Genomic DNA, 57,671 nt, shown 5'->3' with positions numbered 1-57,671 from the left:
GCCGGTGGCCGCGTCCAGCGAGCCGGTGGGCTCGTCTGCAAACAGCAGCGGCGGTTCGCCGACAAAAGCCCGCGCCAGCGCCACGCGCTGCTGCTCGCCGCCGGACAGATACTTGGGATAGTGCTTCAAGCGGCTGGACAGCCCCACCCGGCCCAGCATCGCCTCGGCCTTGGCGCGCGCATCCGCATCGCCCGCCAGTTCCAGCGGCAGCATCACATTCTCCACCGCCGTCAGGTGCGCCAGCAGCTGGAAGGACTGGAACACAAAACCCAGCTTCTCCTTGCGCACGGCGGCGCGGCCGTCCTCGTCCAGCGCATAGATATCGCTGCCGTCCAGGTGCACGCTGCCGGTGCTGGGCGAGTCCAGCCCGGCCAGCAAGCCCAGCAAAGTCGACTTGCCCGAACCGGAAGCCCCAACGATGGCAAGCGTCTCGGCCTTTTGCACGGTAAAATCCACGCTGTGCAGGATGGTCAGCTCGCCGCTGGCATCGGCCACGCGCTTGCTCAGCCCCGCCACCACGATGGCCGCCTGGGCGGGCACGCTGGCCTGCACCTTGCCGCCGCCCGACATGGACGGCGAATCCGGAATGAAATTGCTGGACGCTTTAGGAAATTCAGGCATGGTCTTCTTGAAAAAAATACGTGAGGCTTTGTGGCTGCCGGTGGTGGCGCTGTTCTTGTTCAGCGCCGCCGCGAACGCCTATTCTGCACCAAAAACCATACTGGTGGTAGGCGACAGCTTGTCCGCCGAATACGGCCTGGCGCGCGGCGCCGGCTGGGTGGCGCTGCTGGAGCAAAAGCTGCAGGCCCAGAAGATAGACGCGCGCATCGTCAACGCCAGCGTAAGCGGCGAGACCACCAGCGGCGGCCGCACCCGCCTGCCCGCGCTGCTGAGCAAGCACCAGCCATCCATCGTGGTGATCGAACTGGGCGCCAACGACGGCCTGCGCGGCCTGCCCGTGCCGGCGGCGGAAGCCAACCTGCGCGCCATGGTCAAGGACGCGCGTGGCGCCGGCGCGCAGGTGCTGCTGGTGGGCATGCGCATGCCGCCCAACTACGGCCGCGACTACGCCGACAAATTCTTCGCCATGTTCGGCCTGCTGAGCAAGGACGTGAAAGCCCCGCTGGCCCCCTTCATGCTCGACGGCGTGGCCGACAAGAGCGAACTGTTCCAGCCCGACCGCCTGCACCCGCTGGCGGCCGCGCACCCCATCATCCTGGGCAATATCTGGCCGCATTTGCAGCCGCTGCTGAAAGCGAAATAAACACACAATGAAATACCCTGAAATCCTGCGCTTCGCCGACCTCGCCCACCGCCTGGACCAGTTCGACGCCATCATCGACGCGCGCAGCCCGTCCGAATACGCGCTCGACCACCTGCCCGGCGCCATCAACTGCCCGGTGCTGGACGACGAAGAGCGCATCCAGGTCGGCACCACGTACAAGCAAGTCAGCTCCTTCGAAGCGCGCAAAATGGGCGCCGCCATGGTGGCCCGCAACATCAGCAAGCATATCGACGCGCTCTGGCTGGACAAGCCGCGCGAATGGACGCCGCTGGTGTACTGCTGGCGCGGCGGCAACCGCAGCGGCTCGCTGGCCCACATCCTGGCCAAGATAGGCTGGCCGGTGGTGCAGCTGGAAGGCGGCTACAAGGACTTCCGCCAGTACGTCAGCACCGCGCTGGAGCAGCCGCCCGCGTTGGACTACCGCGTGGTGTGCGGCACCACCGGCAGCGGCAAGAGCCGCCTGCTGCAGACGCTGGACGCGATAGGCGCGCAAGTGCTGGACCTGGAACAGCTGGCCGCCCACCGCGGCTCCGTGCTGGGCGGCCTGCCCAGCCAGCCGCAGCCCTCGCAGAAAGCCTTCGAGACCGCCATCTGGGAGCGGCTGCACCGCTTCGACCCGGCCAAGCCGGTCTTCGTGGAATCCGAAAGCAAGAAAGTCGGCGCGCTGCGCGTGCCGGGTGCGCTGATGGAGCAGATCCGCGCCGCCGGCTGCATCTCGCTGCAGCTGTCGCGCGCGCACCGCGTGCAGCTGCTGATGGAAGACTACCAGCACTACATCCAGGACGCCGGCCCGCTCAACGAGCAGCTGGGCTACCTGGCGACCTTGCACGGCCGTGAAAAGATCAGCAACTGGCAAGCCCTGGCCAGCGCAGGCCGCATGGCCGAGCTGGTGGACGCCCTGCTGGCCGAGCACTACGACCCCGCCTACACCCGCTCCATCGCCCGCAACTTCCCCCGCATCGCCGACGCCCTGGTGCTCGAGCTCCCCGGCATCGCCCCGGACGACCTGCTCGCCGCCGCCCGCCAGCTCCACCCCGCCGGATAGTTTCCAAACCTCAAAAAAGCAAAAAAAGGGGTCAGGGTTAATTATTTAAATAATTAACCCTGACCCCTTTTTGGGTCTTTTTACGTCATGGCAATAAAAAATGCCGCCCGGGGGCGGCATCTGGTTTATTTGGCCTCGTCGGTTTTTGCCGTCTCGGCCTTGGCCAGGATCTTGACCTTGGATTTTTGCTTGATCGCGTCAATGTAGGCTGCCATCTCTTGCTCGGCGACGATGCTGGTGATCTGCTCCTGCTCGCTCTTGCGGCGCGCTTCGTCTTGTGCGGCGGGCTGCTGCACTTTTCCGATGCGGTAGACGCCGTAGCCTGCGCCCGGCACGTCCACGCCCACGTAGGCCGGCAGCTTGCTGGTGTCGGCCTTCATCACTTCGGCCAGCACGACAGGGCTCAGGCCCTTGCCGTCGGCGCGCGAGACGATCTGCGCAGGGCCGTAGCCTTCGGCACTGCCGCTGGCTTTGGCGGCGGCCATCTTGGCTTCGCCTTCCTTGTGCGCCAGCTTGACGGCTTCTTCGGCCGTCACGCGCTGGCGGATCGCTGCGTCGACTTCAGCCAGCGGGCGCTTGGCCGCAGGCTTGAATTCGACGATGCGGCCAGCGACCAGCGTTGCCGGCGCCACTTCCACCGCTTCGGTGTTGCGCTTGTTTTTCAGCGATTCGGACGAGAACAGCGCGGTCAGGAACTTGGCGTTGTTGTACGGCGCCGTGCCCAGTGCCGGCGATGGGTTGCGCGTGATGTGCTCGGCGGTTTCCACTTTCAGCTTGAGCTTGTCGGCGGCCGGTTTCAGGCTGTCGGACTGCTCGTACACGGTGTTGGTGAAGGACTCGGCCATTTCCGAGTACTGCTTGCCGGCTTTCTGCTTTTTCAGGTCGGCGGCAATGCTGTCTTTCACTTCATCCAGCGGCTTGGTGGCGACCGGCTTGAGCGCGGTGATGGTGATGACGTGGTAGCCGAACTCGGTTTCCACAGGACCGGCGATCTCGCCCTGCTTCATGCTGAAGGCTTTGTCTTCCAGCGCTTTCGGCAGCGAGCCTTTTTCCAGTTCGTTCAGGTCGCCGCCCTGCTCGGCCGACGATGGATCCTGCGACTTGGCCTTGGCGATCTTGGCGAAGTCGGCCGGGTTCTTTTTCACGTCGGCCAGGATGGCTTCGGCTTTGGCTTTGGCGGCTGCCTTGTCGGCGGCGCTGGCGTCCTTGCCCACGGTGACCAGGATGTGGCTGGCGCGGCGCGATTCGGCGCTGCTGAAGCGGGCCTTGTTGGCTTCGTAGTAGGCTGCCACTTCGGCGTCGCTGACGGTGACCTGGTCGGCCACGGCGGCGGCGCTGAACACCACGTATTCGATCTTGGCCTGCTCAGGCACTTCGAACAGCTTGCTGTTCTTGTCGTAGAAGGCTTTCACCATCTCGTCGGTGACTTTGACTTGCGCCAGGTATTGCGCGGCCGGGAACAGCTGTTCCTGCACTTCGCGTTCCTGGGCGCCGAAATCGGAGATCTGCTTGGCGACGGCGCGCGGCACGATGCCGGTTTCCTGCACGGCGCCCAGCAGCTGCTGCATGGACATCTCGCGGCGGCGCTGGGCGTCGTACGCGGCCGGCGACAGGCCTTGCGCGGCCAGCAGCGCCTTGTAGCGCTCCATGTCGAAGCTGCCGTCTTCCTTGCGCAGGGCCGGGTTTTCCAGGTTCTGCTTCTGCAGCACGCTGTCGGCCACGGTCAGGTGGCTGCGCACCATTTCGGCGGCGATGGCGCGCTCGGCCACCAGGCGCTCGAGCACGTTCTGTTTGAACTCGGGGGTGTCGATCAGCTTCTGGTCGAACTGCGCGCCCATACGCTGGCGCAGGCTGTCGAGCTGGCTGCGCTGCGCGGACTCCCATTCCTGGCGGCTAATCGACTGGTCGCCGACCTTGGCCACGATATTGGCCTGGTCGCCGGAGTTGTTGTAGCCGGCCACGCCGACGAACACAAACGACGGCACGATCAGGAGCGCCAGTAAAATCTGCATCAGCTTTTGATGCGTGCGTATAAATTCAAACATGGTCCGCCAATTCTTAGAGAGGAAATATTCCGTCGCGATTTTACAGCGCCGTGCCGCTCTATAGCAAGGCACAGTTTTGAGAAAACGGCAAGCATGGCAAAAATGAAAAAGCCCCTGCAACTTTTCAGCTGCAGGGGCTTCCATATTCTTGGCGGAGCGGACGGGACTCGAACCCGCGACCCCCGGCGTGACAGGCCGGTATTCTAACCAACTGAACTACCGCTCCTGGTCAGATGTTTATATGTATTTGTTGGCGGAGCGGACGGGACTCGAACCCGCGACCCCCGGCGTGACAGGCCGGTATTCTAACCAACTGAACTACCGCTCCAGCAAATACAGGTACAGCATCACTGTTACTGCGCTTGGCTTGACTGGTGGGCGCTGAGAGGCTCGAACTCCCGACCTAAGCCTTGTAAGGGCTCCGCTCTACCAACTGAGCTAAGCGCCCAATCAAACCGCTCCAGTGAGCCAGCGGCTCACCGAAGTCCGTTAGTTTACTGCATCCTTCAAAGCTTTGCCAGCTTTAAATTTAGGAACTTTAGCTGCTTCGATCACGATTTCTTCTTTCGTGCGCGGATTGCGGCCGGTGCGGGCAGCGCGTTCGCTCACGGAGAAAGTGCCAAAGCCGACCAGGGTGACGCTGTCGTTCTTAGCCAGAGTAGTAGTTACGCCATCGATCACCGCATCCAGTGCGCGCGCAGCAGCCGCTTTCGAGATGTCAGCGGAAGTGGCAATATGGTCGATCAATTCAGTCTTGTTCACAAGCTTCCCCGTCACAAAGGTTTATATCGTTTATACCGTTTTTATACGGCAGAGAAAATCTCAGGCCGTATTAAACAAGCCGTTGCAACCTTGTGTCAAGGGAAACACAGTACAAAACCACAGTAAAAATTGAAACAGGCGCCATTTCGGCGCCTGTTTATGGTCAAACGGACAATTTATGCGAGCCGGGCTTAGTGCTTGACCACTTCGCCCTGGCCGTCAACCTTGGCTGCCGCCGCCGCCACCGCCTCCACCGGAGGGGTTTCCACGATGGCTTCCGGCTGGCGCTCGAGTGCGATTTCCAGCACTTTGTCGATCCAGCGCACCGGCACGATTTCCAGCTTGTTCTTCACGTTGTCCGGAATTTCGGCCAGGTCCTTCACGTTCTGCTCGGGGATCAGCACCGTCTTGATGCCGCCGCGATGCGCCGCCAGCAGCTTCTCCTTCAGGCCGCCGATCGGCAGCACTTCGCCGCGCAGCGTGATTTCGCCCGTCATCGCCACGTCTGCGCGCACCGGGATGCCCGTGAAGATGGACACCAGCGCGGTCGTCATGCCGATGCCTGCGGAAGGACCGTCCTTCGGCGTCGCGCCTTCCGGCACGTGGATGTGGATATCGCTCTTCTCGAACACCTCGGACTTGATGCCCAGGCGGCTGGCACGGCTGCGCACCACGGTGCGCGCCGCTTCGATCGACTCCTTCATCACGTCGCCCAGCGTGCCGGTGCGGATCACGTTGCCCTTGCCCGGCATGGTCATGGCCTCGATGGTCAGCAGATCGCCGCCCACCTCGGTCCATGCCAGACCGACCACCTGGCCCACCTGGTTTTCCTTCTCGGCCACGCCGAAGTCGTAGCGGCGCACGCCCAGGAACTTGTCCAGGTTTTTCGGCGTCACGGCGACCTTCTTCTCGGTCTTCTTCAGCAGCAGCATCTTCACTACCTTGCGGCAGATCTTGGACACTTCGCGTTCCAGCGAGCGCACGCCGGCTTCGCGGGTGTAGTAGCGGATGATGTCGCGCAGCGCGGCTTCCGATACCGAGATCTCTTCTTCCTTCAGACCGTTGTTCTTGATCTGTTTCGGCAGCAGGTAGCGCTGCGAGATGTTGGTTTTCTCGTCTTCCGTGTAGCCCGACAGGCGTATCACTTCCATGCGGTCCAGCAGGGCCGGCGGGATGTTGTACGAGTTCGAGGTCGCCACGAACATCACGTCGCTCAGGTCGAAGTCCACTTCGATGTAGTGGTCCGAGAAGGTGTGGTTCTGCTCAGGGTCCAGCACCTCCAGCAGGGCCGACGACGGATCGCCGCGGAAGTCCGCGCCCATCTTGTCGATTTCGTCCAGCAGGAACAGCGGATTGCGCACGCCGACTTTCGCCAGCGACTGCAGCACCTTGCCCGGCATGGAGCCGATGTAGGTACGGCGGTGGCCGCGTATCTCGGCTTCGTCGCGCACGCCGCCCAGGGCCATGCGCACGAACTTGCGGTTCGTGGCGCGGGCGATGGACTGGCCCAGCGAGGTCTTGCCCACGCCCGGAGGCCCGACGAAGCACAGGATGGGCGCCTTCAGCTTGTCCACGCGCTGCTGCACCGCGAGGTATTCCAGGATGCGTTCTTTGACCTTGTCCAGGCCGTAGTGGTCGCCCTCGAGCACTTTCTCGGCGTTCGCCAGGTCGTTGTTGACCTTGGATTTCTTCTTCCAGGGCAGGCCGACCAGGGTGTCGATGTAGTTGCGCACCACGGTGGCTTCGGCCGACATCGGCGACATCAGCTTGAGCTTTTTCAGCTCGGCGTTGGCCTTGTCCAGCGCCTCTTTCGGCATCTTGGCGGCAGCGACTTTCTTTTCCAGCTCGTCCAGGTCCGCGCCGTCTTCGCCCTCGCCCAGTTCCTTCTGGATGGCTTTGACCTGCTCGTTCAGGTAGTACTCGCGCTGCGACTTCTCCATCTGGCGCTTGACGCGGCCACGGATGCGCTTTTCCACCTGCAGGATATCGAGCTCGCCTTCCAGCTGGCCGAGCAGGTGCTCCAGGCGCTTGGCGACGTTGAAGATCTCCAGGATCACCTGCTTCTGCTCAAGCTTGAGCGGCAGGTGGGCAGCCACGGTGTCGGCCAGGCGGCCGGCGTCGTCGATGCCGGACAGCGAAGCCAGGATCTCCGGTGGAATCTTTTTGTTCAGTTTGACGTACTGGTCGAACTGCTGGACGATGGCGCGGCGCATCGCTTCGATTTCCGAATCGTCGCCCACCTCGGAATCGAGCGGGGTCAGGTCGGCCACGAAGTGCGTCGGCGTGTCGGTGATTTTGTTGATACGGGCGCGCTGGGCGCCCTCGACCAGCACCTTGACGGTGCCGTCCGGCAGTTTCAGCATCTGCAGGATGTTGGCCACGCAACCGATTTCATAAATATCGGAAGCAGAAGGTTCGTCCTTGGCGGCAGCTTTCTGGGCGGCGAGCATGATGCTCTTGCCCTGCTCCATCGCGGCTTCCAGCGCCTTGATCGACTTGGGGCGACCTACAAACAGCGGTATCACCATATGCGGGAAAACTACAACATCCCGCAGCGGCAATAACGGCAGTTGAGTTTGCTCAGTTAATTTGGAAGTTGTCATGGCGTACCTTATGTGAAAGCGTGTTGCAGATATTGGCGCAAAGATGCCAAATCACAAGACCCGGCAGATAATAATTCTTAACAATTCAGCTGAGAATCCTGCCGTGCTATAAAAATATGCAAACTCAAATAAAAAAGCCACGCGCGACGCAGGCATCGCGTGTGGCTTTCCGAATGAAGCCTGCATTCTCTTATTGATTTAAATTGTACCGCCTTGCCCCATGGATGCAAAACGAATTTTGCGCATGTGTGCAGTACTTATTTAATTTTCACCAGAGGCTTTTGGGCTTTCCTGATAAATGAGCAAGGGTTTCGCGCCGCTGGTGATGGTATTTTCATCAATCACCACTTTGCTCACATTCTGCTCATTTGGCAGTTCATACATCACGTCCAGCAATGCGTGTTCCAGGATGGAGCGCAGGCCGCGCGCGCCGGTCTTGCGGGCCAGCGCCTTCTTGGCGATGGCGTGCAGTGCGGCCGGGCGGATCTCCAGCTCGGAGCCTTCCATGTCCAGCAGCTTGCTGTACTGCTTGACCAGGGCGTTCTTCGGCTCGACCAGGATCTGGATCAGCGCTTCCTCGGTCAGCTCGGCCAGCGTAGCCACCACAGGCAGACGGCCCACCAGCTCGGGGATCAGGCCGAACTTGATCAGGTCTTCCGGTTCCGCTTCCATCAGGATCTCGGAGGCAGCGCGCTGCTCCTTGCTCTTGACGGTGGCCGAGAAGCCGATGCCGCTCTTCTCCGAACGGTTGGAGATGATCTTGGCCAGGCCGTCGAAGGCGCCGCCGCAGATGAACATGATGTTGGTGGTGTCGATCTGCACGAAGTCCTGGTTCGGGTGCTTGCGGCCGCCCTGCGGAGGCACCGAGGCCATGGTGCCCTCGATCAGCTTCAGCAGCGCCTGCTGCACGCCCTCGCCCGACACGTCGCGCGTGATGGACGGATTGTCGGACTTGCGCGAAATCTTGTCGATCTCGTCGATGTAGACGATGCCGCGCTGGGCCTTTTCCACATCGTAGTTGCAGCTTTGCAGCAGCTTCTGGATGATGTTCTCGACGTCTTCGCCCACGTAGCCGGCTTCGGTCAGGGTGGTGGCGTCGGCGATCACGAACGGCACGTTGAGCATGCGGGCCAGGGTCTGCGCCAGCAGGGTCTTGCCCGAGCCGGTAGGACCGACCAGCAAGATGTTGCTCTTGGCCAGTTCGATGTCATCCTTCTTGCCCAGGTGCTTCAGACGCTTGTAATGGTTGTACACCGCAACCGACAGGATGCGCTTGGCGGTCTGCTGGCCGATGACGTACTGGTCCAGCAATTCCTTGATTTCGTGCGGGGTCGGCAGGTCGGACTTGGCGCCGGTGACCGACTCGATGCTGGACGTCTCGTCACGGATGATGTCGTTGCACAAGTCGATGCATTCGTCGCAGATGAAGACGGACGGGCCGGCGATCAGCTTCTTGACCTCGTGCTGGCTCTTGCCGCAGAACGAGCAGTAGAGGAGTTTTTCGCCGCTGGAGGATTTTTTCTCGGACATGGGACTTGTTTAAGTAGTTGCAATATTGGTGCTGCTGCATGCCGCGAAGCAAACTCTGCGGCGGCGTACATAGCACATGCTACCTGAAATAAAAAAGAAACGCCCGGAACGTTGTAGCGTCCGGGCGTCTTTTTTGGTTCTCAGCGCTGAGGACGCATTAGCCGCGGCTGGTCAACACTTTGTCGATCAGGCCGTATTCGGTGGCCTCCTCGGCGGACAGGAATCGGTCGCGGTCGGTGTCCTTGGCGATCTGTTCCACCGTCTGGCCGGTGCGTTCGGCCATGATCGAGTTCAGGCGATGGCGCAGGTAGAGGATTTCCTTGGCCTGGATTTCGATGTCCGAAGCCATGCCCTGCGAGCCGCCGGAAGGCTGGTGAATCATGATGCGCGAGTTAGGCAGCGAGAAACGCTTGCCCTTCGCGCCTGCCGCCAGCAGGAAGGCGCCCATCGACGCCGCCATGCCGGTGCACAGGGTGGACACGTCCGGCTTGATGAACTGCATCGTGTCGTAGATCGCCAGGCCGGCCGAAACCGAACCGCCAGGAGAGTTGATGTAGAGCGAGATATCCTTGTCCGGATTTTCGCTTTCCAGGAACAGCAGCTGGGCAACGATCAGATTGGCCATCTGGTCGTTGACGGGACCTACCATGAAAATCACGCGCTCCTTCAGCAGGCGCGAGTAAATATCATACGAGCGCTCGCCTCGGCCGCTTTGTTCAATCACCATCGGCACCAGGCCGAGCATTTCGGTGTCGAGTGCCGGATTACGGTTCATCATGCTTTATTCCTTTGATGCAGCTTCTCTGAAGCTGGATTACGCTTGCGCGTTGCTTCCCATCAGCTCGTCGAAGGCAACAGCTTTCGACGTGGTTTTCGACAGGCCCAGAACGAAGTTAACGACGTTTTCTTCTAATACAAGGGCTTCGACTTCAGCCAGACGGCGGCGGTCGCTGTAGTAGTACTTCAGCACTTCGCGCGGGTCTTCGTAGCTTTGGGCGAAATCTTCCACTTGCGCTTTGACTTGCTCAGGCAGCGCTTGCAGTTTGTTCTCGTTGACCAGCTGCGACAGGATCAGGCCCAGGCGCACGCGGCGCTCGGCCTTGTCGGCGAACAGTTCCGGCGGGAATGGCACGTCTTTGACGTTCATGCCGCGCTGAGCCATGTCCTGGCGGGTCATTTCGGCCAGGCGCTCGGTGTCCTGGGCGATCAGGGCTTGCGGCACGTCCAGGGTGGCGGACTTGACCAGCGCATCCATCACGGCTTCCTTGTTGCGTGCTTTCACACGGCCGGTCACTTCGCGTTCCAGGTTGACTTTGATGTCTTCGCGCATTTTGGCCAGGTCGCCGTCGGCTACGCCCAGCGATTTGGCGAATTCAGCGTCGACTTCCGGCAGGTGCGCCCATTCCAGCTGTTTCAGGGTGATGGTGAACTGGGCGGTTTTGCCGGCCACGTCCTTGCCATGGTAATCCTCTGGGAAAGCCAGGTCGAAGGTCTTGGATTCGCCGACTTTCAGGCCTACGGTTGCGGCTTCGAACTCAGGCAGCATGCGGCCTTCGCCCAGCACGAACGGGTAGTCTTCAGCTTTGCCGCCTGGGAATTCCACGCCGTCGATCGAGCCGACGAAGTCCACGGTCACTTTGTCGCCATTGGCTGCGATAGGAGCACCGCCGTCGCCGTGTTCGCCGGCTTCGCCTTTGGTGTGGAAGTGCACGCGCTGCTTGCGCAGGATTTCGATGGTCTTGTCGATTTCCGCGTCCGACACTTCGGCTTTCACGGTTTCGATTTCAACGGTGGACAGGTCGCCGATGACGACTTCCGGGTACACTTCGAACGTTGCGTCGAAGGCCAGCTGGCCTTCAGGCGAATCGTTCTTCGGTTCGATGCGCGGGTAGCCTGCTACGCGCAGTTCCGCTGCGTTGGCGGCGTCGTTGAAGGCGCGGCCGACCTTATCGTTCAGCACTTCGGTTTCGATCTGATAACCGAATTGTGCGGCGACCATTTTCATGGGCACTTTGCCAGGACGGAAGCCTGGTGCCTTAGCCGACTTGGCTTGCACTTTCAGGCGCTTCTCAACTTCCGTGCGGACTTCGCTCAGCGGGAAGGAGATCGTGATACGACGTTCGAGTTTGCCCAGGGTTTCGACTGCAGTTGCCATGTAAAAATCGTCCAAAAAATATAAAGAATACTGTGGTGCGAGGAGGGGGACTCGAACCCCCACACCATTGCTGGCGTCAGGACCTAAACCTGGTGCGTCTACCAATTTCGCCATCCTCGCGGCGTATTTGTACAAAAGCAAAGGGCGGGCCGTTTTCAATAAAGGTCCATTGAAAAGGGGCCGCCCCACCCCGCCTCAGCAGGGGCTTTCAACTTCAACGCGGTATTTTACTGTTTTTTTCCGAGTACGGAAGGGTTTTTTAACTCAAACACAACATTAAAAATGTAATGCCTTGATTCCTCTGCAATTTGCACGCATTGGCGGCGGGTTACGGCGTGCCGCCTAACCCGCCCTATGACATTTCGAGGTCCGCGATTGGCACGTAGGGCGGGTTAGCGCGCGAGCGCGTAACCCGCCGGCGTCACGTTTGCGCAGGCTTTTTGACGCGGAACCATGCCGCATACAGCGCCGGCAGGAACAGCAGCGTCAGCGCCGTGGCCAGTATCAGCCCGCCCATGATGGCCACCGCCATCGGCCCCCAGAACACGGAACGCGACAGCGGTATCATGGCCAGCGCCGCTGCGGCCGCCGTCAGGATAATCGGCCGGCAGCGCCGCACCGCCGATTCCACGATGGCGTCCCACGGCGCAACGCCGGACTTGATGTCCTGCTCGATCTGGTCCACCAGGATCACCGAATTGCGGATGATCATGCCGAACAGCGCAATAATGCCCAGGTTCGCCACAAAGCCCAGCGGACGCCCCAGCAGCAGCAAGGCCGCCGCCGCGCCGGCCACACCCAGCGGGCCGGTGAGGAAGACCAGCAGCGCGCGCGAGAAACTGTGCAGTTGCAGCATCAGCAGCGTGAAGATGATAAAGATCGCCAGCGGCAGGTTGGCCGAAATCGACGCCTCCGCCTCGCTGCTGTCGGACGCCGCGCCCTTGACGTCGATGCGGTAGCCGGCCGGCAGGTTCTTGCGCAGCTCGTTCAGCCTGGGATCGATCTGGCCGGTCACGGTGGGGCCTTGTATTCCTTCCGCAACATCCGACTGCACGGTAATCGCCCATTCGCGGCCTTCGCGCCACACCACGCCCGGCTCCCACACGAAATGCACGCGCGCCAGCTGGCCTATGGTGACCGACTTGCCGCTCGGCGTAGGAATATTGGTGTCGTTCAGGATGGAGATGGTGTTGCGCTCCTCCAGCGGCTGGCGCACCTGGATGTCGATCAGCTTGATGCCGTCGCGGAACTGGCCCACCGTGGTGCCGGACAGGATGGTGTTCGCCGCGCGCATCACCGTTTGCGAGGTCACGCCCAGCGCGCGCATCTTGTCCTGGTCCAGGTCCATGCGCAGCACTTTCACGGATTCGTTCCAGTTGTCGTTCACGCCCAGCGTGTTCGGATTGGTGCGCATGATGTCCTTCACCTGGTCGGCAATGGCGCGCACTTTCTCCACTTCGCCGCCGCTCACGCGGAACTGCACCGGATACGGCACGGGCGGGCCGTTAGGCAGCAGCTTCACGCGGCCGCGCACTTCGGGGAAGTCCACCTTGAACAGCTCGGTGATCTTCTGGCGCAGCGCCTCGCGCGCTTTCAGATCCTTGGGCAGCACCACGAATTGCGACACGTTCGTTTGCGGGAAGATCTGGTCCAGCGGCAGGTAGAAACGCGGGCTGCCGGTGCCGACGTAGCTGGTCACGCTGACCACGCCTTCCTGCTTCTGGATATAGGCTTCGAATTTCTTGACCTGCTTTTCATTGGCGGCGAAGGACGTCCCCTCCGGCATCCAGATCTCGACCATCAACTCGGGGCGGCTGGAGTCCGGGAAGAACTGCTTCTCGATAAAGCCGAAGCCGTACACGCCCAGGAAGAAGATGGCAAGGGTGGCGGCGATGGTGGTCTTGCGCCAGTCCACGCACCAGTTCACCACGGCGCGGAATTTGCGGTAGCCGGGGGTATCGAACAGCTCGTGGTGGCCGTCGCCATGGGGCTGCACCTTCAGCAGCAGGTAGCCGATGTAGGGCGTGAAGATCACCGCCACGAACCAGGAAATGATCAGCGCCAGCGCGTTCACCGAAAACAGCGTGAAGGTGTACTCGCCCGCCGCCGATTTGGCCAGGCCGATGGGCAGGAAGCCCGCCACGGTAATCAGCGTGCCGGTCAGCATGGGCAGCGCGGTGGACGTGTAGGCGAAGGTGGCCGCGTCGAAGCGCGAGAAGCCCTCCTCCATTTTGCGCACCATCATTTCCACGGCGATGATGGCGTCATCCACCAGCAGGCCGAGGGCGATAATCAGCGCGCCCAGCGAAATCTTGTGCAGGTCGATGGAAAGCATGCGCATGAACAGGAAGGTCACGGCCAGCACCAGCGGTATGGTCAGCGCCACCACCAGGCCGGGACGCGCATCCAGGCGGAACTTGGGCTTGGTGTGCATGCCCAGCGAGACGAAGCTCACCGCCAGCACGATCAGCACCGCCTCGATCAGCGTATGCACGAACTCACCCACCGAGGCCTTGACCGCCTCCGGCTGATCGGACACGCGCTGCAGCTCGATACCGACCGGCAGCTTGGCCTTCATCTCGGCCACGGTCTTCTCCATGCTCTGGCCCATCTTGATGATGTTGCCGCCCTTCTCCATCGACACGCCCAGGCCTATCACTTCCTTGCCGTTGAAGCGCATCTTCTCGGTCGGAGGGTCGTCGTATTCGCGCTTGATGGTGGCGAAGTCGCCCAGGCGGAAGGTGGTGCCGTTGGCGCGCAGTTCCAGCTCCTCGAGATCCTTGACGGTCTTGAAGGCGCCGCTGACGCGCACTTGCAGGTTGTCGGTCGGCGTCACCAGCACGCCGGACGATTCGACCGTGTTCTGCGCGGCGATCTGGCTGACGATGGCCTCGAAAGGTATGCCCAGCTGGGCAAACTTCTTGTGCGAGAACTCGATATTGACCTTTTCGTCCTGCACGCCGAACAGTTCGACCTTGGACACCTGCGACACGCCCAGCAACTGCTGGCGAACGAAGTCCGCGTAGTCCTTCATTTCGGCGTAGGTGAAGCCGTCGCCGGACAGGGCGAAGATGGAACCGTAGGTGTCGCCGAATTCGTCGTTGAAGAACGGCCCCTGCACGCCTTGCGGCAAAGTGCCCTTGATGTCGCCTATCTTCTTGCGCACCTGGTACCAGGCCTCGGCCGTCTCGCTCGGCGGCGCGGACTCGCGCAGCTTCACCATGATCAGCGTTTCGCCGGGCTTGGAGTAGCTGCTGATTTCGTCGATATGCGGCGTTTCCTGGAGCTTCTTTTCCAGCTTGTCGGTCACCTGCTGCGCCATCTGCAGCGAGGTCGCGCCCGGCCAGAAAGCGCGCACCACCATCACGCGGAAGGTGAACGGCGGGTCTTCGTCCTGGCCCAGGTTGGCGTAGCTCAGCATGCCGCCCAGCAGCAGCACAGCCATCAGGTAGCGCGTCAGCGGAATGTGCTCAAGCGCCCAGCGTGAGAGGTTGAAGCCGTCCTTCATTTGGAAGCTCCGGCGGCCGCATTGGCCGCTACGGGCTTGCTCAACTCAGGCTTGCTCAATTCGTCGCCCAGTATCCGGACCTTCTGGCCCGGCTTGAGCACGTTCACACCCGCCGTCACCACGGTCTGGCCGGCCTTCACGCCGGAAGCCAGCACAATGTCGTTGCCCGCCACGCCGGCCGGTACCACCGGCACCAGCTTCACTGCGCCGTTCTCCACCACCCACACCGAGGTGGTGGATTTTTCATAATGCAGCGCCGTCAGCGGCACCTTGATCTGCGGTTGCGCGGTCTTGGAGGCGAATTGCACCACGGCGGTCATGCCCAGCTTGGCCTCGCCCAAGCTGGCGGGGATGGTGACTTTGACGGCGTAAGTGCGGGTGGCAGGGTCGGCGGCCGGCGAAATCTCGCGGATCTTGCCGGGCACCGCGTGCTGCGGGCTGGCCCACAAGCGCACCTGCACATCCGAAATGGCTTTCAGCGCATCGACCTTGTCTTCGGGGATGCCGATGACGATTTCCTTGTCGCCCGACTTCGCCACGCGCACAACCGGCGTGCCGGCCGCCACCACCTGGCCCGCTTCCGCGTCCACCGCCGTCACCACGCCGTCCACGTCGGACACCAGCGCTGCGTAGCCGGCCTGGTTGGCCTGCGCGCGGTACGCAGCCTGGGCCGCGTCGACATTGGCCTGGGCCGATTTATACGCCGAGTCCTTGCCGTCCAAAATGGTCTGGGCGACGAAATTCTGCGCCTTCAGGTCCTGGTAGCGCTTCAGCTCCGCCTTGGCGAAGTCGCGCGAGGTTTCCGCCGCCCGCAGCGCGGCCAGCGCCTGCGCCTGCGACAGCTTCAAATCCTGCGGGTCCAGCTGCATCAGCTGCTGGCCCTTCTTCACCACCGAACCCACGTCCACGCTGCGCGACACAATCTTGCCCGGCACGCGGAAGCCCAGGCGCGACTCCACGCGCGCCCTCACCTCGCCGGAAAACTCGGCGTTCACATCGATGTCGCTGCTTTGCAGCACAATGGCGCGCACCGGGCGGATGTCTTCGGTCTTTTCGGCCGGCTTGCCACAGCCTGCCAGCAGGACGGCGGCGGCGCACAACGTGAGCCCGGCAAGGGCGTGGGAGGGACGCAATTTTTTCAGGGAGTACACAATAATTCCTTTTGCTGTGGATTGCGGTGATAGCACTTTGCCACTATGATGGTTCCGGCCAGAAAGTAAATGACTTTCCGTTAATTAAAATTATAAGCCGTGACACAATCTTTGCAAATGACTTTGGCGTCATTTACTTGAATATCCCACTATGTCAGTAGACCATTACGAGAACTTCCCCGTTGCATCCATCCTGCTGCCGCGCCGCCTGGCGCCGGCGGTGGAGGCGATTTACGCCTTCGCGCGCAGCGCCGACGACATCGCCGACGAAGGCGACGCCACGCCCGAACAGCGCCTGGCCGCGCTGGACGCCTACGAGCAGGCGCTGGACCGCATCGAGGCCGGGGAAGCCCATACCGACCCGATGTTCACCCGCCTGGCCGCGACCATCGCCCAGCACGACCTGCCGCTGCGGCCCTTCCGCGACCTGCTTTCCGCCTTCAAGCAGGACGTGAGCGTGACCCGCTACGCCACCTACGACAGCCTGCTGGACTATTGCGCCCGCTCGGCCAACCCGGTCGGCCTGCTGATGCTGTCGCTGTACGGCCAGGCGGACGAGGACAATGTGCGCGATTCGAACGCCATCTGTTCAGCATTACAGATTATCAACTTTTTGCAGGACGTGGCCATCGATCTGCATAAAGAGCGTATTTATTTGCCCATGGAAGACCTGGCGCGCTACGCGGTGTCGCCCGCCGCGCTGGACCACCCCGGCGGCACCGCCAAGTGGCGCGCGCTGATGAAGTTCGAGGTGACGCGCGCGCGCGCCCTGATGCTGTCCGGCGCGCCGCTGGCCGTGCGCCTGCGCGGCCGCATAGGCCTGGAGCTGCGCATGGTGGTGCAAGGCGGCTTGCGCATCCTGGAGTCGATCGAGGAAGTGGACTACGACGTGTTCCGCCGCCGCCCCAAGCTCACCCGCAAGGACTGGATGAAGGTGATCTGGCGCGGCCTGCGGATGAAGGCGCGCATGAAAGCGGCCATGAAAAGCCCCCCGGCTGCGGCGCTTCCCTTAGAATAGCGGCTTCGATCGCCTCACCCTTGCTTTTTTGACCATGTCACCAGACGAATACTGCCAGCAAAAAGCCGCCGCCAGCGGGTCCAGTTTCTACTACAGCTTCCTGTTCCTGCCGCAGGAACGGCGCCGCGCCATCATGGCGCTGTACGCTTTCTGCCGCGAAGTGGACGACACGGTGGACGAATGCACCGACGAATCCGTTGCGCGCGTGAAGCTGGCCTGGTGGCGCAAGGAGATCTCCGGCATGTACGAGGGCAAGCAGGCGCACCCGGTCACGCAGGCATTGCAGCCGCACCTGGCCACCTACAATCTGAAGCAGGAGCATCTGCAGGCCATTATCGATGGCATGGAGATGGACCTGAACCAGACCCGCTACCTTGATTACGTGGGCATGTCCAAATATTGCTGGCACGTGGCCAGCGTGGTCGGCATCCTGTCGGCCAGCATTTTCGGCATGAGCAATCCGCAGACCTTGCAGTTCGCCGAGAAGCTGGGCCATGCCTTCCAGCTGACCAACATCATCCGCGACGTGGGCGAAGACGCGCGCAAAGGCCGCATCTACCTGCCGGTGAACGAGCTGCAGCAGTTCAACGTGACCGCCGCCGACCTGCTCAATGCGCGCCATAGCGAGAACTTCGAGAACCTGATGAAGTTCCAGATCGCCCGCGCGCAAAAGGCATACGACGAGGCATTCGCCTTGCTGCCGAAAGAAGACCGCCGCGCCCAGCGCCCCGGCCTGATGATGGCGGCCATCTACCGCACCCTGCTGACGGAGATCGAGAACGACGGCTACCATGTGCTGACCCAGCGCATCTCGCTGACGCCGCTGCGCAAGCTGTGGCTGGCCTGGAAAACCTACATCCGTGGGTAAAAAGTGAAGGCGCGCAGGGTTGCCGTCGCCGGTGGCGGCTGGGCTGGATGCGCAGCGGCCGTGGAGCTGGCGCGCGCCGGCTGCGATGTGACGCTGCTGGAGTCCGCGCGCACCCTGGGCGGCCGCGCGCGCCGCGTGGAGCTGGATGGACGGCAGCTGGACAACGGCCAGCACATCATGCTGGGCGCGTATTCCGAATCGCTGCGCGTGATGAAACTGGCCGGCGTGGACATCCAGTCCGCCGTGCTGTCGCTGCCGCTGCAGATGCGCTATGCGCCCGGCGCTGGCGGCATGGACTTCCTGGCGCCACGCCTGCCCGCGCCGCTGCATCTCCTGGGCGCGCTGCTGCGCGCATCCGGCCTCGCACGCGAGGACAAGATGGCGCTGGCGCGCTTTTCCACCACGGCGCGCTGGATGGACTGGCGCCTGAACACCGATTGCAGCGTGGACGAACTGCTGGCGCGCTTCGACCAGACGCCGCGCCTGATCCAGCTCATGTGGCGCCCGCTGTGCCTCGCCGCGCTGAACACCCCCACCGAGCGCGCCTCGGCGCAGGTATTCCTGAACGTGCTGCGCGACAGCCTGGGCTCGCGCCGCAAAGCGTCCGACATGCTGATACCCCGCGCCGACCTGAGCGCCCTGTTCCCAGACGCCGCAGCCGCCTGCATCGCGCGTCACGGCGGCGCTGTGCACACCGGCGCCAAAGTCACCGGCCTGGCGCCCCTGCCCGGCCAGCGCTGGCAGCTCACCGCTACCGGCAGCGCGCTTGGCGGCGCGCCCGCCGGCGCCGCCCAGTCCCCACGCGGCGCGCCCTGGACCGCCGAATTCGACGCTGTCGTCCTGGCCCATGGCGCGCCCGCAACCACCGCCCTGCTGCGTACCTTGCAGCTGGACGCGGCGGGCGAGCAGCTGGCAACGCAGCTGGAAGCGTTCACACCGGAAGCCATCACCACCTGCTATCTGCAATACGGCGCCGATGTGCGGCTCGATATTCCGTTTTACGCCCTGCTGGACAACCCGGCCACCGGGCACTGGGGCCAGTTCGTCTTCGACCGCGGCCAGCTGGACGCGAAGCAGGCTGGCCTGCTGGCAGTCGTCATCAGCGCCTCCGGCGCGGCGGCGGAGCTGGGCCAGGCAGCGCTGAGCGCGGCCATCGCCGCGCAACTGGCCGCCGTGCTGCGCCGCCCGGAACTGGCGCAGCCGTCCTGGAGCCGCGTCATCACCGAAAAGCGCGCCACCTATGCCTGCAGCCCCGGCCTGGCCCGCCCGGCCAACGCCCTGCCCGGCCAGAGCAGCCTGGCCGGCCTGTACCTGGCGGGCGACTACACCGCAGGCGACTACCCCGCCACGCTGGAAAGCGCCGTGCGCAGCGGCGTGGCAGCCGCCAAAACCTTGCTCGCCAGCAAACATGCCTGATTTGAAGCCAGTCCCCGGCTATCCCCGCATTGCGTCGTCTGCCCCGTCATTTATGCATCCTGTCGCACACCAGTGGTCTGTACAAGTTCGTTTGCGTACAGTTGCATCATCGGTAGTGACTCAATATGGAGCAGGAAATGACAATCGGACTGACTTTGAAAACCCTGGCAATCGTGGCGTTGGTAGCCGCCAGCACGGTCATCATCGTGCTGAACGAACATGCCGGCATGGCAATTTCCCTGTCGCAACACGCCGCGTTTTAACCGCAGGAGTTTTTAATGGATAAGCAGGCCTACCTGGACGCGCTGCACAAGGCCCTGGCGGGACTCCCGCCGGAGACGATCGCCAAGACGCTGGCCTACTACGAGCAGCGCTTTGTCGACGGCGTGATGAGCGGACGCACCGAGCAGGAGATCGCCTCCGAGCTGGGCGAGCCGCGCAAAATCGCGATGACGCTGCGCGCCAACGTCCACATGTCCGCCTTCGAGCAGAAGAAAACCCCGGTCAATGCCGCGCGGATGGCCGTGTCGCTGGTCGGCCTGGCCATCTTCAACCTGTTCATGGTGGTGCCGGCCATGGTCTACGCCGCGCTGCTGGGCACCATCTACGTGTGCGCCTTCGCCTTCTACCTGAGCGGCATCGTGATCACCGCCAGCGGCCTGTCGGGCACCAATGAACTGGTGCTGGACGGCCCTCTGCGCGAGATGATCCAGTTCGACCACGACGATCACGACGGCCAGCGCACCCAGACCAAAGTCGCCATCGGCCACGACGGCATCCAGGTCTACCAGGAACCAATGGACGGCTACAATGCTCCGCCTACCGCCGACAACGCCGGCGAAGACCAGGACAACGGCGACGGCTCCAGCAGCCGCTCCGGCAAGATTATCGAGAAAGCCGAGCGCATGGCCAGCAGCACGGTGCACATCACCACGGAGCTGGACGGCGAATCGCGCACCACCCAGTCGGTGCTGGGCATGACGCTGGTGATCGTCGGCATCCTGCTAAGCCTGATCAGCCTGGTAGTCACCAAGTACACCATCATGGGCGTCAAGCGCTACATCCAGATGAACTTTTCCCTGTTGCGGGGCCGCTAAGGCGGACGGGAGCAAAACATGAAAGCCTTGTTCAAAGTCGGTATCAGCATGTTCCTGATGGCGTGCGTGCTGATCGCCATTTCCTACAGCATGCTGCGGGCGCACGGCGCCACCAACCCCTCCAGCGCGCAAGGCCGCGCGCCGGCCAGCGAAACGCGCGACATCGGCAACGGCATCACGTCGGTGGAGCTGAGCGGACCGATAGACCTGACCCTGCGCCAGGGCGATAAACCCTCCCTCAAAGTGCGCGGCGAGCAGCGCCTGCTGGGCAACGTGGAGACCGAGCAGGAAGGCGACACGCTGCACATCGGCACCAAGGGCATGCTGTTCCACCATCGCCGCCCCTTGCAGGTGGAGCTGGTGCTGCCATCGCTGTCCGGTATCGAAGTGCATGGCAGCGGCGACAGCACGGTGAACGGTTTTAGCGGCGAGAAGCTGTCGGTGCAGATACACGGGCCGGGCAATCTGAATTTCAACGGCCGCTTCAAGAAAGTCGAAGCCGGGGTGCATGGCAGCGGCGACCTGACGCTGAACACCGGCGCCAGCGAGATTGTGACGCTGGAGATGGTGGGCTCGGGCCAGATCAAGAGCAGCGGCAGCTGCAAGACCCTGAACGCCGAGCTGTCCGGTTCGGGCGACCTGGATGCGCAGCATCTCGCGTCGGATCAGGTGGTAGTGAGTCTGCGCGGCTCGGGCACCACCAATGTGTTTGCCCGCAAATCGGCCGAGCTCACGCTGAACGGCAGCGGCGACATCCGCGTGTTCGGCAACCCGGACAACCGCAACGTGAGCCGCACCGGGTCAGGCGAAGTAAGCTGGGATCATTGAGGCGGCCGAGCGAGCCAGCGCAGCACATCCTCGCCCGCCTCCTGCCCGCTCGCCAGGCAAGCCGTCAGCAGATACCCGCCGGTGGGCGCCTCCCAATCCACCATCTCCCCCGCCACAAACACACCCGGCTTCGCCGCCAGCATCATCCCCTGCATGGCCTCAAACCGCACGCCGCCGCCGGTGCTGATGGCCTCGTCCACCGGCCTGGGCGCACGCAGGCGCACCGGCAGCATCTTCAGCACTTCCGCCAAACGCGCAGGATCTGCATACTGCTCCGCGCTGGCGCATTCTCGCAGCAACCCCGCCTTTACGCCCTTGATGCCCAAACGGCTTTGCAGATGGCTGGCCATGGAACGCGAACCGCGCGGCCGGCTGAGCTCATCCAGCACCCGCTCGGCGCTCAGGTCCGGCAGCAGATCCAGGTAAATCACCGCGCTGCCATCGGCCGCGATCTGATCGCGCAAGGCTGCGGACAGCGCATAAATCAGGCTGCCCTCGACCCCGCTCGCCGTCACCACAAACTGCCCCTGTTTGCGGAACGGCAGTCCGTCCGCGCCGGTGGAAGTAATGGCCACGGTAGTCAGCGGCTCGCCCGCATGCTTTGCGCTGAAATGCGCGCTCCAGTCCACGTCGAAGCCGCAATTGGCGGCCACCAGCGGCGCCACTTCCACACCCTGCCCCTCCAGCACCGGCACCCACGCACCGTCCGAGCCCAGACGTGCCCAGCTGGCCCCGCCCAGCGCCAGAATGGTGGCGTCGGCCTGCACGGCCAGTTCGCCGTCGGGCGTATCGAGCAGCAGCGCACCGTCCGCGCGCCAGCCGGTCCAGCGGTGCCGCTGGTGGAACTGCACGCCCAGCTCGCGCAGGCGGTGCAGCCAGGCGCGCAGCAGTGGCGCAGCCTTCATCTCGGTTGGGAACACGCGGCCCGAAGTACCGACAAAGGTTTCTATGCCCAGGCCACGCACCCAGTCGCGCACGTGCTGCGGGCCGAATGCATCCAGCATGGGACGCAGCTCGGCGGCGCGCTTGCCGTAGCGCGTGACGAAAGTCTCGTATGGTTCGGCGTGGGTGATGTTCATGCCTCCGCGGCCGGCGAGCAGGAATTTGCGGCCCACCGAAGGCATGGCGTCGTAGACGTCGACCTGCAAGGTACTGTTGGCGGCGGCGTGCTGGGCCAGCGTCTGCGCGGCCATCAGGCCGGCCGGTCCGCCGCCGATGACGGCGACGCGGAAGCTATTTTTATTCTGAGACTGCATGGGGAATCCGGGTGAAATATTGAGGCAATCCGGCATTCTAGGGCATACTGGCACGCATAGACCAATTTGGGAGGCAGTCATGGGCGCAGCATTCTGGATCAAGCGGTATTTGCTGGCGGCGGTGCCGCTGTTCGCCATCCTGGCGATCGTGGAATACGTGAAGGGATCGACCGCAACGGCGGACTTCCTGAGCGCGGCCTTGTGGGCCGCGATTGCTGCCGGGATTTTTGTGTTCACGCAGTTCCGGCGCTACCGCAAGGGCCTGGAATGCGCGGCTTGCGATGCGGTGGGCAAAAACGCCAAGCAGCCTTAGAGGCGAACTGGCGGGTTACGCCTACGGCTAACCCGCCCTACGGCCTGCGGCATTGACATTTCGTAGGGCGGGTTAGCGCGCAGCGCGTAACCCGCCAAACATCAACCGCCAGTCACCGGCGGAAAGAACGCCACCTCCGCACCATCCTGCACCGCAGTCTCCGGCTGGCACATCACCTGATTGCAGGCCATGCGCAAGGCACGGCCCTCGCCCAGCGCCTGCGCCCAGGCGCCGCCGCGCGCGACGAGCAGCGCGCGTATCGCCGCCACCGTCGCCACGCCTGCCGGCAATTCCAGCACTTCGGTGGAAGTACCCACCGCTTCGCGCACACTGGCGAAGAATTTCAGCGTTACATTCATATCGTCAAACCAATTCGGAAAACGGAATAAAGCGCACGACGTCGCCAGCCTGGATGGCCTGGCCGGGCGGATTGTCTATCAGCCCATCGCCCCAGACGGTGGACGTCAGCACGCCGGAGCTCTGGTTGCTGAACAGCTCCAGCCCGCCCTGCTGGTTCAGCCGCGCGCGCAGGAACTCATTGCGGCGGTCGGCCTTCGGCCAGTTGAAGTCGGCGCGCAGCTGGTAGGCCTTGGGCGCCAGCGCGGCCGGGTCGCCCACGCCTTGCAGGCGCAGGATAAACGGCCGCACGAACAGCAGGAAGGTGACAAAGCTCGACACCGGATTGCCCGGCAGTCCAAGGAAGAAAGCGTCCTTCACTTCGCCGAAGGCCAGCGGCTTGCCCGGCTTGACGGCGATCTGCCACATATTCAGCTTGCCCTCCGCCTCCACCGCAGGCTTGATATGGTCTTCCTCGCCGACGGACACGCCACCGGAGGTGATGATCAGGTCATTGCCCTCGGCGGCCTCGCGCAGCACCGAGCGGGTGGCGTCCAGCGAGTCCGGCACGATGCCGAAGTCGCTGATCTCGCAGCCCAGGTTTTCCAGCAGCGCGCGGATCGTGAAACGGTTGGAGTTGTAGATGGCGCCGGGCGCCAGCGGCTCGCCCGGCATGGCCAGTTCGTCGCCGGTGAAGAACACGGCCACGCGCAGCTTGCGCCGCACCGGCAGTTCGGCCAGGCCGACCGATGCGGCCAGGCCCAGCTCCTGGCTGCGCAGGCGCGTGCCTGCCGGCAGTATCACGCTGCCGCTGGTAATGTCCTCGCCCGCGCGGCGTATCCACTCACCCGGCTTGGGCGCGTGCTTGACGGTGACAACGGTGCCGGCCAGTTCGCACTGCTCCTGCATCACCACCGCGTCCGCGCCCTCGGGGATCAGGGCGCCGGTGAAGATGCGCGCCGCCGTGCCGGGCAACAGCGGCTGGCCGACATGGCCGGCCGGAATCCGCTGCGACACCGTCAGCGTGGCCGCGCCGCTGGCGCAGTCGGCTGCGCGCACGGCGTAGCCGTCCATCTGGGTGTTGTCGTGCGTCGGCACGTTCATGCCGGACACCTGAGCCTGCGCCAGCACGCGGCCATTGGCCGCCAGCGTGGACAGCGTTTCAACCTCCGCCACGGGACGCGCGGCGGCCAGCATGAAGTCCAGCGCCTCGCGCACCGGCATGAGAGGTTTCATGGCTTACAGTCCCGTGTTGGTGGCGATGTAATCCTTCATCTTCGCCACGTCGGACGACATGACGACGAAACGCTGCGGCAGCGCTTCGATGTTCTCGAAACCGGCCGGACGCTCGGCGTCCTCGCCCAGCGCTTCCAGAATGGTTTCGTTGAACTTGGCCGCCAGCGCCGTTTCCAGCACGATCATGGTCACGCCCGGCTCCAGGTTCTCGCGCGCCACCTTGATGCCGTCGGCGGTGTGGGTGTCGATCACGATGCCATAGTCGTCGGCCACGTCGCGGATGGTGTCGAGGCGGTCCTGGTGGGTGGACTTGCCGGACTTGAAGCCGTACTGCGCCACCTTGGTGAACTCGTCGCCGTCGCTGCCGGGGTAGCCGGACAGGTCGAAGCCGCCGTGGGTTTCCACCTTGGTGAACAGCGCGCGCGTGCGCTCCGCGTCGCGGCCCACCAGGTCGTAGATGAAGCGCTCGAAGTTGGAGGCCTTGGAAATGTCCATCGACGGGCTGCTGGTGTGGTAGGTCTCGGCGGACTTGCGCACGCGGTACACGCCGGTGCGGAAGAACTCGTCCAGCACGTCGTTTTCATTGGTGGCGGCCACCAGTTTCGCGATCGGCAGGCCCATCATGCGGGCGATATGGCCGGCGCAGATATTGCCGAAATTGCCAGACGGGACGGTGAACGACACTTTCTGGTCGTTGCTGGTGGTGGCGGCCAGGTAGCCGCGGAAGTAGTACACCACCTGCGCCACGACGCGCGCCCAGTTGATGGAGTTGACGGTGCCGATCTTCTGTTTGGCCTTGAACGGCAGGTCGTTGGAGACGGCTTTGACCATGTCCTGGCAGTCGTCGAACACGCCTTCGACGGCGATGTTGAGGATGTTCGGATCCTGCAGGCTGAACATCTGCGCGGTCTGGAAGGCGCTCATCTTCTTGTGCGGCGACAGCATGAAGACGCGGATGCCCTTCTTGCCGCGCATGGCGTATTCGGCGGCGCTGCCGGTGTCGCCCGAGGTGGCGCCGAAAATGTTCAGTTCAGCGTCCTTCTTGGCCAGCGCGTATTCAAACAGGTTGCCCAGCAATTGCATGGCCATGTCCTTGAAGGCCAGCGTGGGACCGTTCGACAGCGCCTGCAGCACCAGCTTCTTGCCCTTGGACTCTTCCAGCACGCGCAGCGGCGTGATGTCGGCAGCGGCTTCGCCTTCGCGCGCGTTGCGGTACACATCGGCGGTATAGGTCTTGGCGGTGAGCGCCTTCAGGTCCGCTTCCGGAATGTCGGTGGCGAACTTCTTCAGGATCTCGAAAGCCAGTTCCGCATAGGACAGCTTGCGCCATGCATCCAGCTCGGCGCCCGTCACTTGCGGGTATTCGGTGGGCAGATACAGGCCGCCGTCGGGGGCGAGGCCGCCCAGCAGGATATCGGAGAACTGTTGTGGAGACTGCGATGCGGCCGACGCTGCGGCGCGGGTAGACACATATTGCATAGATGAGAAAGTCCGGTTGGCGTGCGAAATCGAGCGTCTATTATAGTGCGGCTCGGGTATCGGTGTTATATCGCATTGTTTTATGTATATTTCGAATATAGGCGGCTCAGCGGGCGCTTGGCAAAAAGACCATCTGCTATGATCGGTTTTTGCAGCCGAATGCGGCCCGATTCCATGAACAAGCGCGCGCCCCTGAGCACTTTTGCCGGAGATTTCCACCCCGCCGTGGCGGCGTGGTTCGGCGCGGCCTTTCCGGCCGCCACCGAGGCGCAGCTGCGCGCCTGGCCGCTGATCCAGTCCGGCCGGCCCACGCTGGTGGCCGCCCCCACCGGCTCGGGCAAGACGCTGACCGCCTTCCTGGCCGCCATCGACGCGCTGGTGCGCGAAAGCAGCGCGGGGCCGCTGCCGGATGAAACCCGGGTGCTGTACGTGTCGCCGCTGAAGGCGCTATCGAACGATATCCGCCTGAACCTGGAGGCGCCGCTCGAAGGCATAGGCGGGCAACTGGCGGCCATGGGCATGCCGCCGCACGGCATCCGCGCCGCCGTGCGCACCGGCGACACCACGCAGGCCGAACGCAACGCCATGCGCAAGCGGGCGCCGCACATTCTCGTCACCACGCCCGAATCGCTGTATGTGTTGCTCGGGTCGGACAGCGGGCGCGCCATGCTGGCCAGCGTGCGCACCGTGATCGTGGACGAGATCCACGCCGTAGCGGGCGGCAAGCGGGGCAGCCATCTTGCCCTCAGCCTGGAACGGCTGGACGCCTTGTGCGCGCAGCCGCCTGTGCGGGTAGGTTTGTCGGCAACGCAGAAGCCCTTGTCCGCCGTTGCGGATTTCCTGGTCGGAGGCGGTGGCAAAGCCGGCGGCGCCGAATGCGCCGTAGTGGACGTGGGCCACGTTCGGGCGCGCGACCTCGCGCTGGAGCTGCCGCCAGTGCCGCTGGAAGCCGTGATGGCGAACGAGGTGTGGGACCGCGTTTACGACCGCATGGCCGAACTGGTGGTGCTGCACCGGACCACCCTCATTTTCGTCAACACGCGCCGCCTGTCCGAGCGCATTGCGCGCCACCTGGGCGACCGGCTCGGCGCGGAACATGTGGCCGCACACCACGGCAGCCTGGCCAAGGAATACCGCCTGGCCGCCGAACAGCGCCTCAAGAACGGCGAGCTGCGGGTGCTGATCGCCACCGCATCGCTGGAGCTGGGCATAGACATAGGCGACGTGGACCTGGTGTGCCAGGTGGGTTCGCCGCGCAATATCGCGGCACTGCTGCAGCGCGTGGGGCGCTCCGGCCACCATGTGGGCGGCGTGCCCAAGGGCCGCTTGTTCCCGACGTCGCGCGACGACCTGATTGAATGCGCGGCCTTGCTCGACTGCGTGCGGCGCGGAGAACTCGATGCGCTGCGCATACCGGTGGCGCCGCTGGACGTGCTGGCGCAGCAGATCGTGGCCGAGGTGGCGAGCCGGGAATGGGGCGAGGACGAGCTGTTTGCGCTGGTGCGCCGCGCGCAGCCCTACGCGCAGCTGGAGCGCAGCCGCTACGACGAGGTGCTGCGCATGCTGGCCGAGGGCTATACCACGCGCAACGGCGCGCGCGGCTCGTATCTGCACCGCGACGCGGCCAGCCGTTCGCTGCGCGGGCGGCGCGGCGGCAAGCTGGCCGCCGTCACATCGGGCGGCACCATACCGGACAACGCGGACTACACCGTGCTGCTTGAGCCGCAGGGGCAATCCGTGGGCACCGTCAATGAGGACTTCGCGGTCGAGAGCCTGGCGGGGGACGTTTTCCAGCTTGGGAATACCTCCTACCGCATAATCAGGATCGAGGCGGGCAAAGTGCGAGTGGAGGATGCGCACGGCGCGGCGCCCAATATCCCGTTCTGGCTGGGCGAGGCGCCCGGCCGAAGCGATGAGCTGTCAGCCGGCGTGGCGCGGCTGCGCGGCGAGATAGGCAGGCAGTTGGCGGGGCCGGCCAATGCGGATGGCGAGGCTGGCGGGGATGGAGCCTTGGCGTTGGACCGCGCCGTGGCCTGGCTGGAGGAACATCTGGGCATGCACGATGCCGCCGCGCGCCAGATCGTGGACTATCTGGCGGTCGCGCGCGCCTCCCTGGGCGAGCTGCCGACGCAGGACACGCTGGTGATGGAGCGTTTCTTCGACGAGTCGGGCGGCATGCAGCTGGTCATCCACTCGCCCTACGGCAGCCGCGTGAACCGCGCCTGGGGGCTCGCGCTGCGCAAGCGCTTCTGCCGCACCTTCAACTTCGAGCTTCAGGCGGCAGCCACCGAGGACGCCATCATCCTCTCCCTATCCACCAGCCACAGCTTCCCGCTGGACGAAGTCTGGCGCTATCTGCGTTCGGCCACCGCCGAGCCGATACTTGTGCAAGCCTTGCTGGACGCGCCGCTGTTCAATGTGCGCTGGCGCTGGAACGCCACCACCGCGCTGGCCCTGCCGCGCTTCACCGGCGGCCGCAAAGTCGCGCCGCAGCTGCAGCGAATGAAAAGCGACGACCTGCTCGCATCCGTATTCCCGGACCAGGCGGCCTGCCTGGAAAACATCGTCGGCGAGCGCGAGCTGCCCAGCCACCCGCTGGTGGACCAGACCCTGGACGACTGCCTGCACGACGCAATGGACAGCGAAGGCTGGCTGGCGCTGCTGCGGCGCATGGAGGCGGGCGAAGTAAAGCTCATCGAGCGCGACCTGCCCGCGCCCTCGCCGCTCGCCATGGAAATCCTCAACGCGCGTCCCTACGCCTTCCTCGACGACGCGCCGCTGGAAGAGCGCCGCACGCAGGCCGTGATGGCGCGCCGCTGGACCGATCCCGCCTCCGCCGGCGATCTGGGAGCGCTCGACGCGGACGCCATCGCCGGCGTGGCCGATGAAGCCTGGCCCACCGCGCGCAACGAGGACGAACTGCAGGAAGCACTGGTGGCCCTGGCCTGCCTGAGCAACGAGGAAGCGCTGCGGCAGGAAGGCTGGCCCGCAATGCTCGCCGCGCTGGCCAAGCAAGGCCGCGCCACCCGCCTGCATGCTGGCGGCGCCGACATCTGGGTCGCGCTGGAGCGCCTGGACTGCCTGCAAGCGGCCTACCCCGGCGCCTCGGCATCCCCAGTCCTGACCATCCCCGACAGCCATCGGGGCAACGGCGCGGAAGACTGGACGCGCGACGCCGCGCTGACCGAACTGCTGCGCGCCCGCCTCACCGGCTTCGGCCCGCAGCCGCTGTCCGCCATCGCCCAGCCGCTGGCGCTGTCCGAAAGCACTGCCGCCATCGCCCTGGCGCAGCTGGAAAGCGAAGGCTACGTCATGCGCGGCCACTTCACGCCCGGCGTGGCGGACGAGGAATGGTGCGAACGCCACCTGCTGGCCCGCATCCACCGCTACACCATCAAACGCCTGCGGCGCGAGATCGAGCCCGTCGAACAGCAGGACTTCATGCGTTTCCTGTTCGACTGGCAGCACCTCACGGAAGACACGCAGTTGCAAGGCCAGGAGGCGCTGCCGCAAGTCCTGGCCCAGCTCGAAGGCTACGAGGCCGCTGCGGGCGCCTGGGAAAGCGACCTGCTGGCGCTGAGGATGCGCGACTACTCCATCCTGTGGCTGGACGACCTGTGCCGCGCGGGCAAAACGGTCTGGACCCGCGTGGGCGCCCCGCGCTCGGCGGCCAGCGGCCCTGTGCGCAGCACGCCCATCGTGCTGCTGCCGCGCAGGCAGACCGCGTTATGGCACGAGCTGGCCCCCGATACGGGCGCGCCCGAAATCTCCCCGCGCGCCGCCGACGTGCTGGCGCTGCTGCAGCGCCACGGCGCCATGTTCTTCGACGAATTGCAGCACGACGTGCGCATGCTGCCGGTGGAACTGGAGAATGCGCTGGGCGAGCTGGTGGCAACAGGCCTGGTCAATGCGGACAGCTTTGCCGGCATGCGCGCCATGCTGCTGCCCGCATCCAAGCGCGCCAGCAACGACAAGCGCCGCCGCCGTGGCGCCGGTCCCACCATGGAAGAAGCCGGACGATGGGCGCTGGTGCGGCGCGGCAGTGCCGAACCGGCCAGCCCGCCAGTTCCGGCCCCGGCATCCGGCAAACCAGCCCGCAAGCCGCGCACCGATCCGGCCACGCTGGAGCACGTCGCCATGACGCTGCTGCGCCGCTACGGGGTGATGTTCTGGCGCTTGCTGGAGCGTGAAGCGGCATGGCTACCGTCGTGGCGGGAGCTGCTGCCGGTCTACCACCGGCTCGAAGCCCGTGGGGAGATTCGCGGCGGGCGCTTCGTAGCGGGCTATTCGGGCGAGCAATTCGCCCTGCCCGAAGCCATTCCCCTGCTGCGTGAAGTGCGGCGCCGTCCGCACGGCGGCAGCCTCGTGTGCATTTCCGGTGTCGATCCGCTCAATCTGTGCGGCACGCTCCTGCCCGGCATCAAGGTGCCCGCGGTGGCTGGCAACCGCATCCTGTTCCGCGAAGGAGCCCCGGCCGCCACCATCGTCGCGGGCGAAATCAGCTACCTTTTCCCGCCCGGGGCCGAGCGCGAGCTACTGCACGGACGTCTCGTCGGCAGATACCAGGGGCAGCTTTCATCATAGTAGTGTTGCAAGAAAGGCCAGTTTTATTGGGAATACAGCCATGCTTGTAGCCAAGATGCTAGAATCCGCCGTCGAAGTTTGATGTCATTTTTACATCTGGAGGCATGCATGCGCCGTCAACTCTTGGCACTTCCCCTGTTGAGCGTACTGGGCATTGCTCCAGTACACGCTACCCCCACCCAAACCAGTTTTGCCGCAGACGGCTACTCCTCGACCTGGGACTGCCGCTACAGGGCGGACATGTCGCGGTGCAATCCCGTCAACCCAACGCTCAACGGCTCCACCACGCACTGGCCGGGCGGCGCCAGTTCCAGCGCCACCAGCGCGCGCGGCGAAGCCTGGTCGCTGGCGGTAGCGGACCCGGGCGCATACTTGCCGATCCTGAAAACCTACGCGTCCAGCAACCCGAACTATGTACCAGCCGCGCCGAATGGCGACACGTCCATGGCCGACGCCAACATTTGGGGCGTGCAAGGTTACCGCTACACCGGCGCGACGCCATTCGAACTGACGGTGAGCGTAACGCTGGACTCGCAGTTTTCGCCTGCCGTTTCGGGAGCCGGCTACAACCACTCGTTCTTCGCGGTGAGCCTGTTCGACACCGAGGGCTACACCTTCGACTACAACCTGAATGCACAAAGCGGCAGCAGTTGCCCCATCCTGCGAACCGCATCGGGACCGGGCTGCGCGAACCTGCCCGAGATCTTTGCGCGCGACCAGAGGTTCCTGTATGACACCGGTTCCGTGACCACCACGGTGTCGTACATGCTCAACCCCGGCCAGACCTTCTATGTCGGAGCTTACCTGGATGCGAACGTATGCTGCGGCGGCGTGGTGGATTCGTCGCATACACTGACCATGCGCTTCAACGACGCGGCCATGCTGGACAGTTTCGCAGTCGCCATGGTGCCGGAGCCCGGCCAATGGGCGCTGATGCTCACCGGCCTGGCGCTGCTCTCGGGCTTCGCCAGGCGCCCCCGCATTGTCAGCAGGCCGCGTGGTTGACGGTCACCACGTGGATGGCGAGGCCGCCTAGCGAGGTTTCCTTGTATTTGGCCTGCATGTCCGCGCCGGTCTGGCGCATGGTTTCGATCACTTCGTCCAGGCTGACGAAATGGGTGCCGTCGCCTTTCAGCGCCAGCGACGCGGCGGTAATGGCCTTGACCGCGCCCATGCCGTTGCGCTCGATGCAGGGAATCTGCACCAGCCCGCCGATAGGATCGCACGTCATGCCGAGGTGGTGCTCGATGCCGATTTCCGCCGCGTTCTCGATCTGCAGATTGCTGCCGCCCAGCGCGGCCACCAGGCCCGCCGCAGCCATGGCACAAGCCACTCCCACTTCGCCCTGGCAACCGATTTCCGCACCCGAGATCGATGCGTTGCGCTTGCACAGCATGCCGATGGCGGCCGCCGTCAGCATGAATTCGCGCACGCCTTTTACCGGGTCGCTGGGGTGGCAATCCTCGGCGTAGTAGCGCAGCACTGCGGGGATAATGCCCGCCGCGCCATTGGTCGGCGCCGTCACAACGCGGCCGCCGGCGGCGTTTTCCTCATTGACCGCCATCGCGTACAGGCTCACCTGGTGCAGGGCGTCATGCGGCAATTCGTTGCTGCGGTCGCCGCCCTTGGCCTGGCGCCACAGGTCGGCCGCGCGGCGCTTTACTTTCAGGCCGCCCGGCAGCTGTCCCGCCGTTTCAAGACCGTGCGTGATGCAGTCGCGCATGACCTGCCAGATGCGGTCCACGCCTTCGTTCAGCTCTTCCTCCGATACGCGCATCAGCTCATTTGCGCGCAGCATTTGCGGAATGGTGAGGCCGGTGCGCTTGCCGTGTTCCAGCAGCTGCGCCATCGTGTCGAAGGGATACGGCATTTCAACCGGCGTCTTGCCCGCGATACCGCCGGTTTCGCCCTCTTCGCGGATAAAGCCGCCGCCGATGGAGTAGTACACCTTGCTGAGCATCGTTCCGTCGGCGCGCTTGAGCGTGAAGCGCATGCCGTTCGGGTGCTCGGGCAGCGTTTCGCTTTTGAAGAACAGCAGATTCGCGGCTGCGGTGAACGGAACGGCGTGCGTGCCGAGCAGCTTCAGTTCCTTCTTGTCCTCGGCCGCAGCCAGCATGGCGTCCACCTGCGTGGGGACCACATGCTGCGGCGTTTCGCCCATCAGGCCCAGGATCACCGCCTTGTCGGTGGCGTGGCCAACGCCGGTCAGCGCCAGCGAGCCATACAGCGCGGCTTCCACGCCCACCACGTCATCCAGCGAACCGGCTTCGACCAGGAAACGGCGGGCCGCCACCATCGGTCCCACCGTGTGGGAACTGGATGGCCCTATGCCGATTTTAAACAGGTCGAAAACGCTCATGTCCATTGGATGTCTCTTTCTTTTTTATGTGGCGCAGGCTTGTGCCCTGCTTGATTGGCTATTTATGCTGCCTGGCCCAGGCTGACGTCGATGTTCGCCAGCATGTCCTTGACCATCTCTTCGGTATTGATGCGCGCCCTCCAGCCCCAGTCCGCCGTCGCGTGACAATCGTCCAGGCTGTGCGGCCAGGTGTCGGCAATCGCCTGGCGGCTGTCCGGCTTGTATTCGATTTTAAAGCCCGGCACGGCGCGCGTGATCGCTTCCGCCAGTTGCTCGGGATTGAACGACACGCCGGCCACATTGTACGAGGAACGCACTTTGATCTGCGAAGCAGGCGCTTCCATCAGTTCCACCGTGGCGCGGATGGCGTCCGGCATATAGATCATCGGCAGCGTGCTCTTCGGACCGAGGAAGCACTGGTAGGTCTCGCCGCGCAGCGCCGCGTGGAAGATGGCGATGGCGTAGTCGGTGGTACCGCCGCCCGGAGGCGACTTGTAGCTGATGATGCCGGGGTAGCGGATGCTGCGCACGTCCACGCCGTACTTCAGGAAGTAGTACTCGCACAGGCGCTCGCCGGCCAGCTTGCTGATGCCGTAGATGGTGGTCGGGTCCATGACGGTCAGCTGCGGCGTGTCGTGCGCAGGCGTGTTGGGGCCGAAGGCGGCAATCGAGGATGGCCAGAACACGCGCAGCGGCTTGCCTTGCTCGCCGCGCACACGCGCCACCTCGAGGATGTTCAGCAGGCCGTCCATGTTCAGCGTCCAGGCTTTCAGCGGCGCCGCTTCGCCGGTGGCCGACAGCATGGCCGCCAGCTGGTACACCTGGGTGATGTTTTCGGAAGCGACCAGGGTCTCCAGGGCTTCCTTGTCCAATACGTTGAGCACCTGGTAGCGCGCTGCGTTGTAGACATTCTTGGCGCCGATGTCGGTGGCGATGACGTTTTGGGCGCCGTGTTTCTGCGCCAGCGCGTCCACCAGTTCACTGCCGATCTGGCCGTTGGCGCCAATTACTAAGATGCGTTCCATGCTGTTCTTTCAGTTCTATGATTTAGTTCTTCAGCAAGCCAAGTTCACGGCCTGCCTGCTCGAATGCTGCGAGTACGGTGTCCAGCTGTTCGCGGGTGTGGGCGGCGGAGAGCTGCACACGGACGCGGGCCTGGCCCATCGGTACTACCGGGTAGAAGAAGCCGCTGAGCAAAACGCCCAGCTCATACATTCGTGCAGCGAACTTCTGCGCCACGGGCGCGTCGAACAGCATGACCGGCACCACAGGATGGGTGCCCGGTTTGATGGTGAAACCGATACGCTCGATCTCCTTGCGGAAGTGGGCGGTGTTTTCGTGCAGGCGGTCGCGCAGCTCGGTGGACGCGGACAGGCGCTTGAGCACTTCCAGCGATGCGCCGGCAATCGACGGCGCCAGCGTGTTGGAGAACAGATAAGGACGCGACTTCTGGCGCAGCGTGTCGATCACTTCCTTGCGGCCGGAGGTGAAGCCGCCCATGGCGCCGCCCAGGGCCTTGCCCAGCGTGCCGGTGATGATGTCGATCTTGCCCACTACATTGTGGTGTTCGTGCGTGCCGCGGCCGGTCTTGCCCATGAAGCCGGAGGCGTGGCATTCGTCGATCATCACCAGCGCGCCGTACTGCTCGGCCAGCGCCACGATCTTGTCCAGCTGGGCGATGGTGCCGTCCATGGAGAACACGCCGTCGGTCACGATGATCTTGTTGCGTTTGCCGGATGCGTCCTGCAGCTGCTTTTCCAGGTCGGTCATGTCGTTGTGGGCGTAGCGGAAGCGAGCGGCCTTGCACAGGCGGATGCCGTCGATGATGGAGGCGTGGTTCAGCGCGTCGGAGATGATGGCGTCGTTCTCGTCGAACAGGGGCTCGAACACGCCGCCGTTGGCGTCGAAAGCGGCCGCGTACAGGATCGTGTCTTCGGTGCCGAGGAAGGCGGAAATGGCTTGCTCCAGCTCTTTGTGCACCGTTTGCGTACCGCAGATGAAGCGCACCGAGGACAGGCCGTAGCCGTATTTTTCGGTCGCAGCGATGGAAGCCTGGGCTACCCACTCTTCGCCGGACAGGCCCAGATAATTATTGGCGCACATATTAATCAGCGTGCGGCCGTCCTGCGCCACCACTTCGGCGCCCTGGCGGGAAGCAATCACGCGCTCCGGCTTGTACAGGCCTTGCTCGCGCAGGCTGTCCAGATTCTGCTGCAGGCCGGTGTAGAAAGCGTTTTTTGCTTGGTCGCTCATGATCTTCCTCTTTTGGTGGTGTAGGGTTATGCTGTGAGTGTCTTGGAGTTTACTCCACTTTTTTCACCGCACCACTCGAATCCGCTATTTCGAACTCAAGTTCAATATATCGAATCCTACCGGACTCCATTGAACATTGCAACACTTTGCACTATATCGAAGAATGAAAAACGCATGAAAGCAGCCTCCACGAATAACGCCCCGCCGGAAGTCGGCGCCGCCCTGCAACGCCTGCGCCTGGCGCGCGGGCTGACACTGGAAGACCTGTCGCGCATAGCGGGCGTGTCCAAGTCCATGCTGTCGCAGATAGAGCGCGAGAAGGCCAATCCCACCATCGCCATCACCTGGCGCCTGGCCAACGCGCTGGGCGTGCCGATCGGCGAGCTGCTGGACGAACCGGGGAAAACCGTCGAAACGATACGCGTGCTGGACGCGCACGAAACCCCCACCCTGCCCGGCGCGCACGCCGGCTACACGATGCGCATCCTGGGGCCGATGGAGCTGGCGGGGAAATACGAGTGGTATGAATTGACGCTGGCGCCGGGCGGCGAGCTGGTGTCGCAGGCGCACGACCCGGGCACCACCGAGCATTTGACGGTGCTGCACGGCTCCATGGAGCTGGAAGTGGGCGGCACCAAGAAGAAGGTCAAGCTGGGCGGCACCGCCCGCTACCCGGGCGACCTCGATCACGCCATCCGCAACGCGGGCAAGACCGAGGCCAAGGCGCTGCTGGTCGTGATCCACCGTTAAAGGGCAGCCACGGCCAGGCGCGCCCTATTTCGCGCTGAGGCGCATCAAAGACTGGTAGAACGCGATCAGCTCACCGTAATTGGCAATCGAGATGCGTTCGTCCGTTCCGTGGATGCGGGCAATGTCGGGCGGCGTCATGCGCACCGGCAGGAAGCGGTAGGCGGCGTCGCTCACACGGCTGTAGTGGCGGCTGTCAGTGCCGGCCACCACCAGGCCCGGCGTCACCAGGGCTTCCGGCGCCACCGTTGCCAGCGCGGCTGAAATCAACTGGTAGCCGGGGCCATTGCGGTCCGCCACCGGGGACGCCTCGGTCGCCGTGGCGCCATCGACCGCCACCTTCACCAGCGGGTCCGCAATCGCCTGCACCACGTGGGCCTGCACCTTGGCTACCGTGTCGCCCGGCGCGAGCCGGAAGTTCACCACAGCCTTGGCGTCGGCAGGCAGCACGTTGTCCTTCACGCCGCCGGAGATCATGGTCGGCGCGGTGGTGGTGCGTATCATGGCGTTGGTGGTATTGCTGGCAGCCAGCTGCCGCACCAGGACCGGTTCCAGCAGCCAGCTATTGGCCAGCCCCGCCCGCATGCTGAAAGGCAGCGCCGGCGCCAATGCCAGCAGGCCGGCGCCGCCCGGACCATCCAGGCTGGCGGCCATGGGCTGCTCCTCCAGGCGCGCCACCGCCCGGCTGACACGCCCCACCGCCGTGTAAGGCGGCGGCATGGACGAGTGGCCGCCGGCGGCGGTGGCGGTCAGTTGCAAGCTCACATAGCCTTTTTCCGACAGGCCGATGGGCGCCACCGGGCGCGCCATGCCGGGCACCAGCCCGTCCACGATCAGGGAGCCCTCGTCCAGCGAGAACCGCGCACGCACCTTGCGCTGCTCGAGCAAGTCCGCAATGCGCGCGGCGCCGTGGTGGCCGCCCAGCTCCTCGTCGTGCCCGAAGGCCAGCAAGATGGTCCGCTTGGGACGGAAACCGGCCGCCAGCAAATGCTCCACGCCTTCAAAGGTGGCCATGACCGCATGCTTCATGTCCAGCGTGCCCCTGCCCCAGACATAGCCGTCCGCGATATCGCCTGCGAACGGCGCGTGGCGCCATTTGTCCTCGGTGCCGGGTTCCACCGGCACCACGTCCATGTGCGCCGTCAGCAGTACCGGCTGCAAGGAAGGGTCGCTGCCCTGCCAGGTGTACAGCAGGCTGCTCCCGTCCACCACTTCGCGCCGCAACTGCGCATGGGTACGCGGAAAGCTGGTTTCCAGCAAGCGGTGCAGCTCGGGGAAACGGTTCACCGCTGCTTCGCCGCCTTCGCTGCCTTCGCCGCCGGACACGGTGGCAATCCGCACCGCCGCAGCCAAGCGCTCGCTGGCGGCGGCCAAGTCCGCAGGCGCGGCGGCGGTGACTTTGCCAACCGGCGGCAGCGACGGCACCCGCAGAACGTTCACCAGCATCGCCATGATCAGCAACAGCAGTAGAACGGCAACGCCGGCCAGCACGGCCCACAACAATTTGAGTTTATTGCGCATTAAAATCCCCGCCTCACAGTTTGACGCGCAGTTCCAGCGCCAGCGAACGCGGCCGCGTTACATAGACGTAGGGTGAGCCCACCGCCTCGCCCAGCGTGCTGACGTTGACATATTGCTTGTCCATCAGGTTGTTCGCCACCAGCCCCACTCCCCAGCGGCCGGACGGCGCCGTCCAGCCCAGGCGCAGGTCTACCCGCTCCTGCGCCTTGCCCGCGCCTACCGCGCTGTCGGGGCGGCACAGGCCCTGCTTGTAAGTATCGTCGTTGCAGCGGCGCTTGCCCATGTAGCCGTATTGCACGCTGAAATCGGCGTTGCCGTCCAGAGCCTGCCATTTCGCCGCCGCGCCCAGCGCTGCGCTGAAGTAAGGCGTGCCCGCCGCCTGGCCGCTGATATTCACACCAGTTGGCGAGACGTATTTGTCATAGGTCTGGTCGATGTATTCCAGCGAGCCGGTCAGGCGCCAGGTGCGGTTGATCTTCCATTGCACGTCCAGGTCCAGGCCGGTGGCGCCCTGGTCGCTGTTGGCGACCTGGTAGGACGGAATGCCGGTGGCGGCACTGTTCGGCACCAGCGTCAGGCTTTGCAGATTGGTGAAGTCGTAGTGGAACAGCGCCGCGCCGTAGGTCAATCCGGCCGCGCGCCATTCACCCTTGGCCCCCAGCTCCATGCTGGTAACCAGTTCTTCCTCGTAGTGGCCATTCACGCCCACCGCGTCGAAGCCGCCGGCCTGGTAGCCTTTGCTCCACGAGGCGTACACCATGTGGTCCGTGCCCAGGTGCTTGTCGAGCAGGACGCGCGGGCTGAAGTTGCTCCAGCTCTTGGACACGGCGTAAGGCGCGCTGGTCGAGCCCGGATTGTTGAACTGCACATTGCTCTGCACCAGCTTTTGCAGCAGGCCGGACTGCTGCGCGGTCAGCAGCTTCAGCGCCGTCGCGGTGGGGAAGAACTGGGCCTGGTTCAAGGCGGCCAGTTGCGCGTCCAGCGCGCTGGCGGTGCGGGCCGGGTTGTACCAGTTGAAAGCCTTGTGGTCCGCCGTGTAGCGGCCGCCCAGCGTCAGATTGGTGTCGTTGGCAGCGTGCCAGATCACGTCGCCATAAATAGCGAAGGCGCGGTAGCCGCCCACGTCGTTGATGCTCTCCTGCCACGGCAGGCCGGTCAGCTTCATGCCTTGCAGCGCCGTGTTGCCGGTGGCCTTGCCTATGCCCTGCGCAAGCTGCGTCAGCGTGGCGTATGGCGACAGGCCGGCCGCGTGCTGGAACAGCGTGTCCAGCGAGGTGGTGGTGACATTCACCTCCTGCCTTTGCGTGGCGCGCTCGCGGAAGGCGCTGGCGCCGGCCACCCAGTCCAGCGGCCCGCTCTGGCCGTTGAGCTTGAATTCCTGTTGCCAGGTGCTGTTCGACTCCACATTGCCGATAGCCAGGTAGGCGGCGGGATTCGAGGTGCCGTCCATGTCCTGCCAGTTCTGGGTATTGAAATGGCGGTAGGCGGTGGTGCTGGTCAGCGTGGCGAACGGCAGCGTGCGCTCCACGCGCAGCGTCACGCCGTCGAAGGTGCGCGACTGGCGGTTGGTGGCGGCGTCGTTGCTGAGCGGAATATTCAGCGGCGCGGTCCACACGTCCGGGCCGCCGAAGTTGACCTTGCCGCCGGTGACGGAATACGTGGCCGGGCCGGGGCCGCGCATTTTTTCGTGTTCCCAGCTCAGCACGGCGGAGGTATTGTCATCCTGCCAGCGCAGGGCGGCGCGGCCGCCGCTGTCACGGTCGCCGCCGGCGCGGCTGCCGTCGAAAGCGTTGCGGGTCCAGCCGTGGCTGCCCTGGTCCACTGCGGAAATACGGAAGGCGAGATTGTCGGTGAGCGGCGTGTTGTACATCAGCTCCTCGTGGCGCAGGCCGTTTTCGCCCAGGCGCACCAGGCCGCTGCCTTCCACCCGGCCCACCGGATCGTTGCTGACGATGGAGATCGCGCCTGCCGCCGCGTTGCGGCCGAACAGGGTGCCCTGCGGCCCTTTCAGCACCTCGATGCGCTTGATGTCGTTAAAGTTGAGCAGCGAACCGCCGGTCTTGCCGGTGTACACGCCATCGGTGTAAATGCCCACCGGCGAATCGGTGCCGATGCCGAAGTCCAGCGTGCCCACGCCGCGCAGGAAGATGTTTGGGCGGGTCGGCTGGGAGGTGTCGATCGACAGGCCGGGCACGAAGGAATCGATATCGCTCAGATTGGCCGCGCCCTGGTCCTTCAGCTGCTGGCCGGACATGGCGGTGACCGCGATGGGCACGCTCTGGATCTGCTGGCTGCGGCTTTGCGCGGTGACGATCACCTGGGCGGTGTCGGCCGGCAGCGCCTCCGGTTGCGGACCGGGCTCGGCGGCGTGGGCGGCTGGAAGGGCAAGGCTGGCGAGGGCAAGGCTGACAGCGTGGGCAGCAAGACGGCGGCGCGGACGGGGTACGGACTGGCTCAAAATGATCTCCGGATGAATGTTTTTATTGAAAAAACGCATGAGCGTTCAAAAACATTCTACGGCTTGCCAGATCGTCAAAATATAGCCATTATCGCCATCATGATTACCGATATCGCCACCATTTCTCCGCTCCACATAGAGATACTGTGCCCGCCAGAGGCGGCCATGGGCACGGTCTTCAGCACGGTGGACGTGCTGCGTTCGGCCACCAACCTGTTGCGCGCGCGCTACCCTGAGCAGCCCTCCCCGCTCACCTGGGATATCTACGTGCCGGAAGAATGTGGTCCGCTGTTCGACGCTTCCGCGCCCGGATTATCAGCCTCGACGCAGCGCCCGCGCGCAGGCACACGCACCCTGCTGATGGCGCCCACGCTGATCGCCAGCACGGTGCCGGAACTGATGGAAATTGCGCAGCGCTATCCCTCCCTGCTGCACAAGCTGAAGGCCCATGTGGACGCAGGCGGTATGGTGGCCGCGTCCGCATCCGGGCTGATCTACCCTTCGATGATGGGCATGCTGGACGGCCTGCGGCTCGATACGCTCTGGGTGTCCAAACCGCTGTTCACGCGGATGCATCCGGCGTGCGATTTTTCCGCCACCGAGGCCATGAATTTTAACGAGCGGCTGTACACCTGCGTTGCGCCCAGTCAACAGATCGAGTTCACGGCGGCCATTCTGAAACGGCTGCTCGATGCCAGCATAGGCGAGAGCTGCGCCCAGCTGCTGCAATACCAGCCCGAACGGCAGCGGCTGGGCTACCAGCTGATTGAAGACGGCCAGATGCATCCCACCACGGACAGCCCTGTCTACCGCGTGCAGCAATGGCTGAAAGCCCATTTGCAGCAGCCCTACCGGCTCGACGAGCTGGCCGTGGTGGCGTCCACCAGCAGCCGTACGCTGCTGCGCCACTTCCAGACCGCAGTCGGCATGACGCCGCTGGACTATCTGCACCGCGTGCGCGTGGATCGCGCCAAGGTGCTGCTGGAGGTCACGCAGCACAACCTGCACGCCATTGCGCTGGCCTGCGGCTACAGCGACGCCAGCTCGTTCAGCCGCATGTTCAGCAAGATCGCGGGCATCAGCCCCGGCGTGTACCGGCAGCGCTTCACCATGCGCAGCAAGCGCGTGCGCTGGCGCGCCGAGCCGCCGGAATCACCAGTTTGACTCGCGCTCCGGCGTGGAAGTGATGCGGTGCACCGACAGGTCGGCGCCCTGGAACTCCTGCTCGGGGTCCAGGCGCAGGCCCATGGTGGCCCTCAGCGCGCCGTAGATGGCGAAGCCCGAGGCGCCGGCGACGGCCACGCCCAGCAAGGTGCCCAACAGCTGCGGCATGAAGGCCACGCCGCCCATGCCGCCCAGCCCTTTCAGCCCGAAGATGCCCGCCGCGATGCCGCCCCACGCGCCGCACAAGCCATGCAGCGGCCAGACGCCCAGCACGTCGTCAATCTTCCATTTGTTCTGCGCCAGCGTGAACATCCATACGAAGATGGCGCCCGCGATACCGCCGGTAACCAGCGCGCCCAGCGGATGCATCAGGTCGGAGCCGGCGCACACCGCCACCAGGCCGGCCAGCGGGCCGTTGTAGGCGAAGCCGGGATCGTTCTTACCCATCAGCACCGCCACCAGGGTGCCGCCCACCATGGCCATCAGCGAGTTCACGGCCACCAGGCCGTTCATCTTGTCCAGCGCCTGCGCGCTCATCACGTTGAAGCCGAACCAGCCCACGGTCAGTATCCACGCACCCAGCGCCAGGAAAGGAATCGACGAAGGCGGATGTGCGGCGATGGCACCGTTCTTCATATAACGGCCACGGCGCGCGCCCAGCAGCAGCACGGCGGGCAGCGCAATCCATCCGCCCATGGCGTGCACCACCACGGAACCTGCGAAGTCATGGAACTCGGCGCCAAAGCTGTGCAGCAGCCAGTCCTGGAAGCCGAAGCGGTGGTTCCAGACCATGCCTTCAAAGAAGGGATAAACAAAGCCCACCAGCAGCGCAGTGGCGATCAGCTGCGGATAAAACCGTGCGCGCTCGGCGATGCCACCGGAAATGATGGCCGGGATGGCTGCGGCGAACGTCAGCAGAAAGAAGAACTTCACCAGCTCGTAGCCGTTTTTGGCAGCCAGCACGTCCGCGCTGGAAAAGAAATGCACGCCGTAGGCTATGCCATAGCCGATGAAGAAATATGCGATGGTCGAGACCGCGAAGTCCACCAGGATTTTCACCAGCGCGTTGACCTGGTTTTTCTTGCGCACCGTACCCAGCTCAAGAAACGCAAACCCCGCATGCATCGCCAAAATCATGATGGCGCCAAGCAGGATAAACAGCGCGTCTGCACCAGAATTGTTACCAGCCATACCAGCCACTCCCCAAAAAGATGCATAGTCAAATAAAGAATATGCATACAAGCAAAACTCGTACCAATTTGGTGCGTTACGCTAAGTGCATGATTTGTATGATATATGGCTACCACTAGCGAATCACCAGCGTGGTGCAATCGCACTTAATTAGTGCGGCCGGGAGTGACTATCATCATTGATATATCAACAATCTTTTATTCTTGCTACTATGGACTGACCAGAAATCTTAGGAGCAATTTATGATGGGGAAATTTCCGTATTACCGCCGCGTGGCGGCAACACTCCTCGTGCCAGCTGTGCTCGCCGGATGTGGCAGCTCAGACAGCGCGCCAGCGCCACCGGTTATCCAGCCTCCCGCGATCGTGACGCAGCCGGCCAGCGTCACGGTTATCGCCGGCGGTCCGGCTAATTTCGCGGTGGCGGCTAGCGGCACGAATCTTACTTATCAATGGAAGCGCAACGGCGCGGACATACAGGGAGCGAATGCGGCAAGCTACGCGTTGGCAACAACGCAGCTCGGTGATACGAAGAGCAAATTCAGCGTCGTCGTCAGTAACACCGCAGGCAGCGTGAACAGTACCGAGGCGGCGCTGACCGTCACGGGCGTTGCTGTGGTCGCCGGGTCGCTGACGGAAAAGGGATCTGCTGACGGCACCGGAAGCGCGGCCAGAATGTCGGGGCCTGCCTGCCTGACGCTAGACGGCGCCGGCAACGCTTATATTTGCGACCAAGATAACTACAGCGTCCGAAAAGTGACGCCGGCAGGCGTTGTCAGCACTTACGCGGGCCAGACACCAGCTGATCAGTCGGGCTTCCCGCAACCAACAACCGGACCAGCCGACACCGTACGAATCTATGCCAACTCCATACTTGCCGACAATATTGGCAATGTATATTTCGGTTCCGGCACGCAGCTCCTCCGAATTACTCCAGCCCGAAATGTAGAACTGACCTATGACTTCCCTATTAGTTCGCTCGATGGGCGAGCGATAGGCGCGCTTATCCCCTACGGCCTGGCCATCGATGGCGCGAGCACCCTCTACCTGGCCAACCAGCTCAGCCTTCGGAAGCTATCTCCCGCAGGCAAGGTCAGCATGCTGGAAGGTAAAGAAGTCGCATCCGCTCAGTTTGGCACAGTGGCTCCATACCGCACTGGACTGGCAGTCGATGGTGCCGGCAACATTTATTCTGTGTACAAGGGGAAGCTACGCAAGCTGGCGCCGGACGGGACGTCATTTGACTTCGCGGGCAGCAGCGACACGGGCACGGCCGTAGACGGCAGAGGCACGGCGGCCCGCTTCAGCAACAGCCTGTGGGTGTCGCTTGCGATTGATCCATCCGGCATTCTGTACATGCCTGACTATGAGAACAGCACGATCCGGAAGATTACGCCACAAGGCGACGTCACCACCGTCACTGCCGCCGGGCCACTGCCCGGCAAACCCATGGGCATAGCCATCGACGGCAGCGGCAACTTGTACACGCTCATAGGCAATGCGCTGGTCAAGATACAGCTGCAATAAACGCAAACGCGCCCCTGCGGGCGCGGCTTGCTGAGCTAAGGTGACGGTCGCGACCAAACGCGGCATACTTGGCGCTCTGCAATCAAATGGAGCATCTTGCCGCCATGGGACCTCTCGCTTACACGCTTTGCCAAAAATCCGTCATCGGCGTGGGCATGTTTGTCACCGGCCTTTGCGCCTTCCCGCCGCTGATTCCGGACACGCCCCTGCCCCTCTCCACTGCCGCGCCCACGGTCACGGTGCCGTTCACGGTGCCGGTGGATAAGAGCTACGAGTTCGACCTGCGCTTCACACCGCAGGCGAAGGAAGACCTGCAGCGCATAGGCCAGGTAGCGGGAACGCATTACGACGGCGAATACTGCGAGGGCAAGACCAGCTACGAAAACATCCCGCTGGCGCGGCGCGAAGGACTGGGGCAGCCCATACCGGTGCGGGTGGTGGTGCGGAGCCGGCCGGGCGGCGCGGTGGTGGTGGACCAGACCTTCATCTCGCTATGCAAGTTCGCCGCAGGCGGCGCCGACATGGCGGTACTGCGCAAGATAGGCCGCATCGACCTGGTGCGCGGCGACTACAGCGCCGAAGTATCCAGCCCCGGCACCGTGCCGGAACTGGCCGGCATCAAGACCTCATTCATGCTCGTATCCGGCCACGGAAAATAAGCGCAACTTACCTCAAAGACAAATCAACCCTGACCCCATTTTTCTTCCAAAGAAAAAGGGGTCAGGGTTGATTTTGCGGTGGGGATTAGGGCTTATTGGCTGCCGCCGGAGACAGGGGCGGCTGGGGCGCCCATGTTCAGGGCGCGGGTCAGGAAGCCCCAGCGGTCGGCCACTTCTTCGATCTGTTTCGCGGTCGGCTTGCCGGCGCCGTGGCCGGCTTTGGTGTCGATGCGGATCAGGATGGGGTTGGCGCCCGCTTGCGCGGCTTGCGCTGCGGCGGCGAACTTGAAGCTGTGGGCCGGGACCACGCGGTCGTCATGGTCGGCGGTGGTGACCATGGTGGCCGGGTAGCAGCCGCCCGCTTTCAGGTTGTGCAGCGGCGAGTATTTGACCAGGGCCTTGAACTCTTCCGGATTGTCCGATGAGCCGTAGTCCGAGGTCCAGGCCCAGCCGATGGTGAACTTCTGGAAGCGCAGCATGTCCATCACGCCCACCGCCGGCAGGGCCGCAGCGAACAGTTCGGGGCGCTGCGTCATCGCCGCGCCCACCAGCAGGCCGCCGTTGCTGCCGCCGCCTATCGAGAGCTTGGCCGGCGAGGTGACCTTGTTGGCCACCAGCCATTCGGCCGCGCCGATGAAGTCGTCGAACACGTTCTGCTTCTGCAGCTTGGTGCCGGCCTTGTGCCAGGCTTCGCCGTATTCGCCGCCGCCGCGCAGGTTGGCCAGCACGTACACGCCGCCCATTTCCAGCCACGCCAGGTTGGCCACCGAGAACGACGGCGTCATGGAGGCGTTGAAGCCGCCGTAGCCGTACAGATAGGTCGGGTTGCTGCCGTCCAGCTTGATGCCTTTCTTGGCCACGATGAACATCGGCACCTTGGTGCCGTCGCGGCTGGTGTAGAACTGCTGGCGGGTCTCATACGCGGCCGGGTCGAAGTCGACTTTCGGCTGGCGGTACACGCTGCTCTTGCCGGACTTCATATCGTAGCGGTAAATGGTGGCCGGGGTGGTGAAGCTGGTGTAGGAGTAGAAGGTCTCCGCATCCGTAGCCTTGCCTAGGAAGCCGCTGGCCGAGCCGATGCCCGGCAGGTCCAGCGTGCGCACGGGCTTGCCTTTCAGGTCGAAAATCTTCACGGCGCTGTGCGCGTCGGTCAGGTAGTTCAGCACCAGTTGCTTGTTGATGATGTTGGCGGAGGTCAGCGTCTCGGCCGCTTCCGGCACCAATTCTTTCCACTGGTCCGGCGCAGGCTTGCGGATGTCGATGGCGATGATGCGCGACTTGGGCGCATTCTTGTCGGTGCGGAAGTAGAACACCGGGCCTTCGTTGGCGATGAAGTCGTAGGCCGCGTCGAACTGCTCCAGCAGGCCGACCACTTTGCCGTCCTTGCTGGCCAGGTCTTTGACGAAGACGCGGTTCTTGCGCTCGGTGCCATGGCTGCCGTTGATGATCAGGTAGCGGCCGTCGTCGGTCACTTCGGCGCCGAAGCCCCACTCCTTCTGGTCGGGACGGTCGTACACCAGCGTGTCCGCGCTTTGCGGCGTGCCGATCTTGTGGAAGTACAGCTTCTGGAAGTAATTCACGCCGGCCAGCTTGGTCGCTTCGGTCGGCTCGTCGTAGCGGCTATAGTAGAAGCCGCTGCCATCGTGGTTCCAGGCGGTGCGGGAGAATTTGACCCACTTGATATGGTCTTCGGTGTCCTTGCCGCTGTCGATGGCGCGCACCTTGATCTCGTTCCAGTCCGAGCCGGAGGCGGCGGTGCTGTAGGCCAGCAGCTTGCCGTTCGGGCTGACGGCCGCGCCGGCCAGCGCCACGGTGCCGTCGGACGACAGGGTGTTCGGGTCCAGCAGCACGCGCGGCGTGTCGGCCAGGGTTTTCATGGTGTACAGCACGGACTGGTTCTGCAGGCCGTCGTTGCGGCTGTAGAAGTAGCGGCCTCCTTCTTTGTACGGCACGCCGTAGCGCTCGAAGTTCCACAGCTTGGTCAGGCGGGCCTTGATGGCCTCGCGCGCCGGGATCTGGCCCAGGTAGCCTTGCGTCAGCTTGTTCTGCGCGTCCACCCATTCCTTGGTCTCGGCGCTGTTGGCGTCTTCCAGCCAGCGGTAAGGATCGGCCACCGTGGTGCCGTGGTAGTTGTCCTGCTGGTCGACCTTTTTGCTGAGCGGGTAGCTCACTACCGCACCATTACCGGGGCAGGTTTGCGCCAGCGCAGTGCCGCTGAATGCGGCGGCCAGTGCGAAGATCAGGGAAGCACGTCGTAATTGCATAGATTCGTCTCGTCCGGTTATTTGGGAAGGGCGCGGATGTGCCGCGCCTCTGACGATCATAGCGTGGAATATGACAAATTTGAAATGTTCCGAAACGCGGCGCAGCGCTTTTTATTCGGCCAGCGTGCTCTCGGCCACCACTGCGGGCGCCCCCGGCGGCTGCCATTTCTCCAGCCAGCCGGCCAGCTGCTCGGCCGGCATGGGGCGGCTCATGAAGTAGCCCTGGCCCTGGTCGCAGCCCATGCGCGCCAGCAATCGCCACACGGCTTCGCTTTCTATGCCCTCGGCCACCACGCGCAGGCCCATGTTGTGGCCCAGGTCGATGGTGGAGCGCACGATCTTGCTGTCGCCGATGTCGTTCTCCATGTTCAGCACGAAGGACTTGTCGATCTTCAGCTCGTCCACCGGCAGCCGCTTCAAATAGGCCAGCGAGGAATAGCCGGTGCCGAAATCGTCGATGGACAGTTCCATGCCCATGCCGTGCAGCCGCTCCAGCGTGTTCTGGGCCCGCACCGGGTCGTCCATGATGGCGCTTTCGGTAATCTCCAGGCAGAAGGCGGACGGCTCGAGTTCGTGCCGCGCCAGCAGCTCGGCGAATTTCACCGGCAGGTCCTGGTCCATCAGGTCGCGCGTGGACAGGTTGACGGAAATCTTCAGCTTGATGTCCTGCGCGGCCAGCTGGCGGCACAGCACCGCCGACTGCTCCATCACCCAGCGCGTCAGCACGCGGATAAAGCCGGTCTGTTCGGCGAAGGGAATGAACTGGTCGGGGAAGACATTGCCGCGCTCGGGATGGACCCAGCGCACCAGCGCCTCGGCCCCCACAGCCTTGCCGCTGCCCAGCATGATCTTGGGTTGCACGAACAGGCGGAATTCGTTGCGTTCGACCGCGTTGCGCAGCTCGGTCAGCAGCGACAGGCTTTGCTCGCTGCTCTTGTCGATGGCCGCGTCGTACACCACGGCGCCGTCGTTGCGCTGCTTGGCCGTGTACATGGCCACCTCGGCCGCGCTCAGCAAGGACTCGGCGTTGTCGCCGTGCAGCGGGTAGCCGGCGATACCCAGGCCCGCGCCGATGTCCACCATCTGCTCGTCCAGCGAGAGCGGCGTTTCCAGCGCCGTCAGCACTTCGCGCGCGATCACCTGCGCCTGCTCCAGCGTGGTATCCGGCAGCAGCACCACGAATTCGTCACCGCCCAGGCGCGCCACCTGGGCCGAGGTGTTGCGGCGGTTGGCCAGCTGCACCTGCAGGCGCCCCGCCACCTGGCGCAGCAGCGCGTCGCCGAAGCTGTGGCCCATGACGTCGTTCACGTGCTTGAAGCGGTCCAGGTCCATCATCAGCACAAACACCGGCGTTTCGCGCTTGCGCGCCTCGGCGATGGAGTCGTTCAGGTGCAGCACGAACTGGGCGCGGTTGGGCAGGCCGGTCAGCGTGTCCCAGTACGCGAGGCGGCGGATTTCCTGCTCGCGCTTGGCGATACCGTCGCGCATGCTGTCGAAGGCCTGCGCCAGCGCGCCGATCTCATCCTCGCGCTTGAATTCAATCTGGCCCTTGTAGTCGCCGCGCTCGAGGCGCTTGGCGGTGTCGGCCAGCAGGGTCAGCGGCTGGGCGATGCGCTTGGCGGTGAACACGCTGGCGGCGGCCGAGATCAGGATGCCGGCCACGGCCAGGCCCAGCAGCCAGCGCTCCAGCCGCGCATATTCGGCGATGGCCTCGTCGATGGAGCGCACCAGCAGCACGCTCACGGCCTGCCCGGCGTCCTCGCCCAGCAGCAGCTGGCGCACGCTGTAGCGCGCGTCCTGCACCGTCACGTCGAATGACGCGTCCAGCCGCGCCGGCATGGTCTCGATGCTGTGCGTCAGGGCGGCAATCACCGGCGCCGGGAAAGTCGAAGCCACCGGCAGCAGCCCGCCTTGCCGGTCCCGCGTCAGGATGGACGTGTGCAGTCCGCTCACGCTTTGCATTTCGCCGGCCAGCTGGCCGTCGATCGGGAAGGTCATGACGATGTAGCCGATGACGATGGGCGCCTTCACCGGCATCACCACCACCTGGTAGGGATAGCGGTCCACCATGGCGATGCCGTTGGCGCCGTCCGACGCTTCGGCCTGGTCCAGCATGCTCATGACCAGCTTTTCCAGGCCGGCCGACTGGCTTTCGCTGGTGGTGGCGGTAATCTTGCGTTCGGCCGACACCAGCATGGACGCGGTGGCCTTGATGCGGCGGCCGCTGTTGGCCAGCGCGGATTCGATGGTGGCGCGGTCGGACTCGTCGTTGTTGCCGATGGCGGCCACGAAGGCGGTGTCGCGCGCCAGCAGGCGGGCGCCGAAGCGCAGGCTCTGCGCATTCTGCTCCAACAGGCGGCGGAACACCTTGGCGCCGTTGCCCAGTTCAACGCTGATGGAAGCGCGCGCATTGCTGTCGATGCCGCGCTGGATCAGCAGCAGCCCGGCCACCTGCACCGCGACGATCAGCAGCAGGAACAGCGTGACGATGCGGCTCTCCAGGCTGCGGAAGTGGAAGCGCATGCGGGCTCCTACAGCGCGTCGCCGCTGACGGGCGGCTTCATGGGCAGGCGGAAGCTGGCGGTGCCCAGTGCGTCGCCGGCCTTGACCACCACCGCCTGCTCGGCGGGCTGTCCGCCGGCCATATTGAAATGCCAGACCTTGAGCACGTACTTGCCGGCCGGCGCGTCGATGCGGCCCACGCCGGCCGCGTCGCCCTTCACAAAGTAAGGCGTATCGACGATGCGCACATAGGCCACCATCTTGTCGTGGATGTTGCATCCCAGCACAACAATGCCGGGTTTGTCGAAGATTTGCGGCGTGGCCGTGGTGCCCGAATACAGCTTCTGGTCGAACTTGTGCGCCGGCGAGAAGGAGTAGATGTGGTGGCGCACCTTGTCGTTGTTCGGGAAGTCGATGCGGGTGCCGGTCTGCACCACGGTCACCAACGGCATGAATTTCAAGCTCTTCTGCTCGATCTCGGCGGTTTTCAGCGCGCCCTTGGACACGGCCTGCCCGGCCTCGGCCTCCAGCCAGGCCACAGCGTCGGCCAGCGGCGTCCCGGTGCTGTCGTGCACCGCCACGGCAACGCCGGACGCGCGGGCGCCAGCCGCCAGCAAACAGAGGGTAGCGACGGCGGCCAGGCGGGGGAACGGTTTCGGCATCGGTGCGGGCATGAGTGCTGATAGAGGAAATCCTATTGTAGCGCCAGCAGCGGACAGCGTTAAGTAGTTTCCTGAATTCATCAACCTGTCACATTCCCTGCTTACCATCACACACTTGCTACTTCTTGCCTGCTTACCATGAACAATGTGGCCTATCTGCGCCCCGCACCCGACGACGACGCCTTGCTTCGCATGCAACTGAACGACATCATCGAGCGGCGCCAGCTGAACGCCCTGTTCCAGCCCATCGCCCGCATGCAGGATGGCGACATCATTGCCTACGAGGGACTGATACGCGGCCCGTCCGACAGCCCCCTGCACTCGCCGCTGAACCTGTTCAAGGCGGCCCGCGTGTGCGGACGCACGGTGGAGGTGGAGCATCTGTGCCGGCGCGTGGTGCTGGAGCGCTTCGCCGAACTCAAGCTGCCGGGCAAGCTCTTCCTCAACGTCAGCCCCGAATGCCTGCTGCTGCAGCCGGACGGCACGCGCGGCGAAACTTTGCAATACATACAACAGCTCGGCATCAATCCGGAGCGCGTGATTATCGAACTGACCGAAAATCAGCCCACCTATGATTACGAACTGATGCGCGAAGCGGTGCTGCATTATCGCAACATGGGCTTCCAGATCGCCATCGACGACCTGGGCGAAGGCTTCTCCAGCCTGCGCCTGTGGTCGGAACTGCGGCCCGAGTATGTCAAGATCGACATGCATTTCATCCAGGGCATCAACCACGACCCGGTGAAACTGCAGTTCGTGCGCTCCATCCAGGAGATCGCCGACAAGTCCGACACGCTGGTCATCGCCGAGGGCATAGAAACCCAGGCCGAGCTGCTGGTGCTGCGCGATATCGGCGTGGCCTACGGCCAGGGCTACCACCTTGGCCGGCCGCATCACGCGCCGGCGCGCGCCCTGCCAGCCGAAGTGGCCAAGGCGCTCAGCCGCAACGGCGTGGCCGTGTATCCGCAGCGCGGCGCCGAAAAGCAGGCCGCCAGCATCGCCAAGCTGCTGCACGAGGTGGCGGCGGTGCCGCCGTCCATGAGCAACAACGAGGTCTATGAGATCTTCATGGCGGAACCCAAGCTGATGATTATCCCGGTGGTGGACGGCGGCGAGCCGCTCGGCCTGATCAGCCGTTTCGACATGATCGACCACTTTGCGCGCCCCTACCAGCGCGAGCTGTACGGCAAGAAGTCCTGCAAGGTCTTCATGGACCCCAAGCCGCTGATCGCCGACAAGGACACCAGCCTGCAGGACCTGTCCTACCGCATGGTGGAGTCGGCCGCGCACCACCTGTTCAACGGCTTCATCATCACCGAGCACGGGCGCTACCTGGGCATGGGCACCGGCCACGACCTGATGCGCGAAATCACGCAGATGCAGATCCACGCGGCGCGCTACGCCAACCCGCTGACCCAGCTGCCGGGCAACGTGCCCATCAACGAACATATCGACCGCCTGCTCGAAAGCGGCACGCGCTTCTGGGTCTGCTATTGCGACCTGGACCACTTCAAGCCCTTCAACGACGTGTACGGCTACCGCCGGGGCGACGACGTGATCCAGATGACGGCCCGCATCCTCAGCGGCCATTGCGATCCCGACCGCGACTTTATCGGCCATATCGGCGGCGACGACTTCATGCTGCTGTTCCAGAGCGAGGACTGGGAAACGCGCTGCCGCGCCATCCTGGCCGATTTCGAGAGCAGCGTGCTGGACTTCTACAGCCTGGAGGACCGCGACCGCGGTGGCTATATCAGCGAGGACAGGCAGGGGAAAAAAGTGTTCTATTCGCTGATGAGCCTGTCTCTAGGCACGATACGCGTGGAGCCGCACCAGTACTATTCCCACCACCAGATCGCCACCCAGGCTTCGGACGCCAAGAAGCAGGCCAAGAAGATCCACGGCAACAGCCTGTTCGCGGACCGCCGCCAGCACGTCCAGCCCGGCTAGGCGCCCGCCTGCTGGCAGGCCGGCTGTTCGCCGCTGGCGGGAAATTGCTCGGCCAGCGCGCACGCGGCGGCCAGCGCACCGGCCAGCTCGGCCTCGCTCAGTTTTCCGCGCATCTGCTCGCGCTGCGCCGCCGCGCAGGCGTTGCCGCCGGCGGCCGACACGGCAATCCAGATATACGCTTGCACCGGATCGCGCGCCACCCCGCGTCCGCTGTGATACATGCCGCCCAGGTTGTACTGCGCCAGCACATGGCCCTTGGCGGCGGCCTGGCGGTAGCAGGCCACCGCCGCCTCGTCGTCGCGCGCCACGCCCTGGCCGTTGGCGTACATCACCCCCAGGTTGTTCAGCGCGCTGGCGTCGCCCTGGGCCGCCGCAGCCTGGTACCAGGCCACGGCGCGCACCTCGTCGCGCTCCACGCCGTGGCCGTTGGCATACATGACTGCCGCGTTGAACTGGGCAGTGACGACGCCCTGCTCGGCCGCCTGGCAATACCACTCCAGCGCGCGCGCCGCGTCGGCGGCCACGCCGCGTCCCTGCGCATACATGGCGGCCAGCTTGGACTGCGCCTGCGCGTGGCCGGACTCGGCGGCGCGGCGATACCAGATCAGGGCCTCCGGCTCGTCGCGTTCCACGCCGTAGCCATTGGCCAGCAGCACGGCCAGGCTGAACTGGGCGTCGACGTCGTCCTGCGCGGCGGCGCGCGCCAGCCAGCTGTAGGCGCGGCGCTGGTCGGGCGCCACCCCGCGCCCCTCGGCGTAGGCGATGCCGACCAGACGCTGCGCGACCGCGTGGCCCTGCGCGGCGGCCTGCCGGAACCAGGCCAGCGCGGCGGCTTCGCTGGGCGGCACGCCCTGGCCGCGCTGGTGCATCCGGCCCAGGTTGAGCTGGGCGTCCGCGTCGCCCTGCAAGGCCGCCTTGCGCAGCCAGGCCAGCGCCAGCGGATCGCTGCGCCGCGTGCCCAGCCCCAGCAGATAAGCCTCGCCCACCAGCGCCTGCGCACTGGCCACGCCCTGCGCGGCGGCGCGGCTGAACCAGGCCAGCGCGGTGTCATCGCTGCGGGCCACGCCGCGCCCCTTGCGGTACATCTGGCCCAGGTTCTGCTGCGCGGAAGCTTCGCCCTGCTCGGCGGCCAGGCGGAACCAGAAGGCGGCCTCGGCGTCGCGGCAGGCCGTGCCGCGACCGTTGTAGTACATGGCGCCAAGATGATTTTGCGCAAACGCCAAGCCTTGCAGCGCGGCGAGGCGCATCCAGATGAAGGCCTTTTCGTCGTCGCGGCGCACGCCCTGGCCCTTCTTGTACAGCAGGGCCAGGTTGAACTGGGCGTAGGGATTGCCGCGCGCTGCAGCATCGCGGTACCAGGAGAAGATAGTGCTGTCGGCGGGGGAATAGCGATGGTCCATGATGACTCTTTGCGACGCGTGTGCACAAAGTTTAGTCAGTCAGGCCAGCATCCTTTTGATCGCGCTCAATCATGATTGCGAATTGATAGCCAGGCGGAAATTTTCGGCTAGCGGACCATCCGGCTCCTACTTGCCGGTCTGCTTGAGCAGATAAGCATGCACCTTGGCCGCCGCCAGCTTGTTTACCGACAGCAGCAGTTCCGGCTCAACCTGGGCAAGGCCGTAGGTATCGCCCAGGTGGCGTGCGATATGCAGCAGCACTTGCGCCGCCACTTCCGCGTCCGACTCGGCCCGGTGGGCCGCGCTCTTGAAGCGGATGCCGAGCTGGCCGGACAGCTGGCCCAGCTTATAGCAGCCCAGCGCGGGAAACACGCGCCGCGCCAGCTTCAGCGAACAGACCGTGCCCTGGTGCGCCGGCGCCAGGCCAAAGCGGCCCGCTTCCGCGCGCAAGAACTTCTCATCGAAGCTGGCGTTGTGCGCGGCCAGCGCGTCGGAACCGATAAAGTCCAGCAGCTCGGGCACCACCTCGTCCACCGGCGGCGCGCTGTCCACCATCTGCTGGGTGATGCCGGTGAGGCCGGTGATAAAGCTGGGTATGCGCACGCCGCAATTGATCAGCGAGACATAACGGTCGGTGATACGGCCGTCTTCGATGCGCAGCGCAGCCACCTCCGTGATGCGGTCGCCCATGTCCGGCGACAGCCCCGTGGTCTCGAAGTCGATCATCACGATGGGCTTGCTGTACACCGTCATTACGCGCCCCCGAACTTGCGCACCGCGTCCAGCGCCAGGCCGGCGCCGATGCTGCCGAACAGGTCGCCTTCCACCTTGCGCGCGGCAGGCAGCACCGCGCCGATGCGTTCGCGCAGCGACAGCACGCCGCTCGAGCCGCCGGTGAAGAACACCGTGTCCACCTGCTCCGGCTTGACGCCCGCGTCCGCCAGCATCTTCTGCACGGTCTGCTCGACCGAGCCGACCAGGTGGCCGATAGCGCTGTCGAAGCTGCTGCGGCTCAGGTCCAGCGTGACGGCGGGCGACAATCGGTCCAGCTCCAGCGCCACGTGCTCGGCGCCGGACAGGGCGATCTTGCCCTCCTCCACCTTCATCGCCAGCCAGTGGCCGGCGCGCTGGTCGATCAGCTTTTGCAGGCGGCTCAGCTTGTCCTGCTCGCGCGCGTCGCGCACCAGCTCCGACAGCTGCGTCCACATCTTCTTGGTGTAAGCCAGGTTGATGGTGTGCCAGGTGGCCAGGTTGAAGAAGTAGCTGGACGGCACTTCGCTATTGTTGTTCAGCTGGGTGCCGTAACCCAGCAGCGGCATCACCGCCGACAGGCTCAGGTATTTATCAAAGTCCGTTCCGCCGATGTGCACGCCGCCGGTGGCCAGGATGTCGTCGCGGCGCTCGGCCTTCCTGGCGCGCTCGGGCGACAGGCGCACCAGCGAGAAGTCCGACGTACCGCCGCCGATGTCGGCGATCAGCACCAGCTCTTCGCGGTCGATCTGCGACTCGTAGTCGAAAGCGGCGGCGATGGGCTCGAACTGGAACGCGATATCCTTGAAGCCCACCGAACGGGCGATCTCGGCCAGCGTATCCTCGGCCAGCTGGTCATTGGCGGCGTTATCGTCGATAAAGTGCACCGGGCGGCCGAACACGGCCGAGGTGAACTGGCGGCCGGATGCCTGCTCGGCGCGCTTCTTGACTTCGCCGATGAAGTTGGCCAGCAGCATGCGGAACGGCAGCGCGCGGCCACCCACTTCGGTCTGGCCGTCGATCAGGCTGGTGCCCAGCAGGCTTTTCAGCGAGCGCATCAGCCGGCCTTCGTAGCCGGCCAGGTATTCGCTCAGCGCGGCGCGGCCGAACGTGACTTCCTCGTCTTCGGCGTTGTAGAACACCACCGAGGGCAAGGTGGTTTTGCCGTCCTCCAGGGCCAGCATGGTGCCGTGGCCGGGACGCACCCAGCCCACCGTGGAATTGGACGTGCCAAAATCGACTCCGCAAGCTATGGCCATGTCTATCTTCCAGTAAATTCTAAGGGGCGGTAGTTTAGCAGAAACGGCCTGCCCTGCGCCTATTTAACGACACTTGCCAGCATTATTATCGCAGACTATTGCCATACGGTAAGACAATAAGATATCCTCAGGAAATAACTATAAACATGCAATGCCTGGCCCAACAGAGATGAGACCTACGAAAAACGCGCCGGCACCGAGCGCTGCGGAACACAAGGCAGCCATACTGCGCGACAACCGGCGCGTGACGTCCTACGACGTGGCGCTGGTGGCGGGCGTGTCGCAATCGGCCGTGTCGCGCTGCTTCAAACCGGGCGCCAGCGTGTCCAAGGACACGTTCAAGCGCGTGATGGAAGCGGCCAGCAGCCTGGAATACATCCCCAATGCAGCGGCGCGCAGCCTGATTACGCGGCGCAGCAACATGGTGGCGGTCATCATCTCCAACGCAGCCAATCTCTTCTACCCCGAAGCGCTGTCCGAACTGAGCAAGCAACTGGCGCGGCGCGGCAAGCGCGTGCTGCTGTTCACGCTGAACCGCGAAAGCGAGCTGGACGGCGTGATGAACGACGTCTGGCAATACCAGGTGGACGGTGTGATCGCCGCCGCCACGCTGAGCGAGGCGCAAGTGGCCGAGTTCGAGCGCCGCCGGGTGCCGCTGGTGGTCTTCAACCGCAACCTGCGCGGCCAGGCCGCCAACACCGTGGCCTGCGATCAGTACGAAGCGGGCCGCGCGCTGGCCTCGCGGCTGGCTGCGGCCGGGCACCGCGTGTTCGGCATCATCGACGGCGCGCAGGACAACGCCGTGGCCAGCGAACGCCGGCGCGGCGTCTGCGAACGGCTCGCCGAGCTCATGCTGCCGGAACCGCTGATCGTGCGCGGCAATTTCGACTACACCAGCGGCAAGCTGGGCCTGCGCGAAATCATCGCGCGCAGCAACGGCCGGGTACCGGACGCCGTCATCTGCGGCACCGACGTCATGGCCATAGGCTGCCTGGACTGCGCGCGCCACGAACTCGGGCTGAACGTGCCGGAGCAGCTGTCCGTGGCCGGCTTTGATGCGGTCGAGGCCTCCGAGTGGCTCAGCTACAACCTGACCACCCTGCGCCACCCCATGCAGCAAATGGCGGCAGCGGCGGCCGACCTGCTGCACAACCTAATCGACAACCCCGGTGGCGCCGCCGAGAAGCGCATGTTCGCCCCGCACTTCATCGAAGGCGCCACCGCCCGCCTCGCCCCGCTCGCGTCCGTTTCACTCGCTGCCTAAGGCGGTGCGCTCAGGCCTGGTTGACAGGGCCACCACCGCAGCACCGGCTATCACGATCAGCGCATCCTCAATCAGCCCGCTCCGGGTTTGCCCGATCTGCGCCATGGCCCGCTTGCGGGCAGCGAGCGTCGCGTAGGCAAGCGGCACGGCAGTTGCCACTGCGACTACAGCGCCAGCCTGCTCCCGGCCCTTGGGCGCCAGCGCCGCGCCGGCAATCCCGGCACTCAACACGCGCGCCAGCAGCCCAAGAAAGACAGTCCGGTCAGGTGCGGACTTCATCTTGTCACCGGCCAGCTCTCCGAGCCCCATGGCGAGCGCACCGTACTTGAACACCGGCCGATCCAGCAGGACCAGCTCTCCGCTTGTTTGGCGCTGCGCAAGGCGCGCCGCCGCGAGCGTGGCCATCGGCGTCATGGACCGCGCGCTGGCGACGGCGCCGATCAGAGTGGAAGAAATCAGGCTGCGAGTATTCATCTGTACTACCCCTATGCGAGTGGACGTGTAAGACTCCACCTTAGGGACTATTTCGCATTCCATCTGTTAGATGGGGCATACAAACGCTAGTCCAGCTCAGCCAGCCGGGCGCGCACGAAGTCTTTCACCAAGCCCTCGTCCATACTCCAGTCAACCGGGATATGAAAACAATTCTTAAAAACAACAAGACCCTGGAGCCTCGGCTTGAAAGTCTCCATCACGGAGGCGCTCCATGGAGCAATTGTCAGATGATTTTTGTAAGCAGCCAAGCCGGCCAGATACTTGCCGTTCCAGTGGATGTGCGGGACATTCCAGGCAAGCTTGGCTTTCAGCTCAGGAAACTCGCTGAGCACAAAAGTGATAATGGTGCGAAGTGTTTTCGCCTTTACACTATCCAATGACCCCAAATACTCCTCTACCGACGCAAACGCTTGTGTACCCAATTTGTGCTTTCCTCTACTGAAATCAACACCTCGCCTACCCCTAGGGAGATACAGTGGAATATGCCGTTTAGGCCAGGCTTTCGCCCCGAAGCTAACCATCACGTGGTTCAATATATCGGTGCGACTTGTCTGTGCGTTGCTGAGCAAGCCGACAAAAACCCTGAGCTACCACTTCGTTTGGGACGGTGTTCTCAAAGACCAAGTGCAACACCTTTTGCTGTAAGGTGCCGCCATGGCGAGAATCTACAAACATTTGACAACCCAGGAGCGCGCTGTCGTCATGACCATGCGCGACGACCAGTGCTCCACC

At 64.1% G+C, this 57,671-nt stretch carries 45 protein-coding genes and 4 tRNA genes (1 of these 49 running past the window's edge); 17 read left to right on the top strand and 32 right to left on the bottom strand.

Annotated features, from left to right (window positions below):
* Positions 1-570, bottom strand: the 5' portion of a protein-coding gene (locus GTP77_RS17640) for an ABC transporter ATP-binding protein (protein ID WP_187358755.1). The gene continues 132 nt to the left of window position 1, outside the view; 570 of the gene's 702 nt are visible here — the first part of the coding sequence; its start codon is at positions 568-570; the stop codon falls past the left edge of the window.
* A 49-nt stretch (positions 571-619) separates the two neighbouring features.
* On the opposite strand from GTP77_RS17640, the gene GTP77_RS17635 reads away from it, so the two are divergent.
* Positions 620-1,264 carry an arylesterase gene (locus GTP77_RS17635; protein WP_228892482.1) on the top strand — a complete coding sequence of 215 codons (645 nt, stop codon included), beginning with the start codon at positions 620-622 and terminating at the stop codon, positions 1,262-1,264.
* A gap of 7 nt (positions 1,265-1,271) precedes the next feature.
* Complete coding sequence (gene mnmH / locus GTP77_RS17630; protein WP_161073453.1) at positions 1,272-2,330, top strand: tRNA 2-selenouridine(34) synthase MnmH; 1,059 nt, start codon at positions 1,272-1,274, stop codon at positions 2,328-2,330.
* A gap of 125 nt (positions 2,331-2,455) precedes the next feature.
* Here the strand turns inward: mnmH and GTP77_RS17625 are convergent, their stop codons facing one another.
* From GTP77_RS17625 to GTP77_RS17570, 12 genes are all read right to left on the bottom strand, one after another.
* The gene (locus GTP77_RS17625; protein ID WP_161073452.1) at positions 2,456-4,375 is read right to left on the bottom strand and encodes a SurA N-terminal domain-containing protein; all 1,920 of its coding nucleotides are present in this window, start codon (positions 4,373-4,375) and stop codon (positions 2,456-2,458) included.
* A gap of 149 nt (positions 4,376-4,524) precedes the next feature.
* Positions 4,525-4,601: transfer RNA gene (locus GTP77_RS17620), tRNA-Asp, on the bottom strand.
* 25 nt (positions 4,602-4,626) lie between these two features.
* Positions 4,627-4,703: transfer RNA gene (locus GTP77_RS17615), tRNA-Asp, on the bottom strand.
* Between the two features lie 44 nt (positions 4,704-4,747).
* Positions 4,748-4,823 (bottom strand) — tRNA-Val (locus GTP77_RS17610).
* A gap of 41 nt (positions 4,824-4,864) precedes the next feature.
* The gene (locus tag GTP77_RS17605; RefSeq protein WP_321170254.1) at positions 4,865-5,152 is read right to left on the bottom strand and encodes an HU family DNA-binding protein; all 288 of its coding nucleotides are present in this window, start codon (positions 5,150-5,152) and stop codon (positions 4,865-4,867) included.
* A gap of 176 nt (positions 5,153-5,328) precedes the next feature.
* Entirely contained in the window at positions 5,329-7,740 is a 2,412-nt protein-coding gene (lon, locus tag GTP77_RS17600) for an endopeptidase La (protein WP_161073450.1), read from the bottom strand.
* A gap of 261 nt (positions 7,741-8,001) precedes the next feature.
* Positions 8,002-9,270, bottom strand: a complete 1,269-nt coding sequence (clpX, locus tag GTP77_RS17595; protein ID WP_057156650.1) for an ATP-dependent Clp protease ATP-binding subunit ClpX — start codon at positions 9,268-9,270, stop codon at positions 8,002-8,004.
* Positions 9,271-9,427: 157 nt separating this feature from the next.
* A complete protein-coding gene (clpP, locus tag GTP77_RS17590) occupies positions 9,428-10,045 on the bottom strand; it encodes an ATP-dependent Clp endopeptidase proteolytic subunit ClpP (protein WP_161073499.1) in 618 nt (205 codons plus the stop codon).
* Positions 10,046-10,084: 39 nt separating this feature from the next.
* Positions 10,085-11,425: a trigger factor gene (tig, locus tag GTP77_RS17585; RefSeq protein WP_161073449.1), complete on the bottom strand. Its 1,341-nt coding sequence runs from the start codon at positions 11,423-11,425 to the stop codon at positions 10,085-10,087.
* 33 nt (positions 11,426-11,458) lie between these two features.
* A tRNA-Leu gene (locus GTP77_RS17580) sits at positions 11,459-11,545 on the bottom strand.
* A 301-nt stretch (positions 11,546-11,846) separates the two neighbouring features.
* Positions 11,847-14,933 carry an efflux RND transporter permease subunit gene (locus GTP77_RS17575; RefSeq protein ID WP_161073448.1) on the bottom strand — a complete coding sequence of 1,029 codons (3,087 nt, stop codon included), beginning with the start codon at positions 14,931-14,933 and terminating at the stop codon, positions 11,847-11,849.
* Positions 14,930-16,084, bottom strand: coding sequence for an efflux RND transporter periplasmic adaptor subunit (locus GTP77_RS17570; protein WP_228892478.1), 1,155 nt, complete (start codon positions 16,082-16,084; stop codon positions 14,930-14,932). The genes GTP77_RS17575 and GTP77_RS17570 overlap by 4 nt, the downstream gene beginning before the upstream one ends.
* Before the next feature lie 151 nt (positions 16,085-16,235).
* Here GTP77_RS17570 and hpnC point away from each other — a divergent pair, with 151 nt between their 5' ends.
* The 6 genes from hpnC to GTP77_RS17545 all read left to right on the top strand — a co-directional run bounded on the left by hpnC (position 16,236) and on the right by GTP77_RS17545 (position 21,311).
* On the top strand, positions 16,236-17,102 hold the full coding sequence (gene hpnC, locus GTP77_RS17565; protein ID WP_161073447.1) for a squalene synthase HpnC: 867 nt from the start codon (positions 16,236-16,238) through the stop codon (positions 17,100-17,102).
* A gap of 34 nt (positions 17,103-17,136) precedes the next feature.
* Complete coding sequence (hpnD, locus tag GTP77_RS17560) at positions 17,137-17,970, top strand: presqualene diphosphate synthase HpnD (protein ID WP_161073446.1); 834 nt, start codon at positions 17,137-17,139, stop codon at positions 17,968-17,970.
* A 3-nt stretch (positions 17,971-17,973) separates the two neighbouring features.
* Positions 17,974-19,386 (top strand): hydroxysqualene dehydroxylase HpnE, encoded by a 1,413-nt coding sequence (hpnE, locus tag GTP77_RS17555; protein WP_161073445.1) that lies wholly within the window; start codon positions 17,974-17,976, stop codon positions 19,384-19,386.
* Between the two features lie 137 nt (positions 19,387-19,523).
* Positions 19,524-19,649 carry a hypothetical protein gene (locus GTP77_RS30885; protein ID WP_260048834.1) on the top strand — a complete coding sequence of 42 codons (126 nt, stop codon included), beginning with the start codon at positions 19,524-19,526 and terminating at the stop codon, positions 19,647-19,649.
* Positions 19,650-19,664: 15 nt separating this feature from the next.
* Complete coding sequence (locus tag GTP77_RS17550) at positions 19,665-20,483, top strand: DUF1700 domain-containing protein (protein WP_161073444.1); 819 nt, start codon at positions 19,665-19,667, stop codon at positions 20,481-20,483.
* Between the two features lie 18 nt (positions 20,484-20,501).
* Positions 20,502-21,311, top strand: coding sequence for a head GIN domain-containing protein (locus tag GTP77_RS17545; RefSeq protein WP_161073443.1), 810 nt, complete (start codon positions 20,502-20,504; stop codon positions 21,309-21,311).
* On the opposite strand, the gene GTP77_RS17540 is transcribed toward GTP77_RS17545, so the two are convergent.
* Positions 21,305-22,567, bottom strand: a complete 1,263-nt coding sequence (locus GTP77_RS17540; RefSeq protein WP_161073442.1) for a TIGR03862 family flavoprotein — start codon at positions 22,565-22,567, stop codon at positions 21,305-21,307. The two genes, GTP77_RS17545 and GTP77_RS17540, sit on opposite strands and share 7 nt — an antisense overlap.
* A 79-nt stretch (positions 22,568-22,646) precedes the next feature.
* On the opposite strand from GTP77_RS17540, the gene GTP77_RS17535 reads away from it, so the two are divergent.
* Positions 22,647-22,880, top strand: coding sequence for a hypothetical protein (locus GTP77_RS17535; RefSeq protein WP_161073441.1), 234 nt, complete (start codon positions 22,647-22,649; stop codon positions 22,878-22,880).
* 101 nt (positions 22,881-22,981) lie between these two features.
* Here the strand turns inward: GTP77_RS17535 and moaD are convergent, their stop codons facing one another.
* The 3 genes from moaD to thrC are packed head-to-tail and all read right to left on the bottom strand — an operon-like array spanning position 22,982 to position 25,931.
* Positions 22,982-23,239 (bottom strand): molybdopterin converting factor subunit 1, encoded by a 258-nt coding sequence (moaD, locus tag GTP77_RS17530; RefSeq protein ID WP_161073440.1) that lies wholly within the window; start codon positions 23,237-23,239, stop codon positions 22,982-22,984.
* Between the two features lie 4 nt (positions 23,240-23,243).
* On the bottom strand, positions 23,244-24,452 hold the full coding sequence (locus GTP77_RS17525) for a molybdopterin molybdotransferase MoeA (protein WP_229202246.1): 1,209 nt from the start codon (positions 24,450-24,452) through the stop codon (positions 23,244-23,246).
* Positions 24,453-24,455: 3 nt separating this feature from the next.
* On the bottom strand, positions 24,456-25,931 hold the full coding sequence (thrC, locus tag GTP77_RS17520; RefSeq protein ID WP_161073439.1) for a threonine synthase: 1,476 nt from the start codon (positions 25,929-25,931) through the stop codon (positions 24,456-24,458).
* 159 nt (positions 25,932-26,090) lie between these two features.
* Between thrC and GTP77_RS17515 the strand changes: the two genes are divergently transcribed.
* Positions 26,091-30,515 carry a DEAD/DEAH box helicase gene (locus GTP77_RS17515; protein ID WP_229202245.1) on the top strand — a complete coding sequence of 1,475 codons (4,425 nt, stop codon included), beginning with the start codon at positions 26,091-26,093 and terminating at the stop codon, positions 30,513-30,515.
* 240 nt (positions 30,516-30,755) lie between these two features.
* Positions 30,756-31,520, top strand: a complete 765-nt coding sequence (locus GTP77_RS17510; RefSeq protein WP_223149365.1) for a PEP-CTERM sorting domain-containing protein — start codon at positions 30,756-30,758, stop codon at positions 31,518-31,520.
* Here GTP77_RS17510 and GTP77_RS17505 read toward each other — a convergent pair.
* The 3 genes from GTP77_RS17505 to kbl are packed head-to-tail and all read right to left on the bottom strand — an operon-like array spanning position 31,501 to position 35,127.
* Positions 31,501-32,880: an L-serine ammonia-lyase gene (locus GTP77_RS17505; protein WP_161073438.1), complete on the bottom strand. Its 1,380-nt coding sequence runs from the start codon at positions 32,878-32,880 to the stop codon at positions 31,501-31,503. The two genes, GTP77_RS17510 and GTP77_RS17505, sit on opposite strands and share 20 nt — an antisense overlap.
* Positions 32,881-32,936: 56 nt before the next feature.
* Positions 32,937-33,899 (bottom strand): NAD-dependent epimerase/dehydratase family protein, encoded by a 963-nt coding sequence (locus GTP77_RS17500; RefSeq protein ID WP_161073437.1) that lies wholly within the window; start codon positions 33,897-33,899, stop codon positions 32,937-32,939.
* Between the two features lie 22 nt (positions 33,900-33,921).
* Complete coding sequence (gene kbl / locus GTP77_RS17495; RefSeq protein WP_161073436.1) at positions 33,922-35,127, bottom strand: glycine C-acetyltransferase; 1,206 nt, start codon at positions 35,125-35,127, stop codon at positions 33,922-33,924.
* A gap of 174 nt (positions 35,128-35,301) precedes the next feature.
* Here kbl and GTP77_RS17490 point away from each other — a divergent pair, with 174 nt between their 5' ends.
* Positions 35,302-35,877: a helix-turn-helix domain-containing protein gene (locus GTP77_RS17490; protein ID WP_161073435.1), complete on the top strand. Its 576-nt coding sequence runs from the start codon at positions 35,302-35,304 to the stop codon at positions 35,875-35,877.
* 24 nt (positions 35,878-35,901) lie between these two features.
* Here GTP77_RS17490 and GTP77_RS17485 read toward each other — a convergent pair whose 3' ends face one another.
* Both GTP77_RS17485 and GTP77_RS17480 read right to left on the bottom strand, forming a co-directional pair.
* Positions 35,902-37,395 (bottom strand): M20 family peptidase, encoded by a 1,494-nt coding sequence (locus GTP77_RS17485; RefSeq protein ID WP_161073434.1) that lies wholly within the window; start codon positions 37,393-37,395, stop codon positions 35,902-35,904.
* A gap of 13 nt (positions 37,396-37,408) precedes the next feature.
* Positions 37,409-39,853, bottom strand: coding sequence for a TonB-dependent receptor (locus tag GTP77_RS17480; RefSeq protein WP_161073433.1), 2,445 nt, complete (start codon positions 39,851-39,853; stop codon positions 37,409-37,411).
* A gap of 165 nt (positions 39,854-40,018) precedes the next feature.
* Between GTP77_RS17480 and GTP77_RS17475 the strand changes: the two genes are divergently transcribed.
* Positions 40,019-41,017, top strand: a complete 999-nt coding sequence (locus GTP77_RS17475; RefSeq protein ID WP_161073432.1) for a GlxA family transcriptional regulator — start codon at positions 40,019-40,021, stop codon at positions 41,015-41,017.
* Here GTP77_RS17475 and GTP77_RS17470 read toward each other — a convergent pair.
* Entirely contained in the window at positions 41,006-42,208 is a 1,203-nt protein-coding gene (locus GTP77_RS17470) for an ammonium transporter (protein WP_161073431.1), read from the bottom strand. The genes GTP77_RS17475 and GTP77_RS17470 overlap by 12 nt on opposite strands.
* Before the next feature lie 242 nt (positions 42,209-42,450).
* Between GTP77_RS17470 and GTP77_RS17465 the strand changes: the two genes are divergently transcribed.
* Positions 42,451-43,734 (top strand): hypothetical protein, encoded by a 1,284-nt coding sequence (locus tag GTP77_RS17465; RefSeq protein WP_161073430.1) that lies wholly within the window; start codon positions 42,451-42,453, stop codon positions 43,732-43,734.
* 104 nt (positions 43,735-43,838) lie between these two features.
* The gene (locus GTP77_RS17460; protein WP_161073429.1) at positions 43,839-44,393 is read left to right on the top strand and encodes a DUF5625 family protein; all 555 of its coding nucleotides are present in this window, start codon (positions 43,839-43,841) and stop codon (positions 44,391-44,393) included.
* 92 nt (positions 44,394-44,485) lie between these two features.
* Here the strand turns inward: GTP77_RS17460 and GTP77_RS17455 are convergent, their stop codons facing one another.
* The 3 genes from GTP77_RS17455 to GTP77_RS17445 all read right to left on the bottom strand — a co-directional run bounded on the left by GTP77_RS17455 (position 44,486) and on the right by GTP77_RS17445 (position 49,833).
* Positions 44,486-46,657, bottom strand: coding sequence for a prolyl oligopeptidase family serine peptidase (locus GTP77_RS17455; protein WP_161073428.1), 2,172 nt, complete (start codon positions 46,655-46,657; stop codon positions 44,486-44,488).
* Between the two features lie 111 nt (positions 46,658-46,768).
* Positions 46,769-49,180: a bifunctional diguanylate cyclase/phosphodiesterase gene (locus GTP77_RS17450; RefSeq protein ID WP_161073427.1), complete on the bottom strand. Its 2,412-nt coding sequence runs from the start codon at positions 49,178-49,180 to the stop codon at positions 46,769-46,771.
* A gap of 8 nt (positions 49,181-49,188) precedes the next feature.
* Positions 49,189-49,833 (bottom strand): methylamine utilization protein, encoded by a 645-nt coding sequence (locus GTP77_RS17445; RefSeq protein WP_229202244.1) that lies wholly within the window; start codon positions 49,831-49,833, stop codon positions 49,189-49,191.
* Between the two features lie 126 nt (positions 49,834-49,959).
* Here GTP77_RS17445 and GTP77_RS17440 point away from each other — a divergent pair, with 126 nt between their 5' ends.
* Positions 49,960-51,771: a GGDEF domain-containing protein gene (locus GTP77_RS17440; RefSeq protein ID WP_161073426.1), complete on the top strand. Its 1,812-nt coding sequence runs from the start codon at positions 49,960-49,962 to the stop codon at positions 51,769-51,771.
* On the opposite strand, the gene GTP77_RS17435 is transcribed toward GTP77_RS17440, so the two are convergent.
* The 3 genes from GTP77_RS17435 to GTP77_RS17425 all read right to left on the bottom strand — a co-directional run bounded on the left by GTP77_RS17435 (position 51,768) and on the right by GTP77_RS17425 (position 55,180).
* Entirely contained in the window at positions 51,768-53,171 is a 1,404-nt protein-coding gene (locus tag GTP77_RS17435; protein ID WP_161073425.1) for an SEL1-like repeat protein, read from the bottom strand. The two genes, GTP77_RS17440 and GTP77_RS17435, sit on opposite strands and share 4 nt — an antisense overlap.
* A 126-nt stretch (positions 53,172-53,297) precedes the next feature.
* On the bottom strand, positions 53,298-53,924 hold the full coding sequence (locus GTP77_RS17430; protein WP_187358750.1) for a 3'-5' exonuclease: 627 nt from the start codon (positions 53,922-53,924) through the stop codon (positions 53,298-53,300).
* A complete protein-coding gene (locus GTP77_RS17425) occupies positions 53,924-55,180 on the bottom strand; it encodes an Hsp70 family protein (protein WP_161073424.1) in 1,257 nt (418 codons plus the stop codon). Before GTP77_RS17425 ends, GTP77_RS17430 begins: the two co-directional genes overlap by 1 nt.
* Positions 55,181-55,349: 169 nt before the next feature.
* On the opposite strand from GTP77_RS17425, the gene GTP77_RS17420 reads away from it, so the two are divergent.
* The gene (locus GTP77_RS17420) at positions 55,350-56,444 is read left to right on the top strand and encodes a LacI family DNA-binding transcriptional regulator (protein WP_161073423.1); all 1,095 of its coding nucleotides are present in this window, start codon (positions 55,350-55,352) and stop codon (positions 56,442-56,444) included.
* Here the strand turns inward: GTP77_RS17420 and GTP77_RS17415 are convergent.
* The 3 genes from GTP77_RS17415 to GTP77_RS30360 form a co-directional block, all read right to left on the bottom strand.
* Entirely contained in the window at positions 56,430-56,918 is a 489-nt protein-coding gene (locus GTP77_RS17415; RefSeq protein ID WP_161073422.1) for a hypothetical protein, read from the bottom strand. The genes GTP77_RS17420 and GTP77_RS17415 overlap by 15 nt on opposite strands.
* A gap of 86 nt (positions 56,919-57,004) precedes the next feature.
* Complete coding sequence (locus GTP77_RS17410) at positions 57,005-57,361, bottom strand: iron chaperone (protein WP_161073421.1); 357 nt, start codon at positions 57,359-57,361, stop codon at positions 57,005-57,007.
* A 91-nt stretch (positions 57,362-57,452) separates the two neighbouring features.
* A partial coding sequence (locus tag GTP77_RS30360; protein ID WP_223149364.1) for a hypothetical protein occupies positions 57,453-57,671 on the bottom strand: 219 nt, incomplete at its 5' end.

The sequence above is a fragment of the Pseudoduganella aquatica genome, assembly GCF_009857595.1.
GTDB lineage: Bacteria > Pseudomonadota > Gammaproteobacteria > Burkholderiales > Burkholderiaceae_D > Rugamonas > Rugamonas aquatica_A.
Note: the sequence above shows the minus strand (reverse complement) of the source record. Positions and strands in the feature narration are given on the sequence as shown.

Excerpts from the sequence above, each read along its gene's own strand:
- GTP77_RS17535 (WP_161073441.1), top strand. The coding sequence starts at position 22,647 with ATGGGCGCAGCATTCTGGATCAAGCGGTATTTGCTGGCGGCGGTGCCG.
- lon (WP_161073450.1), bottom strand. The coding sequence starts at position 7,740 with ATGACAACTTCCAAATTAACTGAGCAAACTCAACTGCCGTTATTGCCG.
- kbl (WP_161073436.1), bottom strand. The coding sequence starts at position 35,127 with ATGAGCGACCAAGCAAAAAACGCTTTCTACACCGGCCTGCAGCAGAAT.
- GTP77_RS17445 (WP_229202244.1), bottom strand. The coding sequence starts at position 49,833 with ATGCCCGCACCGATGCCGAAACCGTTCCCCCGCCTGGCCGCCGTCGCT.
- mnmH (WP_161073453.1), top strand. The coding sequence starts at position 1,272 with ATGAAATACCCTGAAATCCTGCGCTTCGCCGACCTCGCCCACCGCCTG.
- GTP77_RS17455 (WP_161073428.1), bottom strand. The coding sequence starts at position 46,657 with ATGCAATTACGACGTGCTTCCCTGATCTTCGCACTGGCCGCCGCATTC.
- clpX (WP_057156650.1), bottom strand. The coding sequence starts at position 9,270 with ATGTCCGAGAAAAAATCCTCCAGCGGCGAAAAACTCCTCTACTGCTCG.
- hpnD (WP_161073446.1), top strand. The coding sequence starts at position 17,137 with ATGTCACCAGACGAATACTGCCAGCAAAAAGCCGCCGCCAGCGGGTCC.
- GTP77_RS17505 (WP_161073438.1), bottom strand. The coding sequence starts at position 32,880 with ATGGACATGAGCGTTTTCGACCTGTTTAAAATCGGCATAGGGCCATCC.
- GTP77_RS17490 (WP_161073435.1), top strand. The coding sequence starts at position 35,302 with ATGAAAGCAGCCTCCACGAATAACGCCCCGCCGGAAGTCGGCGCCGCC.
- GTP77_RS17545 (WP_161073443.1), top strand. The coding sequence starts at position 20,502 with ATGAAAGCCTTGTTCAAAGTCGGTATCAGCATGTTCCTGATGGCGTGC.
- GTP77_RS17575 (WP_161073448.1), bottom strand. The coding sequence starts at position 14,933 with ATGAAGGACGGCTTCAACCTCTCACGCTGGGCGCTTGAGCACATTCCG.
- moaD (WP_161073440.1), bottom strand. The coding sequence starts at position 23,239 with ATGAATGTAACGCTGAAATTCTTCGCCAGTGTGCGCGAAGCGGTGGGT.
- GTP77_RS17525 (WP_229202246.1), bottom strand. The coding sequence starts at position 24,452 with ATGAAACCTCTCATGCCGGTGCGCGAGGCGCTGGACTTCATGCTGGCC.
- GTP77_RS17465 (WP_161073430.1), top strand. The coding sequence starts at position 42,451 with ATGATGGGGAAATTTCCGTATTACCGCCGCGTGGCGGCAACACTCCTC.
- clpP (WP_161073499.1), bottom strand. The coding sequence starts at position 10,045 with ATGAACCGTAATCCGGCACTCGACACCGAAATGCTCGGCCTGGTGCCG.
- GTP77_RS17440 (WP_161073426.1), top strand. The coding sequence starts at position 49,960 with ATGAACAATGTGGCCTATCTGCGCCCCGCACCCGACGACGACGCCTTG.
- thrC (WP_161073439.1), bottom strand. The coding sequence starts at position 25,931 with ATGCAATATGTGTCTACCCGCGCCGCAGCGTCGGCCGCATCGCAGTCT.
- tig (WP_161073449.1), bottom strand. The coding sequence starts at position 11,425 with ATGGCAACTGCAGTCGAAACCCTGGGCAAACTCGAACGTCGTATCACG.
- GTP77_RS17425 (WP_161073424.1), bottom strand. The coding sequence starts at position 55,180 with ATGGCCATAGCTTGCGGAGTCGATTTTGGCACGTCCAATTCCACGGTG.
- GTP77_RS30885 (WP_260048834.1), top strand. The coding sequence starts at position 19,524 with ATGACAATCGGACTGACTTTGAAAACCCTGGCAATCGTGGCGTTGGTA.
- GTP77_RS17635 (WP_228892482.1), top strand. The coding sequence starts at position 620 with ATGGTCTTCTTGAAAAAAATACGTGAGGCTTTGTGGCTGCCGGTGGTG.
- GTP77_RS17485 (WP_161073434.1), bottom strand. The coding sequence starts at position 37,395 with ATGCGCAATAAACTCAAATTGTTGTGGGCCGTGCTGGCCGGCGTTGCC.
- GTP77_RS17540 (WP_161073442.1), bottom strand. The coding sequence starts at position 22,567 with ATGCAGTCTCAGAATAAAAATAGCTTCCGCGTCGCCGTCATCGGCGGC.
- GTP77_RS17460 (WP_161073429.1), top strand. The coding sequence starts at position 43,839 with ATGGGACCTCTCGCTTACACGCTTTGCCAAAAATCCGTCATCGGCGTG.
- GTP77_RS17415 (WP_161073422.1), bottom strand. The coding sequence starts at position 56,918 with ATGAATACTCGCAGCCTGATTTCTTCCACTCTGATCGGCGCCGTCGCC.
- GTP77_RS17475 (WP_161073432.1), top strand. The coding sequence starts at position 40,019 with ATGGGCACGGTCTTCAGCACGGTGGACGTGCTGCGTTCGGCCACCAAC.
- GTP77_RS17500 (WP_161073437.1), bottom strand. The coding sequence starts at position 33,899 with ATGGAACGCATCTTAGTAATTGGCGCCAACGGCCAGATCGGCAGTGAA.
- GTP77_RS17510 (WP_223149365.1), top strand. The coding sequence starts at position 30,756 with ATGTCGCGGTGCAATCCCGTCAACCCAACGCTCAACGGCTCCACCACG.
- GTP77_RS17435 (WP_161073425.1), bottom strand. The coding sequence starts at position 53,171 with ATGGACCATCGCTATTCCCCCGCCGACAGCACTATCTTCTCCTGGTAC.
- GTP77_RS17420 (WP_161073423.1), top strand. The coding sequence starts at position 55,350 with ATGAGACCTACGAAAAACGCGCCGGCACCGAGCGCTGCGGAACACAAG.
- GTP77_RS17470 (WP_161073431.1), bottom strand. The coding sequence starts at position 42,208 with ATGGCTGGTAACAATTCTGGTGCAGACGCGCTGTTTATCCTGCTTGGC.
- GTP77_RS17450 (WP_161073427.1), bottom strand. The coding sequence starts at position 49,180 with ATGCGCTTCCACTTCCGCAGCCTGGAGAGCCGCATCGTCACGCTGTTC.
- GTP77_RS17430 (WP_187358750.1), bottom strand. The coding sequence starts at position 53,924 with ATGACGGTGTACAGCAAGCCCATCGTGATGATCGACTTCGAGACCACG.
- GTP77_RS17515 (WP_229202245.1), top strand. The coding sequence starts at position 26,091 with ATGCGGCCCGATTCCATGAACAAGCGCGCGCCCCTGAGCACTTTTGCC.
- GTP77_RS17625 (WP_161073452.1), bottom strand. The coding sequence starts at position 4,375 with ATGTTTGAATTTATACGCACGCATCAAAAGCTGATGCAGATTTTACTG.
- GTP77_RS17550 (WP_161073444.1), top strand. The coding sequence starts at position 19,665 with ATGGATAAGCAGGCCTACCTGGACGCGCTGCACAAGGCCCTGGCGGGA.
- hpnC (WP_161073447.1), top strand. The coding sequence starts at position 16,236 with ATGTCAGTAGACCATTACGAGAACTTCCCCGTTGCATCCATCCTGCTG.